We start from the raw sequence: 57671 nt of genomic DNA on the forward strand, positions 1-57671 counted from the left end.
GTTGCTTCGTTCGACTTGCATGTGTTAAGCACGCCGCCAGCGTTCATCCTGAGCCAGGATCAAACTCTCATGTTAGATGCATAGTTCCATCGAAGATGGGACTATGCTAGTAGCAAGCTTGCTTGCTACATTTAAGTTTAATTCCGAATCAGTATAAAACTGACTTGTTTACTATAAAGGTTTCGTTTCATTAAGAAACTTAAATGAATTTCAAGGATACATGTTTTAAAAACTTGTATTAATTCAAGGTTTGTTTCACTGTTCAGTTATCAATCTTCTCTTTGTTGTTGCTCTCAGCAGCAACTCGTTTATATTATCACGATGTTGTGTTTTTGTCAACAACTTTTTTGATTTATTTTTCTTGATTTTCTTTGAAAAATCAAGGGCTGTGACTCTTTCGAATCAGCTTGTAAATAGTATCATCTGCATTGATTTTTGTCAAGCACTTTTTACTATTTTTTATCGCTGTTTCAGCGAAGCTTTCGCTCACGCGACAGCTTGTTTATAATATCAAACAGCCCTTTTGGTGTCAACAACTTTTTGCAAACTTTTACAAGATTTTTTTCAACGCTTCAACATCCTCTTTTGTAGTGCCCCAACTAGTTGCAATTCTAATAACTGTATGCTCTTCATCATACTTTTCCCAGAAGTCATAAACCACATTTTCTTTAAGTTGTTCTAGCTTGGCATTATCCATAACAACAAAAATCTGGTTAGTAGGATTTTCCATATATAATGTATATCCCTTAGCCTTCAAATCTTCTCTGATAGAATCTGCCCACTTAACACCATTTCTGCCCATAGACATATACAAATCATCAGTAAACAATTCAGCAAACTGAATGCCCAGTAATCTTCCTTTTGCAAGAAGGGCTCCATGCTGTTTGATCTGAGTAATCATATGTTTAGGAGTATTGTTCTTTGTAAATACTACCGCCTCACCAAAGAGAGCTCCAACTTTAGTACCTCCAATGTAAAATACATCACAAAGCTTAGCCATATCCGCCATAGTTATATCGTCAGCTGCTGCGAGTCCGTAGGCTAGACGAGCTCCATCTATGAAAAGAGGTATTTCATATTCATTACATATAGAATAAACTGCCTCTATCTCCTCCTTAGAATACAGTGTTCCATATTCAGTAGGATAAGATATATAAACCATACCCGGATTAACCATATGCTCACAGCTTCCATCTGCATAATGGTCTGCCAGCATTTGTTTTAATTCATCTGCGTGAATCTTTCCTGCATGCCCTGGTAAAGTTATTACCTTGTGTCCGCTATATTCGATTGCCCCCGCCTCATGAACAGCAACATGCCCTGTTGCGGCCGCTACTACTCCATCGAAGTTCTGTAGCATAGAATCAATAACTGTTTGATTCGTTTGTGTGCCACCAACCAAGAAATAAATATCAGCATCAGGACAATTAATGTACTCTCTTATTTTTGCTTTCGCAGAATCACAATATGGATCTTCTCCATAACCCGAAGTAGAAAGCATATTTGTTTCCTCAAGAGCTTTTAAAATATTAGGATGACACCCCTGAGCATAATCGCATTGAAAGTAAAGCATAACATTCCTCCTTTATATATCTAGCTAACACTAATATATAAATGAATACAATAAAAAAGGCAACCACTTTCGTGATTGCCTTATCCAGCGCAGAGGGTGGGATTCGAACCCACGCGCCCTTGCGGACAAACGGTTTTCAAGACCGCCTCGTTATGACCACTTCGATACCTCTGCATGCATCTCTCGAGCACGTTATGTATAATATCATCCTATAAGATGGATGTCAACAAAAAATCGTAAGTTTTTTTGAAAATCCTTGAATTCAGAAAATTGTGACAACACCGCATTTTATCGTACTTTTCTGTATGTTTTTAATGGCGGTTTCTAAGTATCGCTTCTCCGAAGGTTGCGTCCTCTGGAGTAGTGACTTTTATGTTCATATATGAGCCCTGAATCATGTGGACATCATGGTCAGTTGCCATCTCTACTATCATGGCATCATCTGTGATTGATGTGTCCGCATTAGGCATAATTTTATCGTATGCCCCTCTGATAAGATTGTATTCAAAACACTGTGGTGTCTGAACAGTCCATACAGTGCTTCTATCTGGTGTGTCTAATACTTTTCTGTGAGTGTCTGTAATCTTGATTGTATCTTTTGTAGGCATACCTACAACGCATGATTCATATAGAGCAACAGCCGACATACAGCGGTGGATTATATCCTCTGTAACAAAAGCTCTTGCACAATCATGTATCAAAACATAACCATCGTTAATTGCCTGGAGACCTGCGTATACTGAGTCGTATCGTTCCTCTCCACCTTCAACAATAGCAATGCACTTATCTATATGATATCTTTCGATTATTTCTTTGCGGCACTTTTCAACGTCTCCTGGGGCCACTACAAGTACAATTTGAGTAACCTTGCTTTCCTGGAATGTACGAAGACAATGAGACATAAGTGGAGCCCCACCTATATTCATATACTGCTTAGGAACTTCCTGTTCCATTCTTTTACCACTACCTGCTGCAAGTACAATCGCTGTAAATTTATTCATTGTTATCTTTCTCCCAGTTTAAGATTTGGAATAGCATTCAAATCCCAGCTATCCCTTCTGCCCGCTAAATACTCATAGTATCCAGCAGCGCCAATCATTGCCGCATTATCTGTACAAAGTATTGGTGATGGATGATAGAATTCTACACCCTTACTTTTGCACATTTCTTCCATAGCTGCTCTAAGAGTTTGATTAGATGCTACACCTCCAGCTATAGCGAACTTATCCATACCGAACTCATCAATAGCCATGGCGGCATGCTCGCATAAAGTATCTATAACTGTCTGTTGGAAGGATGCTGCAATATCCTTATCGTTTACTTCCTCGCCCTTCATTTGGGCACCATTTATATAGTTTAATACCTGTGACTTAAGTCCACTAAATGAAAAATCATACACTCCATCAGATACCTTTGGACGTGTAAATGTAATTGCATGAGGATTTCCTTCATGGGCAGCCTTTTCGATTTTAGGACCACCTGGATATCCTAGTCCGATAGCACGTGCCACCTTATCAAAAGCCTCTCCAGCTGCATCATCCCTGGTACGTCCAAGGATTTCGTATTTACCATAATCCTCTACTCGAACAAGATGAGTATGGCCACCAGACACTACTAAGCACAAAAATGGTGGCTTAAGCTCCTTATTTTCGATGTAGTTGGCGCTAATGTGGCCCTCGATATGATGAACGCCAATTAAAGGCTTGCCTGTAGCAAATGCTATTGCTTTCGCCTCTGCAACGCCAACAAGTAACGCACCAACTAAGCCTGGACCATATGTGACAGCTATTGCATCCATATCTTCCAAGCCCATATCAGCTTCTTCTAATGCCTGCTCAATTACCTGATTAATTCTTTCTATGTGTTTGCGGGATGCAATCTCAGGAACTACCCCTCCATAAAGTGTATGAAGTGGTATCTGAGTAGATATGATATTACTTCTAACGTCTCTTCCGTTTACAACAACCGCAGCCGCTGTTTCATCGCAAGAGCTTTCTATTGCAAGAATTTTTATTTCTTTAGTATCCATTTATTTCGTCCTCTGTGGACAGCCTCCATGTAAGAATCTTCCAATTACCATTTGAATCTTTTCTCAGGCAGAAATCCTCGTATGTACGAGTATATGAACTTCCTTCACGTACAAAATAGTACGCTGAAACAAAAGCACACTCATAACCATTTATCTTTTTATACTGAACTTCACCCGACTCACTAACAGAGCTCGATACGATAACTCTTTGACGATTATGATAATCCTCTATTTCAAGATTTAACGATGCAACATAAGTATCTTTTGGATTATATTGTAATAGTTCGTCATCCATAAGCTTTCTAGCCTGATCAGCCATCTGTTCAAGCTCATCCTGAGTAAAGTCTTCTGCATAGTAGGCTGTAATTATTCTATTGTACCATTTAACCACTGCACGAGGTGTGGCAGGGTAATTCTTATCAAAATCCTTTGAAATAATTGCCTGTACCTCTGACAGTTCAACACTATCATCTGCGGAAACAGAATCATTGCGGCGTGACAAATAAGCATAGTATCCCACTACAAGAGAAACCATACAGATTACCGCTATTCCTATTCGCAGTACCTTTTTCATCCTACTCCTCCGAAAAATCAAGTTCTATAAACTTGCCGTCTTCTCCCAATTGCGCCTGTGGAAATATATCACAGACAGCTTTCATATATCTTTTATGTCCGGTCATGGATGGGGAAAAATGTGTAAGCCAAAGCTCAGATACATGCGCATCCTTTGCAACCTTTGCCGCTTCATAGAATGTCATGTGTTTATTCTGACGAGCTTTTGCAAGTTTTTCCTCCTCTGCGTACATTCCCTCACAAATAAGCAAGTCCGAGCCCTCGGCTGCTTCTACCAGTGATTGTGTAGGCCTTGTGTCAGTACAATATGTGACCCTCAAGCCCTTTCTAGCCTCGCCCATAACCATTTCAGGGGTGAATGTTTTCCCTTCGAATTCTACTGTTTGTCCCTTTTGTAATGGGTTCCACAGCTGAACCGGCAAGCCCAATGCTTTTGCGCCTTCTACGTCAAATCTGCCTTTTCTAGGTATATCTATCGTATATCCATAGCATAGCACATTATGATTAACTTTGAACGCGTGAATGTGATAACCCATTATCTCGAAACGTTCATCAGGCTCTGTAATTTCATGAAAATGTATTTCAAATGGAAGCTCAGGTGCGATAACCCTAAGTGAATTAACCACCCTTTCAAGCCCCTTTGGACCAACAATTGTAATAGGCTCAGTCCTATCAGAATTGCCCATGGATAACAAAAATCCAGGCAAACCACTGACATGATCTGCATGATAGTGAGTAAGACAGATAATTGAAATAGGATTTGGTGAAAAGCCTGCCTCCCTGAGAGCTACCTGTGTTCCCTCACCGCAATCTATAAGTAACCCCTCGCCGTTAAATCTCATAAGACAAGAAGTTAACCATCTATTAGGAAGCGGCATCATGCCAGCCGTCCCCAACAAACAAACATCTAACATTTATAAATCCTCTATAACCCTTATTGCAAGCTCTTTGACATACAAATAGCATCTTCTATTGGGTTTGAATAAAAGTATTTGCGCTTTCCAATTTCTTCAAAATCAAAGCGTTGGTAAAGATTTCGTGCAGGTGTATTTGAAACACGAACCTCTAAGAATATTGTTTCAACATTTCTTTTGCCAGCCTCAGATATGGTGTATTCCAACAATCCTTTTCCAAGGCCTTTTCCCTGATGCTTTGTATCTATTACTATGTCTGGGAGTTCAGCCTCTGGCGCTGTTATGTATAAAACAGAAAAGCCACAGATTACATCATTCTCTGTGACAACCATAATCAATGAATAATCAGAATCAAACGCCTCCTGAAAAGATTTCATAGACCATGGTGTAGGCATAACCGCCTCTTCTATTTGAAAAATAGCCTGCAAATCTGCTGATGTTGCATGTCTATATTCAAAGGCCATTAAGCTTTCCCTTCCTTTTCCATGCGTTCTCTCTCTGCCTGTGACAATCTGAGATAATCAGGTCTGTGATCAGCCGCTGGCTCGCATTCACCATTTTGATAGTATATCTGGCCTAAAGTTGCAACTGATGCTGCATGCTGTCTGTTCAGATGGGCAGGTGCAAATCTGAATGGAACCTTTATGAGATTTGGTATTTCCTCCTTGAATACAGGAACTCCATCTCCTATAAATGTAACCGGCATCTGTAACTCGTTTATCTTTTCTGCTATTACATGGAAATCTACTGCACACTGACTGTGAAGTGTAGTGAACTGTCCATCCTGATCAAAAGAGTAAATGCCTGTGTATACCTGGCCTCTTCTAGCATCCATGATTGGACAAATAACTCCTGACTGACCCCAAAGATTGAAAGCCAAAGCATCAACTGTAGGCACGGAAACTATTGGGCATCCCAAAGCCAAGCCTAATCCCTTTGCAGTTGCTGATGCAATTCGAAGACCGGTAAAAGATCCTGGTCCTGCTGCCACTGCAATGGCATCGATAGTGTTTAAATCTAACTCAATCATCTTGCCAAGCTCATCAAGCATTGGAAGAAGAGTCTGAGAATGAGTCTTTTTGTACCCCGTAGTGTACTCACCAATTAAATTATCATCCTCTACAACGGCAACTGAAGCAACAAGCCCAGAACCGTCAATTCCTAATATCTTCATACTATATTTGCTCTATCGTAATTTTGCGATAGTCGAATCCTTTTTCTAAATTTTTCTCTATTGTGACCTGGGTGTAATGCTCAGGTAAAATGTCGGTGATAAGATTAGCCCACTCAATAAGAGAGACGCCATCTCCATAGATATAATCCTCGTATCCGATTTCATCCATTTCTTCGATATCGCCTATACGATATACGTCAAAATGATAAAACGGCAAGCGTCCTGTGTCGTAGACCTGAACAATAGTGAATGTAGGACTACAGATTGCCTCGTCTATTTCAAGACCATCTGCAAAGCCCTGGGTGAAGACCGTCTTACCAACGCCCAAATCACCGATTAAGGTGAATACCTGACCAGGACTAGCTTCGCTAGCAAGCTTACGTCCAAGCTTTTCTGTTTCTTCTGGTGAATTTGTTTCTATTACTTCAATCATTTTATTTGAATCTTATAATCCTCTACGTGAGTTTTGATGTATGCAACAGCATCTTCATATTGGTTTGCTATATCTTCCTTTGGGATGATATAAGCATTGATCCTGTTGCTATAAATAAGGAGATAATCCTTCCAAGTGGCTATCTTGTAAATATATTCCCATGGAAGCTCCGAATCCTCATCTGCTACTGGCGAGCTGACAACTATGCCTGTGTCAGTAAAACGGTATGTAAGAGGATGCATAAATACTTCCTGGCCCATCTGTGCCTTAGCTCTCATTTTGAGAGTCATTGGAATGTATAGTAAAAAAACTATGGCCACAAGCGGATATGCCACTCTGTATATTGGTGATAAAACTGAGAAACGCAGTATCCAGACAGCAACTAAAAGCACAAAAAGAACGATTGAAAAAATCCCCTGTGTGCTGGTGTATGCGTGATGGATATTGTAGCGATATAAATCCTCTTCTTTGATTTTTACGCTAAATGTAATTTCCTGTCCCATAATCCCAAAATCTCCCTATTTTTTGATATTTTACCATACTTTTGCACAAAAAAATAGAGCAAGCCGAAACCCCTAACGACTCGCTCTAACCCATTTCTCCTAAAAAGCAAACTGACTGTTACTTTCTCTAACTAAAGTAGAGTATAGGAGTATTAGTTATAATTGTCAATATAATATAGCTTCTATTGATACATTTTGTACAATTACTACAATTTGGCATAATCATTTATGTATATGATTACCCCTTGCAAAATAATTTGTTACTTCTCTTTCTTTCCAAGCTTCATTGTAAGACTGATTCTGCCCTTCTTTTCATCCACAGAAAGGACTTCAACATCAACAATATCGCCTACAGATACAACTTCCAAAGGATGCTTGATATATCTGTCTGTCATCTGAGAAATATGAACAAGGCCATCCTGATGAACTCCGATATCAATAAATGCACCAAAATCAATTACGTTTCGAACTGTACCCTTAAGCTGCATTCCTGGCTTTAGGTCTTTCATCTCCAGTACATCACTCTTGAGGATTGGTTTTGGCATATCTTCTCGAGGATCACGTCCTGGCTTTTCAAGCTCCTTGATGATATCCTCCAAAGTCATCTCTCCAATACCAAGTTCTGTGGATAACTCTTTGATATTATTAATGCTCTTGTGAATATCTTTAAGAGTGCCTGCTGCAATATCCTTTGTATCGAAACCAAGCTTTTCAAGAAGAGCCTTTGCTGCATCATAGCTTTCTGGATGAACTGCTGTAGCATCAAGAGGATTCTTTCCTCCAATAATACGCATGAAACCTGCGCACTGCTCAAATGCTTTTGGTCCAAGCTTTGGAACCTTTTTAAGCTCTGCTCTGGAATTGAATCTACCATTTTCTTCACGATATACAACAATGTTCTTTGCAAGTGTTTTGTTGATACCTGATACATACTCCAGCAATGATGCTGATGCAGTATTTAAATCTACACCAACTGCGTTAACGCAAGTCTCTACAACGCCTGCAAGCGTCTCATCAAGCTTCTTCTGGTTCATATCGTGCTGATACTGACCTACACCTACTGATTTAGGGTCGATTTTTACAAGCTCTGCCAATGGATCCTGAAGACGACGAGCCATAGATGTTGCAGAACGCTGTCCAACATCAAAGTTAGGGAACTCCTCTGTCGCAAGCTTACTTGCAGAATAAACTGATGCACCAGCTTCATTTACAATGATGTACTCAACCTTTTCTGGAATCTCTTTAAGCATATCTACTATTATTTGCTCTGATTCACGGCTAGCAGTACCATTTCCAAGAGAAATAAGTGAAACATTGTATTTTTTGATAAGTGCTTTTATTACTTTCTTTGTCTCTTCTACTTTATTCTGAGGAGCTGTTGGATATACAACTGTTGTATCCAAAACCTTTCCTGTTGCATCGACTACAGCAATTTTACAACCAGTTCTAAACGCAGGGTCCCAACCAAGAACATTGCGACCTGCAATTGGAGGCTGCATAAGAAGCTGTGTAAGGTTCTTGCCGAATACCTTGATAGCTCCATCTTCTGCAACTTCTGTAAGGTTATTTCTGATTTCATTTTCAATAGAAGGCGCAATAAGTCTTGTGTATGCATCTTCTATAGTTGCTTTCAAAGCTTCATTCGTATTTACGTTATCTTTGCTGATTACCTTCTTTGAAAGGTAATTAATTATATCTTCTACAGGAGCCTCGATAGAGACCTTGAGAATCTTTTCTTTTTCACCACGGTTTAAAGCAAGAATACGGTGACCTGGAAGCTTTGCAATTGCTTCATCATAATCATAATAGTTTTCGTATACCGATTCTGCTTCAGCATCCTTCGCCTTAGAGATAATTCGACCGTTTTTGAAAGTCTTCTCTCTAATCCATGTACGATAATCCGCATCATCTGAAATGCTTTCTGCAATAATGTCACAAGCTCCAGCTATTGCATCTTCTACAGTCTCAACACCCTTTTCCTCATTGAGGAAAGCCTTAGCTTCTTCCTCAAGAGATTTGTTTGTCATCTGAAGAATGATGATATTAGCAAGTGGCTCTAATCCTTTTTCTTTTGCGATAGTAGCTCTTGTACGGCGCTTTGGTCTGTATGGTCTATACAAATCATCAACAGCAACCTGTGTTGTTGCTTCAAGAATAGCTTTCTTTAACTCTTCTGTAAGAAGTCCCTGCTCTTCAATCGATGCTAAGCAAGTGGCTTTCTTTTCTTCCAAATTACGTAAATACGTTAATCTTTCTGAAAGTGTACGAAGCTGTTCGTCATTAAGACCTCCTGTAGCTTCCTTACGATATCGAGAAATAAAAGGGACTGTATTTCCTTCGTCCAATAATTTAATTGCTGCATCTACCTGAGCCGGTCTAACCTGAAGCTCTGATGCTATCTGTTTAGTAATATCCATGTTGTAACTCCTGTTTTATTATTTTGCCTTCTTTGGAAATAGAAAAGCGTTTACCTTTGCTGAAAGTTTTATTACAAGCTCTGCTCCGCCCCAACTTAAAAGAAGCATCATAATAAAGGCAACAAACAAATCCTTGCTTGTATAGCCTTGAACATCTCTTGTTGAGAAGAACAGTCCAATTAATGCATGATGTACCAAAATAACACACCAGCTAATTTTTGAAATATAAGCAACTGCTGCATACATTCTACCATCTTCTTTGAGAGTGACATCTCGAAGACCAATGATCATGGCAACTGACCATATCGCAAATGCGATTTCTCCCGCTTCAGCTGAAAGCATGAATAACGCAGACTCAGGCGCAAAGCCCTGCACTAAATAGTGCCCCCAAATGAGAACCGTTATGACAAGACAAACCCACTTAGTCCATGTAGGGATTTGCTTGGTTCCTATTGTTTCATGCATAAGCATTCCAATGTAGAAATAAACTAAAACAAAAAGAGGGTTCATCAGTACATTTATTTGGAATGGATTATAAACAAAAAGCATTACATTGCTAATAATCAAAAGAACTGCAAGGGTTATAAATTTTGCTTTTTTAAGAAGCCAAGCTAGCAGTGGATACACAGCATAACATATAACAATACAAGACATAAACCACTCACCAATAAGGTAGAAGTTGGCCTCAACCTGGAACATCATTCCATCAATACCTAATATTGTATAAATGAATTTCCATGGCTGTACAAATGACGCTGTGATTCCATTATTCACAAAGAAATACAGGCATGTCATCAGTGTGTATGCTACATAAAAAGGAATGTATAATCCCTTAAAGCGTTTAAGATAATACTGTTTAAGTGAAATGGTATCCTCCTTGTTGTACATAAGGGCATAGCCCGAAATAATAAACAAGAAAAGACTGGCTGGTCTGGCCATAACATTAAAGAAATAGTTAATGCCAGGCATTAAAGAATCAGTACCATTTCCTCTATAGATATAGTCCACTGTAAAGTGATAGCAGAATATAAAAATTACTCCAATGACTCTAAGAATATCAAGTCCTATGATTCGCTTTTTCATAAAACACTCCTAACTTAAATTATCTAGTTTAGTATATGCAATGTGGATATAAAAAAGCAAGTGGATAAACCACTTGCTTTCTCTTTATAAGCATGAACCGGATTATACTGCCTCAACATTTCTAGTTGCCACAACATCCACGCCTGTGCCACATACATTTTTAACTACTACATCACCAATGTGAACAGGAGCCTTCATAACGGCTGCATCAATTTCCTTCATTACATCGTCGATTTTATCCTTTGGAATATTACTAGCTGTTTTAACTGAAACTCTTGGCTTATCTCCTCCAAGAATAACAGCTGTAGATGTAACTGTTCTCTCAGGATGTGTCACTTCATTTCTTGCATATTTATCACCGATGCCGCAAGTGTTGCCTGTCACTGAGACAACCTCACCTTCATTCAATTCTACTGTAATCTGGCATCCCATTGGGCAGCCAATACATGTTAACTCTCTCTTTTCCATTTTCTGCCCCTCCTTACTCTGCTTCTATCTTAACTGTAATTTTCTTTAAACCTGGCTTTTCTTCTAGCTTAGATTTAAGCAAGATAACCTGTTCCATCTCTCCAGGAGCCATAATGCGTTTTTTATTATGCATTACTCGCTCGTCATCAAAGTATACGCTTACGTATGAATCCTTATATACAGCGCCCACTCTGAATCTTACAGTAAGTTTATCATCCATTCTTCCAAGGTCGATTGTTGAAGGAACAGTATAGCGAGCACCTTCTGTAGCCACGATTTCAATTTCTTCTCCACCGTTATCAGCAAGCTCACCCTTGATGAATTTAGCTGCATTCTGTCCTGCTCTATCAGCTTCTTCTGAAACATAGTCAACAAGATCATGAACGTGAAGTACATTACCGCAAGCAAATACACCTGGTATGTTAGTCTCAAGTGACTCATTTACGATAGGTCCACTTGTAATTGGACTCATCTCCACTCCTGCATTTCTTGAAAGTTCATTCTCTGGAATAAGACCGCATGAAAGAAGAAGAGTATCGCATGTATATCTTTCTTCTGTACCAGGAATTGGCTTTCCATGATTATCTACCTGTGCAATTGTAACCGCTTCAAGATGTTCTTTGCCTTCAATATCTACTACTGTATGACTAAGCTTAAGAGGAATGCCAAAGTCATCAAGACACTGAACGATATTTCTCTTTAATCCACCTGAGTAAGGCATAAGCTCTGCAACCACTTTAACCTTTGCACCTTCAAGTGTCATACGACGAGCCATGATAAGTCCGATATCGCCAGAACCTAAAATAACTACCTCACGTCCTGGCATATATCCTTCAATATTTACAAGACGCTGAGCTGTACCTGCAGAGAATATTCCAGCTGGTCTGTAACCTGGAATATTTAAAGCTCCTCTAGGACGCTCACGGCATCCCATTGCAAGAATAACTGCACCAGCTTTAATCTGATACATTCCATCCTCTCTGCTCATAGCTGTTACTACTCTATCTTCAGAGATATCCATTACCATAGTGTTCAGCTTATATTCGATTTTTGCATCAAGTACCTTTTCGATGAATCTGTATGCATACTCTGGGCCTGTAAGCTCCTCTTTAAATGTGTGGAGCCCAAAACCATTGTGGATACACTGATTTAAAATACCTCCTAATTCCTTATCTCTTTCAAGAATAAGAATTTTATCTACACCTGCGTTTCTAGCAGCTACTGCTGCTGCAAGTCCTGCTGGGCCTCCGCCAACGATAACAATATCATAATTAAGCATTACTGATTGCCTCCCTTCTGGTTCTTTGTACGATGTGTAACAATCTTTGATTGTCCACCACTCTTTGTAATCTCCTCATAAGGAAGACCTAACTCTCTATGGATAATATCCATAACCTTTGGTGAGCAGAAGCCTGCCTGGCATCTTCCCATTCCTGCTCTTGTTCTACGCTTTACACCATCGAGTGTGCGAGCACCAAGAGGTCTGTGAATTGCATCTAAAATCTCGCCCTCTGAAATAGATTCGCAACGGCAGATGATATTTCCATAAGCTGGATTTTTCTTAATTAATTCATTTCTTTCTTCAAGTGAAAGATTCTCAGGATTTAAAATATCCTTGCGTGTTCCAACCCAATTTTCTTTCTCAGTAAAATTCATTGCCTCTTTAAGAAGATTTGCTACCATCTCTCCAATTGCTGGACTAGCCGAAAGACCAGGAGACTCAATTCCTGCACAATCAACAAATCCCTTAGCATCTTCTACCTCTCCAATGATAAATTCATGGCCGTCTTCATGAGCTCTAAGGCCTGCGAAGGAAGTAATAACTTTTCTCATAGGAAGGTTCTTTACATGGTCGTTGGCCTTTGCAATAAGGTCTCCGATTCCCTCTCCTGTTGTATTTACTCCTTCTTTGTTTTCAATATCAATTGCTGTTGGTCCAACTAACAAATTGCCATGTACTGTTGGTGTAACAAGAACGCCCTTACCAAGGTCTGTTGGCTGAGGGAAAATTGTATGTGTTACATGAGTTCCTGCTTCTTTATCAAGCAAGCAGTAATCACCTCTTCTTGGTGTGATATGTATTTTATTTGCACTAACCATGTTGTGGAACTTATCAGCATATACGCCAGCTGCATTTACAACATACTTTGCAATGTACTCGCCATTGTTTGTACGAAGATGCCACATTCCATCTTCACCTTTTTTGATATCTTCAACTTCAGTGTTAAATCTGAATTCTACGCCATTAACATTTGCATTTTCTGCCATAGCAATATTGAGCTTAAATGGGCAAACGATTCCACCTGTTGGTGCATATAAAGCACCTTCAACGTTATCTGAAAGATTTGGTTCCATTTCAAGTGCTTCTTCTCTGCTTAAAATTCTAAGACCCTTTACACCATTTTTTACACCTCTATCGTAAAGGTCTTGAAGTCCTGGTAATGCCTCCTTGTGAATGCAAACTACCATAGAACCATTTCTCTTAAATGGAACATCCAAATCCTTGCAGATTTCATCCATCATCTCATTGCCTCGAACATTTAACTTGGCCATCAATGATCCCTCTGCTGCATCAAATCCAGCATGAACAATAGCTGAATTTGCTTTTGTTGTCCCCTCACAAACATCACTGCATTTGTCCAAGACACATACATTTACATTGTATCTTGATAACTCTCTTGCAATAGAGCTTCCTGAAACGCCAGCTCCTATGATTACTACATCATACATATTATCTACTCCTTCTTTCTAATCCTTCACTAAGATTTGTCATATAAAAAAGAGTTGGCAAAGAGACGCATCGTAAATGCGTTTCTATACCAACTCCAATCTCACGGTATCATATTATTTAATTAATCAGTCTTTAGCCCAACCTCTTGTGGCTGCAACTGCCTTTGCCCATCCCTTAAGAGCTTCCTTACGCTTTTCGTCTGTCATCTCTGGCTTGAACTCGCGGCAGATGCCCCAGTTCTTGATGACGTCTTCTTTGCTGTCCCAATAGCCAACCGCAAGACCGGCTAAGTAAGCAGCTCCCATAGCTGTTGTTTCAACACAGCAAGGACGAACTACGTTTGTATTTATTATATCAGACTGGAACTGCATCAGGAAGTTGTTGTTTGATGCACCGCCGTCAACCTTTAATGAGTTGAGGTGCTTTCCTGAATCAAGCTCCATAGCGTGTAAAACATCGTATGTTTGATATGCAAGTGATTCAAGTGTAGCTCTGATGATATGGTATTTGTTAACACCACGTGTAAGGCCTGTGATTGCACCTCTTGCATATGGATCCCAATATGGAGCGCCAAGACCTGTGAAGGCTGGAACTACATAACATCCGTTAGTATCATTTACTCTAGTTGCAAAGTATTCTGAATCAGGTGATGAATCTACAACCTTAAGCTCATCACGAAGCCACTGAATAGCAGCGCCTGCAACATATACTGAACCCTCAAGAGCATAAGTGATTTTGCCATCAAGACCCCAGGCAATTGTAGTAAGCAGATCATTCTTTGAGAAGATTGGCTTATCACCTGTGTTCATTAACATAAAGCAACCTGTGCCGTATGTGTTTTTGGCATCTCCCTCATTGAAGCATGTCTGTCCAAACAATGCAGCCTGCTGGTCGCCTGCAGCACCGGCAATTCGGATTGGACCACCAAAGAATTCTGGATCAGTCTCTCCGTAAATGCAGCTTGAAGGCTTTACCTCTGGAAGCATACTCATTGGAATATCAAGTATCTGGCAAAGCTCCTCATCCCACTCAAGAGTGTTGATGTTGAACAAAAGTGTTCGTGAAGCATTTGAATAATCCGTAACATGAACCTTGCCTTTGGTAAGCTTATAGATTAACCATGAATCCACTGTTCCAAAACAAAGCTCGCCTCTTTCAGCTCTTTCACGTGCTCCATCTACGTTATCAAGAATCCATCTTAATTTAGTTCCTGAGAAATATGGATCAAACTTTAATCCTGTTTTTGACTGGAACTTTTCAACGATTCCTGGAATTTTGCCTTTCATTTGCTCTGCAAAATCCGATGTTCTACGGCACTGCCAAACTATCGCATGATATATTGGCTGGCCTGTAGCTCTATCCCAAACAATAACTGTTTCTCTTTGATTTGTAATACCGATTGCAGCAATATCATCTGCTGTAGCACCGATGCTTCTGACTGCTTCACGAGCTACTGAAAGCTGTGTCTGCCAGATTTCGTTTGCATCATGCTCTACCCAACCAGGCTGTGGAAAGAACTGTGTGAATTCTTTATTGACCGCTGCACACATCTCTCCTTTTTCATTAAACAGAATACATCTGTTGCTTGTTGTTCCGGCATCTAATGCCATTACATATTTACCCATTATTACTCCACTACTCCTTCTATCATTTGGTAGAAATACCTGGTACTGCGCTATAGCTTCCAGACTGCTTCATTTGTAGAAGATACTGCAAGCACCCCATTATTAAGCGCATTCATAACATCTTCTCTATCTGAAATAAGTCCTCCAGCAATAACTGGAACCTTGCTAATACTGTTTATCTTTTTGATAATCTTTGGCTGAACTATTCCAGGGAGAATCTCGATGACATCTGGCTGAGCTATTCCGTGGCGGTCCTGCTTTTCGATATTAACAAGAGCCATACTATCTATCACGAAATACCTGAGCACTGTGTACATTCCAAGCTGATTTGCTCGCTCAATCAAGCTTCCTTTAGTGGTAATTATTCCATCTGCTTTGACGGTATTCTTGATGTAGTCTACTGCAACATCCTTACCACTTCCAAGGCCTGCTATTAAATCCATGTGCACCATAGCCACCTTGCCAGCTGACTTGATTTTTTCGACGATGTCAGAGATGTTGCAAATATCCCCATACAGAATGAAGATTATTTCGCACTCTGTCTTTAAGGCTTTTTCAAGGCCTTTATCATCTTTGACTGCTGCAATAACTGGATTGTTCTCTAGCTTTTCGATAAACTCTCTGTTCATAGTTTATTCTCCTAATCGTACTGTCTTTATTTAGACATAAAAAAAGAATATGCCTAAATAGACAAGGAGAAAAATCCTTATCACAGCCACATTCTCTTCTCTCACGGGCACATATTATCTTGTAAGTTAATAATACACTTAGATTTGGGAAATATCAATATATTTTTGCTGAATTCCCAAGCCTAAGTGTAAATAATTGACAAATTTGTAATTAGAAAAATAATTCTTCCAAAACTACAGCTAATCCTTCTGTATGATTGATTCCTTCTGATAATTCTGATTTTACGAAGAAATCATCGGTTATTCTATCATCAAACTGTTTGTAGGCTTCGATGAAGCTATCATATACGCCCGGTATATCGAACATATAACCAATGAGAACCACTCTGTCAGGGTCGATCAAGCTGATTGCGTTGCGAACATTGTGAGCAAGACGGTGTATCTTTTCGTCTAAAATTTCTTTAAGTGGTAAGTCACCAAGACCACTCCACTCCTTTATGTTCATAGGTGTCATCTGATTGCCTTTTGCAATCCATTCCTGAAGACAAGGCATAGTCTTATCTGATGCTTTGATATCGTTGATAATTGCATGCGTTGAAATGTAGGCTTCCAAACAACCTTTTCTTCCGCAATTGCAAACTCTGTCTTCACCAGAGGTCATGTGACCAATTTCTGCCGCCATACCATTAGCACCTTGGTAAATGTGTTGATCAACGATTATAGCTGAACCAACACCTGGCCCCCACTTCAAAAGAAGCAGATTACCTTCTTCTTTTCCTCTTCCAAAGTAAATTTCACTTTGAGCATAAGCTTTTAAGTTATTCTCAACGATAATTGGAAAACTCAGCTCATCTTTAACAATATCTGCAATCCTAACTTCGTCTGTCCAGATATTGTAGGTATTCAGGGAAATTCCACGTGCTCTATCTACTTTTCCTGGAACTGTTACTGCCACGCCAAGAATTGTATCCTTGAGGATGTCATTCTCCCAAAGGATTCTTTTGCACTCGGAAGTGATTTGTTTAAGAAATACTTCTGGCATTGTTTTTTTATCTGTAGGCATTGAATAGCTACATGTTACATTGCCTCTTAAATCTGTAACCGAGATATATGTTTCATCAGCCTCAATAGCAATGCAGAGAACTTTTTTATAGTCATGGTTAATATCCACAAGAATTTTCTTGCGGCCCGCACGTTTTTCTTCTTCTGCCTCCCCTAATTCTACAATAACACCTTCTTCCAAAAGCTCAGTGGTTATCAATGTAACAGAGGCGGCTGTTAACCCAACCGCCTCAGATATATCTTTTCTGGACATTGCTCCATTGTTATTGAGTAATCGGAGAATTGAAGAACGGTTATTTATTTTTACGTTTTCTAAATTGATTCCCTGATATTTCATACTCATTATTCTACACCATTTGCTTAGAAGCGTACAACTTCAATATCTAGCATGTTTCCAAGTATTTCTAACTCTTCGGATACGTTTTTATAGATTACAACATAGTGTGGCTCCCAGCCATGCTTAATCGTTTCCTTTACAATCTTTTCAGCTGACTCATTTGTCTTCACTACAATAGATGCTCCATTGAACTGCTTTGGTTTATCCATTACTTCACCATCTGCAATAAAGAAGCGGAACTTACCTTCAGCCGTACGTCCTACTCTGAAAATTGTTGCTTCATCAGAAGACTTACAACCAAAGTCCATAACAGGACCTATCTTTCTATTTGGGTGAACTCCGACAGTTGCACCTGTATCACATCTTGCCAAATTGCAAGCCGCCATTCCACAATGCCAAAATGTTATTGAGCTCTCCTCTTCATCCATGGATACTGGATCTCCAAAGAATGTGGATTCTCCAGTAAATGCAGTTCCAATAAACATTGAAAGAGCGCCATATACATCAGCCTCGCAGCTTGCCGGAACGTTGATAGCATTAAGTAAAGAAAGTACCATACATACTGGTGTGCCAAATTCTGTAAAAAAATCTGGCCAGCATCTGCTGGAGATTGCACCAATATGATTTTCTTCTACGTATGTTTTATATGCTTTATAAAGACGTGCAAAATCTTTGATATTTTGCTCAGGCATGTTTGAAAGACCAACTACCTGTCGCTTAGCATCCTCAAGGTACTCCGCACACTCTTCATCAGTGTATTCTTTTGCCTTGTTAATAAGTTCTCTTGCCTCAATCGCCTCAAGAGTAACTCCAAATTTGCTCATAAGCTCTGCATCAAGAGCTCTACCAAAGCCAAATCCCTGAGGAGTATGACCAATAGCAGACATCTTTAAACCTGTGAGTTCTACTTTGACTTTTGCTGCTGCAATTGTTGCTGCAAGAGCCAGCTTAACCTTTTCCTCTGAAGGCGCACCAAAGACATGTTCAAACTTTCCTTCACCTCTAAATGCGCAAATAGCATTAGCTGCAGAGTATGCTCCTGTAAGTGAGTTGCTACGAAGTCTAGTGCCATCAATAACTGGCTCTCTGAGTGTCCATAAAAGGATTGGGCAATCAAAGCGTCTTAATACTTCACTTGCATATGCAGCATTTGCAAAAGTAATGTTTTGCAAGATGACTAAATCAGGATTCTTGTCCGAGATGAAATCTGCCACTGAATCTACAGTAAGCAAGATATCATCTGGCACAATAATATCCTTATCGATTGATTTTAGTAACTCAATAGAATTGTTAAACTGTTCGTGAGCAGTTACCATCTCGTATGTACCTACGCCGATTGGTACATAAATAACCTGAAATTTCATTTATTATGCCTCGTTTCTTTCATTAATTTATTAAGCTGACTTCTCCATCTTTGCATGCTCAGCTTCCATCTCAGCAATGTTTGCTGCGTTTAATGCCTCAATCTTCTTATTCATCTTCATAAGAGAAATTACAAGAAGAACTGTAAGCACTAAGATTACAAGTGAGATTGGACGTCTAAGGAAGATTGTGTAATCTCTGTCGTAAGCCATTGAAGCTGTTACGAAGTTTTTCTCCATAATATCTTCCAAAATCATACCAAGCATAAGTGGTGTATTATCAATATCAAGGATTGTCAAGATGTAGCTGAAGATAAGAACAGCTGCGCAGATGACTAATTCCTTGGTATTGCCTGTTGCTGCAAAAGAACCAGCAAAACAGAACATGATAATAAGTGGAGCAAGATATGTGTAACGTACCTGTACAATCTTTGCAACGGTACGAGTCATTCCAAGACCAATTGGGAAAAGCAAAATGTTTGCAATTAAGCATCCAAGGATAATTGTGTAAGCCATGATGCCCTGCTTTGTAAACATTGTAGGACCAGGAGTGATTCCGTGAAGGACAAAAGCTCCAAGTAGAAGAGCTGTTACACCATCACCAGGAATACCAAGTGTCAAAAGTGGAATCATTGCTGAACCAACAACTGCGTTGTTAGAAGATTCAGCAGCTGCAATTCCTTCAAGTGAGCCCTTACCGAATTCCTCAGGATGCTTAGATGTACGTCTAGCTTCTGAGTAGCATAAGAACTGTGCAACACCGCCGCCTACACCTGGCATAGCGCCAAGGATTGAAGCAACTGCTGATGAACGAAGGATTGCTGGGATAATACCTCTTCTCTCTTTTCTTGTAAGTCCTTCCTTGTCGATTTTGTTTGCATCGTCAAGTTTTCCGTCTGAAAGTTTGAAATCACGAAGCTTCTGAACTACCTGAGTAAGTGCAATAAGTGCGATCATAGCTGGAAGCAAATCGATTCCGTATTTAAGTGTGCTTGTTCCGAATGAATATCTAGTAACACCTGTTACAGCATCCATACCCATACAAGCCATGAAAAGTCCAAGCATACCAGAAATAATACTCTTTGGAAGTGAATTTCCAGATACACCTGCGATAAGTGAAATACCAAGAATACCCATTGAGAAATACTCAACTGAAGTAAATCCTGCTACAAGCTTTGTGATAAGTGAAGCACAAAGTAAAAGTAAAATTGCTGAAAACAAGCCACCACAAACAGAAGCAAAAAGTGATGTATCTAAGGCCTTCTTAACCTTACCCTTCTTAGCTAATGGATAACCATCAAAGGTGGTAGCAATAGCTGAGTTGGTACCAGGTGTGTTAAGTGTGATGGCACTGATAGAACCGCCGTACATTCCGCCTACATATACGGCCAAAAGTAAGATAATTGCTGTTGCTGGGTCATCAATTGTGTACGTAATAGGTAACATAAGGATGATTCCAAGCATAACTGAAAGTCCTGGTATACATCCTACTATCATTCCAATTACAAGACCAATCAGGATCATGAGCAGGTTATTAAAGGTAAAAACCTGAACCATTGCCTGTGCAATCATTTGAAAGTCTCCCATAGTAAAACACCTCTCTAGAATAATAGACCTGCTGGCAACGATACCGTAAATACGTATTTAAATAAGAAGTAAATTCCTACAGCTGCCGCAATTGTAAAAATATAAATAAATGGTTTTCTTTCTCCGCAGTAGAAAAGAATAACGATAAATGTGATTGCTGATGCTGGAATAAATCCAACTAAAAGCATAAGTGCAACATATAAACAAAGTATTGCAATAAGTAAAATTGCTGGTTTTTCTTTATTCCAGTCGAACTCTACAATTCTCTCTTTTTTAAATACAAGACTTTGAATAATGAGTACAACTGAGAAAAATAACATAAGTACCAAGCACATGCCTGGGATGATTCTAGGGCTTGGTGCACCTGAATCGTATGCTGGAACTCTTACCTGGTATGGCATGATTAAAAGAAGAATCAAACTAAGTGCCCCCATGATTATTCCAGACCAAAGATTTGTTTTTATTTTAATTTTCATGTCTCAACCTCTTTAATATAAGAGTGGAACCTAGTCCAAGGCTCCACTCTAAAAACAAAATCATTTATTACTTAAGATTATCGTATGCCTTGAGCGCCTTCTCGCAAGCTTCGTCCATAAATGCCTGTGCATCATCACCATATAACTGGAAGTTATTAAGCATTACTGATTCAATCCATCCATAATAATCCTCTGACTCCCATACTTGCTTCATGATTTCAGTCATGTCGTTGTAGAATTCATCATCACATCCCTCATGACAAGCAAGTGTTCCACCTGCTGGAAGAATGCAACTAGAAAAATCGATAGAAGCATCAAGTTCTGGAGCCTTTGCATCACCTACAACAGTAGGAACTGTGATTGCTCCATCAGGAGTAGTAAATCCCTCAAATGCTGTATCAGAGAATGCAAGAATTGGAATAAGTGTACCAGCTTCAACCTCATCCTGAGCTGCCTGTGTTGTACCTACAAATACATCAACTTCACCATTTACAAGGCCCTGCTTCTGCTCAGCACCTCCATCATAGCCAGAAACTACTGTTACTTTTCCACCTTCTAATGCAATGAGTGAACCAAGTTCCAAGTGGCAATCTGAAAGTGGATTTCCACCCGACATCTTAATTCCTTCAGACTTTGCCTTTGCAAGGATAGACTCTAATGACTGATCTGGTGTTGTGTAAAGAATCCAAGTTCTATCATCAACAGTGCCAACAGGCTTCATTGCTGTTCTGTCGAAATCAACCTCTTCTGTACCATAGGTTTTTCCTAAATCATGTCTGTAGCAAAGACCATATCCAAATACCAATAAATCCTTTGTATTTGCATCTTCATCCGCAAAGAATGTTGCTGCTGCGAATCCATCTCCACCCGTCATGTTTTCAACTACGAAATTGTAATCACTCTGAATTGAGTTTGCTGTTTTAGCATATGTACGAGCTACTAAGTCTGCTGTACCACCCGCACCATAGCCACAAATAATCTTTACTGTTTCACCGCCGTTTGAAACTTCTTCCTCTGATGATTCCTCCTGTGTTTCTGCAGAATCAGTAGATGCTGTTGCACCTGTAGCTCCTCCGCAGCCTACAAATAAAGCTGCTGACATAGCTGTTGCCATTACTAAACTTAATAACCTTTTCTTCATTACTTTTCCTCCATATACATTATTATTATTTAAAACGAATCTTATTCCCCTTTCTCAAGATTCGTTTTCCAACTATACCCCATAGTTATATCTGATACTCTCAAAAAGCTCAGCATATTTTGAATTCTTTTTATAGAATACTGGCGTGTATCCAAGTTTCGCCTCAACTAAGCTTTCACCTTTTGAAAATTCTTTTCCCGTCCATAGATGAATAAATCCATCATCTGGAAGGAATACCTTTCTGTCGCTGACATTTGCTTCATAAACCGGAGCCACTAAAACATCTTCCCCTAACAGATATTCAAATTGCTCTGTGAAGCATCTTGGATCAGTGTTATAATGCATGAAAATAGGCCTTTGAACTGGTGTCCCTTTGATTGAATTTTCCTTAACCAGCTCCTTTAAAAGTGGTGTAATTGCTACGTAAATTTCTGTCAATCGAGCTAGTTGATTCATGCAATCTTCATCATCATAAAACTGGAAGTTTGTATCTGGTCTATTGCCCTCGTGTGTTCTCATGACTGGTGTGAATGCTGCCATCTCTGCCCATCTTAGGAACACTTCCTTTGTTCTTAGGTTGTCATACAAGGATGTATATCCACCTATATCACTATGGTTAAGTCCGCAACCACTCATTCCAGATGAGAGCGCTGCACAGATTACTGTGCAAAGACCATCATGTCTTGTGAAATCTACTGACTGGTCTCCCGCCCAAAGGAGTGTGCAATACTTCTGTGAGCCAATTCCTCCTGCTCTCATAAAGTAAACTACTTCCCCAAGCTTGCCACTTTCTGATACGGCGTCGTAATTACACTTAGCCCAAAGTGCTGGCCAGTGATTGTGTTCAATCATTGCTGGCTTGCCGCTTGAAAGGATGATATCGTCTGTTGGAAGATACTCACCAAAGTCAGCCATCCAACCATCAATTCCTATATCAATTGAGTATTTCTTGATTACCTCATCCTTAAACCATTCATAAGCTTCTGGCTTAGTCAAGTCGATTACTCCGCAATCAAACTCACCGAAATCTACCAGATAAACTGAGCCATCCGACTTCTTTGCAAATACGTCTTTTTTCAGTCCTTCTTCAAAAAGCTTGCCATCCTTTACAAGATAAGGATTTATATATCCCAAATACTTAATTCCTTTTTCATGTAAGACTTTTATTTTATCAGGAAGATTTGGATACATTTCCTCGTGATAGTGCCAATCCCACTGCAGTCTTTTGCCAAAGCTTGTCACTCTTTTTCCACACCAGTCTTGACACCAAAGTCCAGCTACTTTAATTCCCTTTTCAATAGACTTATCTAGGATTCCAAAAGATCTTTCATTGCCGCCTTGTGCGCCAATTATTAAACCGTTATATACCCAATCAGGAAGTTCAGGTTGCCTACCAAAGAATGCTGTTTCTTTCTCAAGCAAATCTACAAACGAATCTGCAGCTTCTATACGAATGTATTCTGGAACATCCCAGATTTGAAGCTCATTAAACTCATCATTCCTAAAATCAAAATCCGCATACGCGGTAGTTTGAACATGAACGTAAAACTTATCCGAAGATACGTAGGTAGGCTGTGGAAAGTTAGTGTTGTAATAATCTCCACCGCTCATTCCATCTACATCTCCCTTCCAAGTGATGTAAGTGGTCTTGTCTCTTCCTACGCCAGGTTCGCTTGTCCAAAGAGGAAAATGTCTTCCCTTTAAATCGAAATAAGACATCTGTTCACCACAACCATAAACATGTTCTTCCTTATATGATGACATTCGAATCCAGAATCTGTTAACAGATGAGTCTAACTTATTAAAACTAAGAGTACATAAATCCCCCTCTAGTACTATGTTCAGTTTTAAATATTTACCAAACTCTGCCTCTAGACCTTCCGCTGTCTCTTTAATTAAAGTTGCAACAAGAGGTTTTCTTTCAATCAGATAATCACTGATTTTAAAATTACCTCTGTACATCAACACATCCTCTTGGCCTTTTCCTATGTAGATTAGTGGCTTATCTGCGTTGTAACTAAGAATCTCTCTTTCTCCATTCTTAAGAGAAAAAGAGTTACTTGTAATGTTTAGCTTCATCAATATTTTAACTCCTTGTTCTCTCCAATAAGTCCTGGGAAAGCACCCTGCTTGATAAGTGGCTCACGCTCTGGATGTGCGATTACCCATTTATTCTTCTGAAGTAGCAGTTTGTTTTCTCCTTCACGATTTGCAGGTATAGACTCTAGAGGTGTATTGGTACCTCGTGGAAGAATAACAATTCCTCTAAAGCCTTCGTCAGAAATCCTGCAAGGAGAAAGGTGAAGTGTTGTTTGGAACATTTCTATTGCTGTGCCTTTAGGTACAAAAAAGACTCTTGCGTCTTCTACTTTGTATGTACCATCTTCAGCAATAAGCCATGTATGGCCAAGCACTAACATAAAATCTGTAACAGCCACATTTATCTCGCTGCCCTTGTGATATTCAAAGCCATTATATGTGCTGTTTCTTCCATTACAATATCCCACCTGAATTGGCATACCCCCATAAATTTCATTTTGTATCGTATTTACGATATTTATGTTTTCCATTTCAGGTACTGATGCAACATATATATTTCCATTTTCAGGAATATCTGTATTCTTTTCCATATACGCAGTTAGTTCAGAGAAATCATAACCTTTTACAACATTTCCATAGGTCCTGAACTCATCATCAAACACAGAAAAGATTTTTACATCATTCACTTCATTTAGATGTGCTAACATAATTCCCCCAATTTATCTACTGTTCTCTTACAACCTTTATTGTTGCACGAAAGTCTTCCTTACCCATGCCCTTATCGAGAGCTGTTTGATATACACGGCGTGCATTCTCTTCACCAGGCATATTCACCTTGCACTCTTTTGCAAGATTGCAGCAAATGTTTACGTCCTTTGCCATATTTTCGATTGAGAATGCTGTTGTATAATCCTCAGCATCAAGCTTTGGTGCCTGTCCATCCAAGTAGAAGTTTTGACCGCCGCCATATGAAATAGCCTGAGCAAAAGTAGGAATTGAAATTCCGTTTGCCTTTGCAAGAGTAATGGTCTCGTTTACTCCATTCTGAATCTGTGAAACAAGTGCATTGTGGCAAATCTTCATTACAAGACCTTTACCGTTATCACCCATGCGAATAACGTTTTCACCCATGTATTTAAGTATTGGAAGAGCTTTTTCATAGTCTTCTTCACTACCACCTACATAGATTCCAAGTGTACCTGCAATAGCTGCAGGCTTACTCTTTACAACTGGAGCATCAATAAAGTGTGCTCCTGTCTTTTTTACCATTTCAGAAATCTCTACTGAAACGCTAGGATCAATTGTACTCATATCTATGCAGAACTTGCTGCTATCAAGATTTTCTAAAATTCCTTCATAGACCGCACGTGAGTGTTCACTCTTTGGAACCATAGAAATAATAACGTCGCATGCTTTTGCAAGTTCATTGGAATTTTCGCATGGCTTTGCCCCCTTTGAAGCAAGCAAGTCAACTTTCTCTTTTACAAAATCAAATGCATAAACATCATCGTCATGCTTCTTTACAATATTCTCACACATTGACTCGCCCATAATACCGAGTCCAATAAAACCAATCTTCATATCCTCTCCATTCCGTCCTTCCACCTAGACTACGACTGCTGTTACGCTGTGCAGTGCCTGTTACGTTTACAAGCCTAATTATTTCTTCGTTCGGCAACACGCCTCACTCCAGAAATATTAGAGCTTGTCCACTACAGGCACATCCAGCATTTTTTAGAAGGACTTGTTTGTATTCAACGGTTATTTTGTAAAATCTAGTTACCTGCTGTAGAATCCCAAGCATCGCAGAAGGTGCCAAGGCCCTGGGTTGTGTATGCGTGCTTCATGCAATCCTGATATACTGCAAGGCCTGTAGTTACGATGTCAGCTCCTGCAACTGCGCAATCTGCAATCTGCTTTGGTGTACGAATAGCTGCACAAATAATTTCTGTTTTACCGTAGTAACCATAGTTCTTGTAAATATCTACGATATCTTTGATATATTGCTTGCAATCTTCTCCGTTTGCTTCCTTCCATCCGATGAATGGTGAAACAAAAAGTGAACCATTCTTTGCTGGAAGTATTGCCTGTGCTGGTGAAAATACAAGAGTTACATTTGTGCGAATTCCCTCTTTTTCAAGAATGCGAGCTGCTGCAATACCAGCTTCTATTGCTGGAATTTTGATTACAAAGTTTGGACTAATCTTTGCTACTTCGCGGGCCATCTTAAGCATCTCTTCTGTATCTGTCAGATGTGGATTAATTTCGACCGATACTGGGAATTTATCAACTCCTTCTAATCCCTCTTCTTTAATCCAGTTCGCAATATCTGTGATTGCTGTCATAAATGGCTTACCACTTAACATAATGTGACGTGGATTTGTTGTTACTCCATCAATTCCAAATGTGTTGTACGCATATTTGATTTCATCGAGTTTCGCACTGTCTAAGAAAAATTTCATATTTATGCCTCCCATAAATTACTATTAATTAAGTGTGTTAACTAATTAATATGATAACGCATTCAGTACAATAGTCAATTTATTTTCACAATATACACACACTTTTGTCGTTTTGTTTAATTTGTTTAATCTATTTTTGTATACTATTTTAATTTGGTTATAAAATATACTCAGTTTCCAAATAGACACAAAAAAGAGGCTGTTTTAAACAGCCTCTAAAAAAACAAGTATTAACTTATATGAGAATAGAAACATATCCAACCCCTATTGCCACAAGCATTCTAAGGAAGGTTACTAGTATACCGTTTTTCATCAGTTTCGCCGGATCTAATCCATATGAAACAGAAATTGCTCTTACCGATACTGGCAACAGTGACTCATAGTTCATGGCCATAGCTGTTGCAAATACATAAGGCAAAGAATCAAGACCAAGTTTGTTTGTAACTCCAATTACTATTGGAAGAGTTACTGCCGCAGATACAGTGCTATTTGTCATTTCTGATACAACACATGCAAATACCGCAAATATAACTACTGTTCCTAGACCTCCGGTAATGTGTGCAGCTGAAATCATGTTTGCAATTGTGTCATTGGCTCCTGAACCAGTAAGAATCTGTCCAAGTGCGAGACCACCTGCAAACAAAAGTAACATACCCCACATAACTTCTCGCTGTGCTCTATCCCAAGTAAGAAGCATCTCCTTCTTTTCCGCTGATACTATTACAAAGTTTAAAAATCCAAGTATTAAAAATAGGTATGCTGGCACGAGCCCCGGCAAAATATCTGCATATAATGGTCTTATAAATGATCCTAGCATTGCGGTTATAAATAGTACCAGGCTAATCTTTTCATCCTTTTTCATTGGACCAAGCTGCGCATAGCACTTCTCAAAGTACTCCTTTGTTCCAGAAAGCGAATCTGTCTTAAGAGGTTGCAGCAACATAGTTACAAGCACAACCACTGTAGCTATGATTGTGTATGGCAACATGTTTTTTAACCAGTCAATATACATAAACTCCTGTCCAGTATACTCCTCAATGAATGAAATCGCAGTGATATTCATTGCACCGCCTAGAGGAGTTCCTGCACCACCTACTTGAGAGCCCCATGCAATTGCGCAAAGAATTGGCGTAGCGGCCTCGCATTTCTTTATATCTTCATATCCAGCTGCTGCAAGCATTGACACTGCTATTGGAGTAAATATAGCTACTACAACAACATTTGGCATCATATTAGAAAGCACTACTGCTGCAAGTAGCCATACTGTAATCTGCGATTTCATGGATGGGCCTATAAGAGAAAGAGCCTTTAATGATATTCTCCTATCTAACCCGATTTCAGCCCAAGGTGCTGTAAGTAAGCATGAGCCAAAAATCAATATAATACTACTTGAAGCATATTGACTTATTACATCTTCCATTGGAACAATACTAAATATCGCATTTATTACCCCAGGAAGCAACGCAGTAACTGTGATATCCACCGGACGAGTTACCCACCAGTAAATCATCCACAATGCCGTTCCTATTCCTTTTGCAGCATTGTAATCTATCAATCCTGTTTTACCAAAACATATTGAAACCAGCATAAATAAAATTGGTCCCAAACATAAATGAACTAGTCTTTTTTTATTATCCATTTTCCCACTCATATCTGCCTATAATCTAACGGCATTTTCCTTCTTCCAAAGCTCATCATATTTAAAGCCTGTTACCTTCTCGCAGACTTTTATTTCTTCATCTGTAGCCTTGCTGCTATCTTCACCTTTTCTTCTTGCGATTTCTTTTTTCACAATGTCAAACTCCCTTTTATTCATTGGGAAAATGATTGCAAAAATAATTGTAAGAACCATAAGAATAATAGGTGCCCACACATATAACTGGGTAATTCCTGCTTGTGTAGATGCTGCCTGTCGAAGCTTTTCTGACGCTAATGTCTCGTCGTACCCAATCATCATTAGTAATAAACCAATGATAGTTGAGCTAAGGCCTGTTGCTATTTTTCTGATGAATGTTGCCATTCCAGAAACAATCCCCGGTCTGCTGATTGATGTGATTAATTCATCTACATCCGCCATATCAGATAGAATTGCATATATGCTAACTGATGATGCAGCCATACCAAGACCTATGATGAAGGATAATACTAGAATGATTGCAAATGGCGCACCCTCATATGAGAAGAACAACAAAGCTATAGTTGCCAATATTCTGACTGGGAATCCTACCAAAATTGGGAATTTCTTTGATGTACGTGGCATTACAATTGAAAAAATTATAGTGCCAGAAAACTGTGCAAGCAAAAGCACGCCCATCATGATTGTGAATCGTCCACCCGAGTATGCGTTCAAAACATCATCTACGTAATATACAGCAAGTCCTGTGACGAAATCCGCTGCTCCTTGTCCTGCCAAGAATATGCAAATAAAAAGCTTAAACGAAAAACTCTTATAAACTGTAAATGACTGAACTAAGCTTTTCTTTAATGGCACGTTTACAGGTTCTTTTTCTCTTTCCCAAGTTCCTAAAAATGTAAGTAAAATAACCACAAAGAATATGATTGAAAAAATAACTGCAACCAAAAAGTACTGAGATGCATTTGTGTTATCTTTAATGATTATTGTTGGAACCAAGCCAGCGATTATTGCTCCTAAACTCGAAAAGACTGTTCTAATACCAGAAAAGCTTCCACGTTTTACATAGTCATCAACCATATCCGGCAAAAGACCATTATATGGCACCATAACAATGGTAAAGCCTGTCGAGAAGAGCATATACATCAATACATAAAATGCGTACTGACCACCGGCGCTTTGACCTCCAACATTTGTCCACAATAATAAAAATGTAATTGCAGAAATAATGCTTCCTACAAGGATGTAGAATCTTTTTGCTCCAAATCTAGAGCTGGTTCTATCAACAATATTTCCCATGATAGGATCAGTGATAGCGTCCCATACTTTTCCAATCAACGGAATTGTTCCGGCAAGTGCCGGTGACATGCCAAGAGCCTTTGTCAAAAAGACCGTGAAGAATGTGCTAATAACTACAAATGCTCCGCCGCCGTAAATATCCGCAAATCCATAAGAGCATTTCGCCAGAAAACTATTCTCCCTGTTTTTCCCCATAGTAAAAACCTCCCATTCCTTATTTAATTATTTCCCTCAAAAAATTAAACTCTTCTGCTTCCTTCCTTATGAACACAGGCGGTTCACCAATTTCTGAGTCAACATATACAGTACCTTTTTTATATTCTTTCCCAGTGAATAAATGTACCCATGTATCGTCTGGTAAATTAACCTTCCTGCCTTTCGCCCCCTCTGAAAGAACAGGTGCCACAAGAATATCTCTTCCCAAAAGATATTCTGTTGTTTCGCTATATGCCCATGGCTCATCATAGTGATAAAAAATCGGTCTCATAACCGGCGTTCCACTATTTATTTCCTGGCTCACTAACCCCTTAATATAGCCAGATAATGCGCCATGCCACCTAGTGCATTTTGCTAAATGTGATATTAACTCTTTATCATCATCAAACTGAACATTATTTCCAGGCTGATTTCCCTCATGAGACCTATACAATGGCGAGAATACATTCATCTCCTCCCATCGCATAAGCAATTCCTTGCTGCGCCTCATATGCATGATTGTTGTATATCCGCCAACATCAGAATGTGTGATTCCATAGCCAGACATAGCTAGTGAAAGCGTAGCAGGAATCACAGACGGCATTCCATCATCAATTGACCAGTCAACGTGCTGGTCTCCCGTCCACATCATTGCCGAATTCTTAATAGTATCTGTGTAGCCTGCTCTAGTGAAGAAGAAAACCTCGTCTGCAGCATTGCATTCCTCTATAGCTTCTCGATTGAGCCCAGCCCAAATTGCAGGCCATCTATTATGTAAGACCTTTGCATCTCCATTAAAAAGCACTGCATCCTCAGGCAGATATTCTCCAAAATCTGCCATCCATCCGCCCATGCCTATACCAATCATGTTTTCCTTTATTAAGTTTTTGTACCATTCATAGGCCGCTGGATTTGTAAAATCAACCATCGCTGCCGGAAAAGTGGTAATAGTAACTAAATAATCTTCCCCATCTTTATTTTTAACGCAGTACCCCTTTTCTTTGGCTTCCTGATATATGTCTTTTTCAAGAGCGATGAAAGGATTAATGTATCCCAGGAAACGGACGCCTTTGGATTTCCACTCTTTTATTTTCTCTGGAAGATTTGGATATTGCCCCTCACTATATCTCCAGTTCCACATTACCTGATAACCAAATCCAGTACATCTACATCCACACCAGTCTTGGCACCAAACACCTACAACCTTTGCGCCAGCCTCATCTAATTCCTTAAGCTTACGATCAATATTGCCACAGCCATCATGACCTTCTACAACTTTGTCTCCATCCTTCACCCAGTCTTGCATAGCGATTATGCCACCGTCATAAACCCAGTCAGGTAGTTTATGCTGTCTTCCAAGAAGAGATGTAAGCTTCTCTGATAACTCCACAAAACTATCTGCTTTTTCACTATATATATGAGGAAGTTCCTGGGTGTAAAGAGTAATAGAATCAGGCTTTGTAAAATCAAATTCCCCATATGCGTTCATATCAACATGAATGTAATACTTATCAGATGAAATAAATGTAGGCTGAACATAATACGATTCGTATTTATCAAATTTAAGTTTTTTATTAGGACGTTTCCCTCTTATCTTTTCTTTGATGATCTTTTTTGAAATACGATTTGCATTCTGATGCTCGGCAACCCAAATCCTTACATTTTGTCCTTTTAAATCAAACTCTGAATATGTTTCTCCGCAGCCGTAAATATGCTCCTTACTGTTGGTAGGAAATGTAAGCCAAAACCTGTTCACTTCCTCATGATTACCTTCTAGATGAACCATGCTTAATTCCTTTTTATCGCCATCCTCTGACAAAACTACTTTGAATGTTTGATTCTTACTGGATGCCGAAAGAATTACTTCAACGCCATTTTCAGTTTTCTGTTTCGAAACTATCTTGCATTTTTCTTTCCAGTAAATTTTCTGCTTGTATTTAAAACTGCCTCTATCCATAGTGAAGTTGTTTTCGCCAAATCCAACTTCCACTGAAAAATTATTGTAATCTACTATAGTAATTCCCCCTTTGCACATTTAATTAACTCTCTTAATTAATTTAAACCTATTTTAGTTTAATGAGTCCTTTTAATCAACCATTTTCCCCTTATTTATAGCTAAAAAAATACACAAAAATAGAAGCCCTATTTTTGGGCTTCTACAATTGCTTCATATAAATCATCATATTCTTCAAATGCAGGATACTGTGGGTAATCCCTTTTGATTGCATCTGTTGTTCTAAAAAGGAATCCAGCTTTAGATGCTTCAATCATAGCTAAATCATTGAAGCTATCACCGCTTGCGATTGTTTCAAATCCACAAGATTGTAAAGCACGAACTGTGGTAAGCTTGCTCTTCTCACATCTCATCTTGTATCCTGTGATTTCTCCATCATCTGCAACTACTAATTCATTACAGAAAATAGTTGGCATGCCAAGCTTTTCCATAAGCGGTCCTGCAAACTGTGAAAATGTATCGCTGATAATAATTACCTGCCCCTGCGCTCTAAGCTTATCTAAAAACTCCTTTGCTCCAGGAAGTGGGTCAATACCTGCAATAGTTTCCTGAATCTCTTTTAATCCAAGACCGTGTTCTTTTAAAATGCCTATTCGATAATTCATAAGCTTATCATAATCAGGTTCATCTCTTGTAGTCTTTTCAAGCTCAGGAATTCCTGTGGCTTTTGCAAATGCAATCCAAATCTCTGGTACTAAAACACCCTCTAAATCCAAACATGTAACAAACATAATATCCTCCCAATCGTGTCCCAAGCAGCAATAATTAATAGAATCTAATTGCGGATATTATACCGCCTAGAGCAGTTTTTCTTTCATTGAACTCATGCTCTGTCATCTCAGCTGTAATAAATCCAGTCTCATCATCCAAATCTAAATTTGCATACTCTACATTTTCAAATTCATTTTCAATATTTGATTGAAGAGCTGAAGTTCTAACGAAATATCTAAATCTCTGTTCATTAGCATCTGCAAGTTCAAGCTTTTCAGCTGACCAACCGATTCTAACATGTTTGTCTACATTTCTTGCAAGGAAAACCATATCACCAACTACTGCGGAAGCTGTTGGTAGAGCACCAGCACCTGCGCCGTAGTACATAGATTCGCCAAGCATATTTCCACGTACCGATACTGCATTCATAACACCTGCCACATGGTAAATCATCTGACTAGGCTTTACTAAAAATGGAGCTACGCGACATGTATAAGTATCCCCAACCTTTGAGCTACGAGCAACCAACTTTATGCTGTATCCCATAGATTTTGCATATTTAAAATCTGTTGCAGTAATTTTACTAATTCCTTCTGTAGGAATCTCGTTAAAATCTACATTTTTACCTGAAACAAGGGAAGTAAGAATAGCAATTTTTCTACAGCTGTCATGTCCCTCAACATCAGCTGTTGGATCCTTCTCTGCGTAACCGAGTGACTGAGCTTCAGCTAAAATTTCATCGTAGTCACTGCCAAACTGCTCCATATTTGTAAGCATGTAGTTTGTAGTACCGTTACAAATAGCTGAAATGTCCTCGATAACATCACCAGTAAGACAAGCTGTAAGTGTACGAATAATTGGAATACCGCCACCTACTGCAGCTTCAAATACAAAGTTAACATCATTTACTTTAGCTATTTTCATCAACTCTGCACCTTTGTCCGCTACAAGTGCCTTATTTGATGTAGTAACAGATTTGCCAGCTTCAAGCATAGCTTTAACAAAAGTAAATGCAGGCTCAACACCGCCCATAGTTTCAACAACAACTTTTACTTCTTTGTCTTTAGCTATTTCTTTGTAATCCTTAACAAAGCAATCCTCATGTGGATCACCAGGGAAATCTCTGAGGTCAAGAATATACTTAAGCTCTAGTGGCTCACCAAGTCTCTCTTTGATGATTTCACTGTTAGTATCAAGAACTTTTGCTACACCAGAACCAATAGTTCCGTATCCCATAATTGCTACTTTCATGTTGTCACTCCCTTGCTAATATTTTTACGTAATGGACACCGTTAACATTTTCAATTGCGCTAACTAGATCTGAAAAATCCCCTGAATCTTCAAGAACGTCTACCGAAATGGTAAGAGTTGCAAATCCCCCGACAGGGATACTCTGATGAATCGTAAGAATATTTACATGGAAATGAGCCATCTCATCCAATACACTAGACAAAATACCTGGCTCATCCTCTAGCTGGATAACCATATTTACAGTCTTTCCCTTGGTGTCCTCATGAAAAGGAAATATGTCATCCTTATACTTATAGAAGGAACTTCTACTAATTCCTACAGACTCCGTCGCATCTTGAACAGAATCGCATTTTCCTGTGGCTAGAAGCTTTTTAGCAGCCACAACCTTTAGCAATACCTCCGGTACAGCTTTTTCTTTTAAAACAAAATAGGTAGTTTTCTCTGCCATATCTCCTCCATAAGTGTCTTTCGTACAAAAACATTTGTACTCGTTCAGAAGATAATAACATTAAAAGCTACCTATTTCAAGTGTTAATTCATATCTGTGGCTCCACGATCTGGACATCCAAGTGAAAGCCATTTTAAATAAGCATTCATAAATGGTGTAATTTTACCATCCAGCACTGCATCAGTGTTTCCTGACTCTTCGCCGGTACGTAAATCCTTCACCATTGTGTAAGGCTGTAATACATAAGAACGAATTTGATTTCCCCAGCCTATTTCCGAAACTTCACCACGAATTCCGCTGGCCTTTGCAGCATTCTCCTCTTGCTTTAACAATAGAAGTTTTGTTTTTAACATCTGCATAGCTTTGTCTCGGTTTTGGTGTTGGCTTCGTTCATTCTGACATGTTACAACAATTCCTGTAGGGAAATGTGTAATACGAATAGCTGAACTAGTTTTGTTGATGTGCTGTCCGCCGGCGCCTGAAGAACGATAAGTATCAACTCGAATATCATCATCCTTAATCTCTACATCAACATCTTCCTCGATGTCTGGCATAACATCACAGGATGCAAATGAAGTCTGTCGCTTTCCCTGAGCATTAAATGGTGAAATACGAACAAGTCTATGAATACCTTTTTCTGATTTAAGATATCCATATGCATTTTCTCCATTCACCTGGAAAGTTACGGATTTAATCCCCGCTTCATCACCCTCAAGGTAATCCAATTCATCTACTTCGAAACCAGCATCGGAAGCCCATCGGGTATACATACGGTAAAGCATCTGCACCCAATCACAAGCCTCAACTCCGCCGGCGCCTGAATGAAGTGTAACTATGGCGCTATAAGCATCGTACTCTCCAGATAAAAGAGTCTTCATTCGAAGCTTCTCTAACGAATCCTCAAATTCCTCTATAAGCACAGCTACTGTATCAACGATTTCTTGGTCCTCTTCCTCGTTTCCAAGCTCTATATAGTCTTCTATTTCTTTATATAAGTCCTCTAGTTTATCGATGATTGAAACATCATCTTTCATGGATTTCAGCTCCTTCATCTTGGTCGTAGATGCTGCTGCATCTGTCCAAAAATCTGGTGCTTCCATTTCGCGCTCAAGCTCCTCTATACGAGCCTTTTTTGCTGCGACGTCAAAGTGAATCCCTCACTTCCGTCATAGAATTTTTCTGCGCCACAAGACGCTGTTTGAACTGATCAAGTTCTATCACGAAATCACCTCTTTTCAATAATGGCAATATTATCAATATTAATTAGAAGCTAAAACCTCTAACGCTTTTTGTATTTGGTTATCTAAGTCTACACTATATTGGTCGTCTTCACCACCCATAAACTCGTACTCAAGAACCTCGTCTGGTGTAATGCCGGTTCCGTGGATGCACTCTCCACTAGGTGTGTAGTATGTTTGAGTTGTAAGCTTTACTGCAGATCCATCTGTAAGAGGAATTGTTGATTGAACAATACCTTTACCAAATGTCTGTGTTCCGATAATTGTACCGTACTCAAAATCACGAATTGCGCCAGTAAATATTTCAGCTGCTGATGCTGTATTTCCATTAACTAATACTGTCATTGGAATAGATTTATAATTAGCAGCATCTGATGTGTAATCTTCTCTATTTCCGGCCTTATCCATTGTATATACAACTGTTCCCTCTGGAAGAAGATAATCAAGAATATCAACAACTGAATCAAGTAATCCACCACCGTTATTTCTCATATCAAAAATAACCGATGTCATTCCCTGAGCTTCAAGGTCTTCGTAAGCTGCTACAAAATCATCATATGTTCCATCAGTAAACTGAGAAACCTGAATATAACCAACATTATTATCAAGCATCTGATGCTCTACAGTAGGTGTTGAAATTGATGCACGTGTGCATGTGACAGTCATTTCTTCACCTTCACGATTAATGACTAATTCAACATCTGTTCCCTCTTCACCGCGGATATGTTGTACAAAAACGTCCAAATCTTCTTCGGTTGCAATGTTTCCATCAGCTGAAACTATGATATCGCCTTCCTGTAGACCAGCTTGCTCTGCAGGTGTATCTTCATATACCTTTGTGATTGCTACTTCGCCTGTTTCAGCGTTTTTCTGAAGGAGTGCACCAATACCGGCATAATTACCTGTAAGTGTATCCATTAAATCCTCGTATTCTTCTGCTGTATAGTATGCAGAATATGGATCATCAAGACTTTCTACGATACCAGCATAAACACCATCGATTAATGTCTGATCATCTACATCCTGATAGTAGTAATTCTTAATGATGTAAAGGATTGTCTGTAGTTTGCTTTCTGATGTTGCTGAATCGTCTGTCAGTGTGTCAATCACTCCCTGCGAGCTATCTGACACAGATGTCTTACGACCAAATAAAACAATAACAGCCACTAATGTAGCAAGTAAAAATCCAACAAGTACTCCGACTGTTGTACCTATTACAACGGGCCATTTACTATTCTTTGGCTTTTCCTGGAGCTCAGGTGAATAGTTAGATTCGAATTCTGTATTCATATCAAATGCCTTTCCTTTATATTGATAAGAGTGCCTTAGCTACTGCCAAGGCACTCCCCGTAACTTCAAATATTATACTAGACTCTAAGATGCTTATGCAAGGTTACTCGTGAACCAAACCAGCCGATACCAATACCAAGTACTAATGAAATTGGAACTAGTGTATTGAATATAGTCTCGATTGGTATGAAGGATACCATGCTACTAAGGAAACTAAACTCTGATGCAGCATACTCAATTACCTTGCCGTAGATGAAATACAAAAGGATAAGTGGTATAGCTGAACCAATTAATCCGATAAACACACCTTCAACAACGAATGGCTGTCTAACGAATGCATCCTTTGCACCAATTAATTTCATGATAGCAATTTCTTCTCTTCGAACAGAAATACCAACCATTACAGTATTACTAATCAAGAATACTGATACTGCAAGAAGAATAATTACGATAGCCATTGAAACGATTGTAATAGCTTTATTAATATCTGTAAGTGTTTTAGCAGCTACTTCAGATTTGTTTACCTGACGCACTCCATCAAGTCCTTCAAGGAATGAAACCAAGGTAGACTGCATCGAAACATCACTAAGATAGATTTCGTAGTTTGCTGAATTTGCAAGAGGATTGTCGTCTGCAAATCCTGCAGCCAAATCTTCGTTACCTCCGAAGTATTCTTCTTTGTATTCTTCCCAGGCCTGATCAGCTGATATGAAATCATAGCTTGATACTTCTGGGCGTTTTGAAATCTCTTCTCCTATTTCGTCTATGCGTGTCTGTGAGATTCCCTCATCAAAGAAAACTGTAACCGCTACACCTTCCTCTGCGGATTTAACCATCGCCTGGAAGTTTGTTCCTAATGAATAAAATATACCAAACAAAAAAATACAGGCTGTCATTGTTGCAATTGACGCCAGAGAAAACATTTTATTTCGCCAAACGTTTTTCAAACCTTGGCCGATGTTGTAAATATGTGTACTAATCTTCATAGTCATCACCTCCAACATCGCTAACTACCACGCCTTTTTTGATGGTGATAACTCGTTTATTCATTGCTCTAACTATTTCCATATTGTGGGTAACTACTACTACAGTTGTTCCCCTTTGATTGATTTCTTCCAAAAGACGCATGATTTCCCATGTATTATCGCTATCAAGATTTCCTGTAGGCTCATCTGCAAGGATAATCTTTGGCTCGTTTACAAGAGCTCTAGCAATAGCTACACGCTGCTGCTCTCCACCAGAAAGCTGACTTGGACGAGATTTATATTTAGCTGCAAGTCCAACTAACGAAAGCATAGTTGGCACTTTCTTTTTTATTTCTCTGTTTGATGACTCTACAACTTTCATTGCAAAGGCAACATTTTCGTAGACATTTCTATCAGGCAAAAGTCTGAAGTTTTGGAATACAACTCCAACATTTCTACGATACATTGGAATCTTTTTATGTGTAACCTTTTTAAGGTCCTGACCATTAATATAGATTTTTCCTTTTGTAGGCTCTAATTCCTTTAATAACAATCGAATCAGGGTGGATTTACCTGAACCACTATCACCCACTACGAATACAAACTCGCCTGGATCAATGTGTATTGTAACATCTTCCAAAGCTGGTTTACCAACTTCATACGATTTACTAACATGATCTAATCGTATCAATATCAATACCTCATTTCTATAAAACTAAGTGTACTTAGAATTTTTCATCTTCCATATACTTCATGTATTTTACAACCATCAAAGCAATTTTGAAAGTGATTGCATCTTCAAAAACTCTTAAATCCAATCCTGTGCTCTTTTCAAGCTTATCAAGACGATATACAAGAGTATTTCTGTGAATGTATAACTGTCTAGATGTCTCAGATACATTTAAGCTATTCTCAAAGAATTTATCAATAGTTGTAAGAGTCTCTTCGTCAAAATCATCAGGAGATTTGTTGTCGAAGATTTCTGATATAAACATCTTGCAAAGTGGAATAGGTAACTGATAAATAAGACGTCCTATTCCAAGGGCTGAGTAGGCAATGATTTTCTTCTCATTAAAGAAGATTTTACCAACATCCATAGCCATAGATGCTTCTTTGTAAGAACGAGAGACTTCCTTGATTTCGCCAACAACAGTACCATAAGAAACTCGAATGTTTTTGTTATCTTTATCGTGGAATGCATCGATTATAACTGCAGCAATCTTATCTACATCCTCGAATGTATCGTTCTCTCCAAGTTCCTTAACTACAATAATATTATGCTCATCAACGGCTGTTACAAAGTCCTTTGTCTTGCCACCAAATACTGAACGCACTCTATCAAGCTCGTCGCCGTCTTTATCAGGACCCACTTCAACAATCATAACAACTCTTCGTGCATTAATATCCACATGAAGCTTCTTAGAGCGATTGTAGATATCAACAAGAAGCAAGTTGTCGAGAAGCAAATTCTTGATAAAGTTATCCTTGTCAAAACGCTCCTTATAAGCAATCATTAATTCCTGTACATGGAAAGCAGCAATCTTTCCAACAGTCGATGCCTCTTCATCATCCCCTTTGGCTAAAATAACAAATTCCAACTGCTGATCATCAAATACCTTGAAGAAGTGATATCCTAAAGCAACCTGACTATCTGCCTCAGATGCAGCAAATACAGATATAGCATCTGCAAACTGGGCTGTATCATTAAAAGTAGATGCACATACAACACCTTCTGAATCAGTAACTGCTAAATCTACTTTTGTAAGCTGATGTAATCCTTCTATTGTATTTTGCATGATTTGATTAGAAATCATAGGTCGTACCTCCTGATTAACTATGCAATATTAACAATGTCAAAACCTTTTTTTGCATACAAATTCACATAACCTATGCTCATTCTAATATAAATAACCAAAAAATGAAATAGCAAACTTATATTTATTTATGCAAATTCACAACTAGCCATAAAATTACGATTGTGTGGAGCTTTTGTGAACAGAGAATCAAATTGCATTATTGTCAGATAATAGACAGTGTATTCAGATATTTTTTCTTCTCTTCTAAAGTCAAGCATATTAAGCAATTTTACAAGTTTTGTTGATTTAGGCCAAAACAAGCGTTCTCGTAAATTGTGGATAACTTTTAAGATTCGTTCACATTTTCTGTGGATAAAGTGGATAAATGGTTTACAAGTCCGAATTTACGTGATGATTTTGTGATTTTTTGTTGAAAAAATATTTCATTTCCACATTGTCTGAAATTATATTCTAGTTTAACAATTTCTGTTTTTGTGCAAATTTTCACTAAACGCTTCATGGTTTGCAAAATAAGTTTTCTGACAATTGTCTTCAAATTATTATAAATATTATTATTTTTATTATTCTATCCTCACGGATTCGCAATATAACATTTCTCAATTTAGCACAAGAAGAGAAAGTTTTACCACAAAAAAGGCACCGCCTAAATGCGGTGCCTCGTACTTTTTTAAATTAGAAGATTCTTCTGATTGCAAGAATCTGCTTGTAATTTACATTTGAGTATGTAATACCAGTTCTGTATGTAGATGCATGAAGCAACTGACCATTACCAGCATAAATACCAACATGACCTGAGTAGCAAACGATATCACCTGGCTGCATCTCATCATAAGATACTCCATAACCAACGCTACGAAGTGCACTTGATGAATGAGGTAAGCTTACACCAAATGCTGAGTAAACACTCATAACAAATCCTGAACAGTCTGTTCCGTTTGTAAGAGATGATCCACCGTAAACATATGGATTACCAACGAACTGTGCACCATAAGCAACTACTGAGCTTCCATCAGAACCAGAAGGAGCTGAGTATGACTTGCTTGATGATGAAGAAGATGATGAAGAGTTTGCTTTCTCAACTGCAGCTGCTGCCTGAGTAGCTTTCTTAGCTGCTTCCTGAGCCGCTTTCTTTTCTTCCTCTTCCTTTGCTAATCTTGCGATTTCAGCGTTCTTAGACTCTGCTACTGTAAAGTCTGTTGAAAGATCAACGTAATCTGTGCTGACATAACCTTCACCAGCGTTACATGTAACCTTTACCCAACCTGTATCAGCCATTGACTCATCAATAACTGTAAGGTCATCACCTACAGGAATCAAATCGATGATGTCGGATTCTGTAGTAGCTTCCTCACGAACATAAAGAGTAGTTGTCTTAACTGTAGCTAAACGTCTTGAAACTTCCTTTGCAAGCTCCTGATCACCCTGAACTACGTATTCGCTCTTTACATAACCTGTAACATCACCAGATGTGATAAGTAACCATGTACCATCCTCTGCCTCAACAGTTTCAGAAACTGTAGCAGCTGAGTTGTTATATAACTTTCCGACATAATCGCTATCAGCTGATGCCGACTCACGAATATATACGTAATTATCTACCTGAGCAATTGCAATATCTGCATATGGATTTTCCTCAGATGCAGCAACTGTACTAGCTTCGTTGTCTGCTAACTGTGATTCTGCAGCAAGTATATTTGCATTTGCAATCATATCATTAACTGAAAGCTGTGCACCTGCGAAAGCAGTGTAGTCTGTTGTTTCTAAAACGCCTGTTGCACTAGATAATGCGCTGACACCTGATGTAGCTGTAGCAGCACTAGCGCTAAATGAAAGGCTTGAAACAACAACACAAGCAGCAAGTGTATAACTAACAGCTTTTGTCATTTTTGAATTCATTCTGTAAAAAAACCTCCGAATTTGTTACAAACTTATTACAACTGTTGTCATTATATAATCTAACAGTGAATGTGTCAAGTCCGATTTAGCCCTGCATTTTCTTATAATCCGAAAATATGTTGAGTTTGTAACATTTTAGTAAACTATTTTAAATTTAAATAATTGGTTATAGATGTTATTGCATTCGCCCCATCAGCGGTTGCAGTAATTACCTGACGTAATTGCTTTGTTCTAACATCTCCTGCTGCAAATACTCCTGGAATATTAGTCTCGCATGTTTCGTCTGCAACAATATAGCCTCTTTCATCTAATGAAGGAAGACCCGAAATAGTTTTGGTGTTTGGCACTGTACCTACCGCAATAAATACACCATCTACTTCTAATTCTCTTTCTTCATTTGTTTTCTTATTCTTTATAAGAAGTTTTTCAACTGAATCATTTCCAATTATAGATTCAACTGTGGAATCCAATACCAACTCTACATTATCAAGAGACTTGATTTGGTTTTGTAAAACTACAGCTCCTCTAAACTCATCTCTTCTATGAATAAGATAAACTTTTTTGCAGGTTCTAGCTAAATAAGCTGCATCCTCGAGGGCTACATCTCCACCGCCAACTACAGCCACTACCTTATCTTTGAAGAATGCACCATCACATGTAGCGCAGTATGAAACGCCCATGCCTGAAAACTCATCCTCACCAGGACATCCAAGCTTTCTGTTTGTTGCTCCGGTAGCAATAATAACTGTCTTTGTCTGGAAAGTTTCTTTTTTAGTAACAAGCTCTTTTGTTTCGCCATTATCTACAATAGAAGAAACGCGACCTCGCGCAAACTCAACTCCAAGCTTTTCACAATGCTTTTTCATTGCCTCTGCAAGCTCAGTTCCTGATACTCCTGGAATACCAGGATAATTATCTACCTCGTATGTGTTGAGTATCTGACCACCGCTGATAGAACTTGTGTCTAATACAAGAATATTATAGCCAGCTCTCTTACCATATATTCCAGCAGCAAGGCCCGCAGGACCCGCTCCTATAACAATAACATCATAAACCATAACACTTCTCCGAATTTATTTGATTGCAATTGCCTCTGCTTCCAAGAGAACATCCTTTGGAATACGAGCAACTTCAATACATGAACGAGCTGGAAATGGCTCTGGGAAGTACTTTGCATATACTTCATTAATTGCTGCGAAATCATCCATGTTTTTAATAAAGACTGTAGTTTTAACAACATTTCCCATGGATGTACCGGCTGCCTCTAACAATGCGCTCATGCTCTTGAATACTCTGTCAGCCTGTGCTGCAGCACCTTCAGGAATAACACCTGTTTCTGGATCAACTGGAATGATACCTGATGTATAAACCATTCCATTTACCTCGATGGCCTGTGAATATGGGCCAATTGCCGCTGGCGCAGCTGTTGTTGAGATTACATTTTTCATAAGTATGTCCTCCTTATAGTTTGCGTATCTTTCCATCTACTAAGGAAATCTTTCTTTCCTTGTAGAGTCTTCCAATAGCACGTTTAAAAGCTGCTTTTGAAAGACCTGTTTCCCTTTTTATAACTTCTGGTGATGCCTTTTCTGAAAATGGCAATACACCAGCATAGCTATCTATTAAATCAAGTAACGCTTCTGCATCATCTTCCATTTGGATGTATGCTTTATCTCTGATTGTAACATCGCATTTACCGTCTTCTTTGATGCCTGTGATGCGAACCATAAGAACATCGCCAACTCGGTACTTGCTTGTATCCTCATGCTTTGGAATCATTGCAGAGTATTTGTCCTCGATAGCAACAAAAGTGCCAAAGTCATGTCCAAATTCGTATATTCTAGCCTCTACTTCGTCACCAACCTGATATGGTGGCTTTGTAGAAAGCATCTCGTATAAGCCCTTCATGCTGGCACAGAGGCGCTGACTTTTATCAATGTACACTCTAACTAAAATCTCATCACCTTCAGATGGCTGCTTTGTCATTTCCTTGAAAGGAAGGAATAAATCTTTTTCTAATCCCCAGTCAAGGAATGCACCTACTTTATTGACCTGGCTAACTGAAAGAACACCCATCTGTCCAAAGGTAAGCTTTGGAGTATTTGTTGTACAGATTAATCTATCCTTTGAATCCTTGTAAACAAATACCTTTAGCTCATCTCCGATTTTGGCATTCTCTGGAACCTGCTTCTTTGGCAAAAGAACTCTTTCTGTTCCATCTGAAAGATAAACACCAAACTCAACCTTCTTCTCTATTTTTAAAACTTGTATTTCGCCTAATTTCATTATTTGTACTCCACTATTGTATAAACTTCATCTTCTTTTTTGAGGACTACCTGATATCCCTGTTCTATTTTCCCTATGTACACATCTAGCTTGTCATCTAACAATGCTGCTTTTTTATAGTTGATATTGATTGTGTTGAATGACTGCTCTGGTAAATAATAACGAGTGACATCTATGTAGTGAGAGTTATTCATGTGATTGTTTGTATCTAAATATCTGTCTGTAACTGTAAACTCTCCTACCTTTTCTAAGGCTGTGCTAAGCCTTAGCTTGTTGCGATCTAAATTGAACTGTGGAAGACTTGCATCCTCCGGATAAGCTTTTGCAATTTCCTCTGTAAATCTGGATGGTTTAAGCTTATCCAAATCCATAAGTACCCAGAGGGAATCTGCATAAACCAAAACCTCTCCATCCTCGGTTTCGATTGAGTAAAGACGATGCGCCATCATGCCTCTAACCTGATATGGCCATGTGCATACCTTAACTTTTTCTGAATACCTTGGCAATCTTTTAATATGTATTTCATAGCTTGTCACAAACCAGCCTAGTCTTTTGGGCGCTAAGTAATATACGCCAACGCCAACATCATCAGAATGAAAACAGCTACAGTTTTGCATGTAATTAACTAAGCCAAAATATGTGAGATCAAGATTAGCATCAACTTCACTGTATTTAATTCTGTCCTGATACGAATACATCACTTACCTCCAAAACCACCGTTAGCAAATATTATATATTAACAGTTTGATTTGTTCCATAAATTTCAGGTAAAAAAAAGACCTAAGCTAATGCTTAGGTCTTAGCTGGCCCACAAGGATTCGAACCTTGAAATGACGGAGTCAGAGTCCGTTGCCTTACCATTTGGCGATGGGCCAATATTATTCGCTGAGCGCTTTGTTTCAACTGCTTTACCGCGTCAACGAATGCTATTATAGAGCATAGATTTTAAAATAGCAAGCACTTTTTTCAACTTTTTTTAAAATTTTAAAATCTGGCCATCTAAAATATCGAATTTAATCTGAGAATCCCACGTAATTTCGGCATTTCCCGCAGTTTTATCTGCGATAATTTTTTCTAGATTTTCTTTAAAATTACATTCAACTACAGAAGAAATTATTACTTCCGCTCCAAAATCTGTATTTAAAATTGGAAGATTATTTTCTCTAAGAACATATTCTATTTTTCCATAGCCATTGTAGTCTGTTTTTATTTCACATGGATATCCGTCTTTAGGTTCTAGAATCTTGCAATTCTTCAGTCCCTCCTGGACAGCCGCCTGGTATGCTCGCACAAGGCCACCTGTCCCCAAAAGAACTCCACCAAAATAACGAGTCACCACTACTGCACAGTTATGAATGTTTTCTCTAAGAAGAACATCCAGCATAGGACGACCTGCAGTCTGTGCAGGTTCACCATCATCGTTGCACCTAGTGACTTCGTTGTTGTTTCCAATAACAAAGGCTGAGCAATTGTGTCTTGCATCCCAAAATTCTTTCTTTTTTTCAGAAATAAAATCTACAGCCTCTTTTTCAGTTGTAACGGGGCAAATATGAGCAATAAATCTCGATTTCTTTTCTTCTATCTCCCCTGTTCCACCTTCATATACAATTCTAAAAGTCTTATTATCCATGTGGTTTATTATAAATGATAATTTTGGTATAATGAAGTCTAAATTGGAGGTTATTATGAATTACGGAAAAGAAAATGCAGCTAAGCAATCCGCTCAGCTTTCAGGACGTAAGAAGCGAAAACGTCACAGTGCCGGATTGGCCATTATTCGTATTTCGCTGATATGCATCGTCTCTGTAGTCGTAGCTGGTGGTATTTTTGCTTACCTCTATGCAAAGAATCTCATTGACCAGCTTCCAGATGTATCCACAATCGATATCTCACCAACTGGCTACATGAGTACAGTTTATGATTCAGACGGAAATGAAATCGAAACCTTAGCATCAACAGGTGCCAATAGAACCTATGTTACTTTAGATAATATTCCTATCGATTTACAACATGCTTTCGTTGCAATCGAGGATGCTCGATTCTATGAGCATAATGGTATTGATCCACAGGGTATTATAAGAGCAGCAATGCAAGGTATCCTGGACGGTTTCCATTTTTCTCAGGGTGCCAGTACAATCACCCAGCAGTTACTTAAAAATAACTACTTCACCACATGGACATCAGAGCGAACTAAGCTTGATAGTATTAATCGAAAAATACAGGAGCAATACTTAGCCGTTCAGCTTGAAAAAATAGTTAGTAAAGATGTTATTTTAGAGAACTACCTTAACAGTATCAACTTAGGTCAGAACACACTTGGAGTTGAAGCAGCAGCTGAGAGATACTTTAATAAATCTGTTTCGGATTTGACCCTTTCAGAATGCGCAGTTATCGCTGGAATCACACAGAATCCAACAAAATACAATCCTATTTCTCATCCAGAGGAAAACGCAACACGCCGTAAAAAGGTGCTTAAAAATATGTTGGATCAGGGTTACATCACAGAGAGCGAATACGAAACAGCTCTCGCAGATGATGTTTACGATAGGATTCAGGTACTCAACACCGAGATTTCTACATCATCAACTTCTTATTTTGTTGATGCGTTGACAGATGAAGTTATTGAAGATTTACAAACAAGACTTGGTTACACAGAAACTGAAGCTTATTCACTATTATATTCAGGTGGTCTTTCAATTTACTCTACACAAGATACTTCAATTCAAAATATCGTAGAGGAAGAAATAAACAATACTGACAACTATAAGGGAATTGAAAAATATTCATTCTCATACAGATTGACCATTACAAAATCAGATGGCTCAACAGCTAATTATTCTGATACCACAATGCTTTCTTATTACCAGTCAAGTAACTCTAGCTACACTCTTGAGTTTGACTCAGAAGAGGAAGCAGCTGCTGCAATCGAAGAATACAAGGCAGCAATTATGGAAGATGGCGATGAAATCGCTGGAGAATCTGTAACATACACACTTCAGCCTCAGGCCGCAATGACAATTATGGACCAATACACTGGTCAGGTTGTTGCAATGGTTGGTGGACGTGGCGATAAGACAGCAGCCAAGACTCTTAACAGAGCTACAGGTATTACTCGTCAGCCAGGTTCAACATTCAAGGTTATTGCTTGTTATGCTGCTGCACTTGATGCCGGCGGAATGACACTTGCTTCTGTTGAAAATGATATGCCAACTACATATGCAGATGGTACATCACTTAAAAACTACAACAACACATACCTTGGCTGGACCAATATCAGAACTGCCATTACAAACTCTATCAACGTTGTTACTGTTGAAGTAATGGGCGATATCGGAACAAGCCTTGGCTTCCAATATGCAAAAGATTTAGGAATTACAACATTGACTGATGGTGATAACAACCAGGCTCTCGCTCTTGGTGGTATCACAAATGGTGTTACTAACGTAGACCTAACATCAGCATATGCTACAATCGCAAATGGCGGTGAATACAATTCACCAATCTTCTACACTACTGTAGTTGATCATCAGGGAAATATAATTCTTGATAATAGAGATAACACTTCAACTAGAGTATTAAAAGAAACAACTGCTTGGTTACTTACAAGCGCCATGGAAGACGTTATGACTTCCGGCACAGGTACAGCTGCCAACTTTGATGTAAATGGTATTGCTGTAGCCGGCAAATCCGGTACTACAACAAAGAATCGTGATACAGTCTTTGCAGGCTTCACTCCATACTATACAGGCGTTATTTGGGGCGGATTTGACGATAATACGCCTCAAAGCTACACAACATACTCAAAGGTTATTTGGAAGGCTGTAATGAGCCGAATTCACGAGAATCTATCTGCTAAAGACTTTACAATGCCAGATGGAATTGTTACTGCTCAAGTATGTAAAAAATCAGGCAAGCTTGCCATTGGCGGTGTTTGCGACTGCGACCCTCGAGGTTCTATGGTTTACACAGAATACTTTGAGGAAGGCACCGAACCTACAGAATACTGTGATAAGCATTATCTCGGTACTGTTTGTACACAGTCACATATGTTTGCAAATTCTGAATGTCCTGCCTACTCAGGAGTATTTATTGTAGGCGCAGCTGCCGGAACTGCTGACGAAGCATACGGCGTAGATGCTGCAACATTCGGAACATATTGCCCATACCATGGTGGTTACCAAATGCCAAACACTGGTGTAATTGGTGGTTCATCATCCACGACAAGTGATTCTTCAGGAGGCAGTGAAGGAACTATTCAAATAATTGGTGGCGAATAAAACACAACTCAAAAGGCCCCGCTCAATTACGAGCGGAGCCTTTTTTTATTATAATTATTTTATACTTCGAAAATCATGTCTCCGTAGCTTGGCATTGGCCAGCATTCCTTGTCTACAATCATTTCTAAGGCGTCTACAGGAGCACGAAGCTCTTCCATAGCCTTTATAACTTCATCGTGGTAGAAGTTGGCTTTTTCGCAGCTAGAAGCCTTCATAGTATATGCCTTATTGTTTGTCTCTTTAAGCTTTACAAGGGCTTCTTTTGCTTCACGTAGATGGTTAGATACCTTAATGAGAAGCTCCTTCTGTGTGCTTACATCAGCCTCAGGACAAGCATCCTGAATTGTACCGATAGAAAGTCCAAGCTCTGTAGCATAGCCTATTACAGCTGGAATAATCTGCTTAGAAGCCATATCTATCATGGTCTTAGCTTCAATATTGATTGACTTGATATACTGCTCATATTCGATTTCTGCACGTGATTCAAGCTCTACCTTTGAGAATACACCAAACTTTTCAAACATTGAAACTGTTGCATCTGTTGTAAGAGCAGGAATTGCTTCTACCAAAGAATTGATGCTTGGCAAGCCTCTCTTCTTTGCTTCCTCAATCCACTCCTCTCCGTATCCGTTTCCGTTGAATACGATGCGCTGATGCTCTGTAGCAAGCTTCTTGATCATGTCATGAACTGCACTATCAAAATCCTTTGCTTTCTCAAGCTCATCACAAGCCTCGCAAAGTGCTTCTGCCATGATTGTATTGAGAACTACGTTTGGCTCTCCAACTGAATCCTGTGAACCAACCATTCTGAATTCGAACTTATTTCCAGTAAATGCAAATGGTGATGTACGGTTTCTATCTGTTGCATCTTTTCTAAAGTCTGGAAGTGTTTTAACGCCTGTAGCAAGCTTTTCACCCTTCTTTGACTTAGTAGCAGTACCAGTAGAGATAAGCTGTCTTAAAACGTCCTCTAACTGCTCTCCAAGGTATACAGAGATGATTACTGGAGGTGCTTCATTTCCACCTAATCTATGATCATTACCAACGTCTGATGCAGATTCACGAAGAAGATCTGCATGTAAATCAACAGCCTTAAGAACAAGACAAAGCACAAGCAAGAACTGGATGTTCTCATGTGGTGATTTACCTGGCTCAAAAAGATTGATTCCATCATCGGTAACAAGTGACCAGTTATCATGCTTACCTGAACCATTTACGCCTGCGAATGGTTTTTCATGGAGGAGGCACTGTAAACCATGGCGGTTTGCAACCTTTCTAAGAGTCTCCATGATAATCTGGTTGTGATCAACAGCAACGTTGCACTGTGCATAGATTGGTGCAAGCTCGTGCTGAGCTGGAGCAACCTCATTATGCTGTGTTTTAGATGAAACGCCAAGCTTCCAAAGCTCAATATTAACATCACGCATATAAGCTTCAATTCTCTCTGGAATTGAGCCAAAATAATGGTCGTCCATTTCCTGTCCCTTAGGTGGCATTGCACCAAAGAGTGTACGACCTGTATACATTAAATCCTTACGGGCAAGATACATTTCACGGTCAATAAGGAAGTATTCCTGTTCAGCACCAACTGAAGGAATTACACGCTTAGAATTTGTGTTACCAAATAATCTAAGAAGTCTGATTGCCTGCTCTGATAAAACTTCCATAGAACGAAGCAGAGGTGTTTTTTGATCCAAAGCTTCTCCTGTGTATGAACAGAAAGCTGTAGGAATGCAAAGTGTTGCACCTGCTGCATCCTGTCTAACAAATGCTGGAGATGTTGGATCCCAAGCAGTATATCCTCTTGCCTCAAATGTGGCTCTAAGTCCTCCTGAAGGGAACGATGATGCATCTGGCTCACCTTTTATAAGCTCTTTACCAGAAAAGCTCATAAGCACCTTACCACTTGGCAGTGGAGCAGAAATAAATGAATCATGTTTTTCTGCTGTAATACCTGTAAGTGGCTGGAACCAATGTGTGTAGTGGGTTGCCCCCTTCTCAATAGCCCACTCCTTCATTTCGTGTGCAATAACATCAGCAGTCTCTAAATCAAGCTCTTCTCCCGCAAGAATAGTCTGCTTAAGCTTCTGATAAGTCTTCTTTGGAAGTCGTTCCTGCATAACTGTATCGTTAAATACATTTTCTCCAAAGATGTCTGCCACATTAAAATATTCTTCCATTTATAAAGTATCCTTTCCCATAACATATATAAAGAAAGACAATCAGCAAGGATCCCCACCGATTGTCTTCCATAAAGCTCATAAGAAAGCTAAATCGGGCAAACCGATTAAGCCTTTCCAACTGAACCGAAAAGTTCCATCTTTTCTTTAACTGTTGCCTTGATAGCATCTGTACCAGGAGCTAAAAGCTTACGTGGATCGAAGCCCTTACCCTCAAGGTCCTTACCAGCCTCAATATATTTACGTGTAGCGTCAGCAAATGAAAGCTGGCACTCTGTGTTAACGTTGATCTTTGAAACACCAAGCTCGATAGCCTTCTTGATCATATCAGCTGGGATACCTGTACCACCGTGAAGTACGAGTGGCATTGCACCTGTCTTCTGCTGAATAGCATCAAGTGTCTCGAAAGAAAGTCCCTGCCAGTTCTCTGGGTACTTACCGTGGATGTTACCGATACCTGCTGCAAGCATATCTACACCAAGGTCAGCGATTGTCTTGCACTCGTTAGGATCAGCACACTCGCCCATACCTACAACACCATCTTCTTCACCACCGATTGAACCAACTTCGCACTCGATAGAAAGGCCAAGTCCGTGAGCAACATTAACAAGCTCTGTAGACTTTGCAAGGTTCTCCTCGAATGGATAGTGTGAACCATCAAACATGATTGATGTGAAACCAGCTTTGATGCACTTGTAGCATCCTTCGTATGTACCGTGATCAAGGTGAAGTGCTACAGGAACTGTAATTCCGAGCTCCTCGTCCATAGCCTTAACCATAGCAGCTACTGTACCGAAGCCTGTCATGTACTTACCAGCACCCTCAGATACACCAAGAATTACAGGTGAGTTAAGCTCCTGAGCTGTAAGAAGAATGGCTTTTGTCCACTCAAGGTTATTAATGTTGAACTGACCAACTGCATAGTGGCCTGCTTTTGCTTTATCAAGCATTTCTTTTGCAGAAACTAACATAATTATATCCTCCATATAATCGTTTTTGGGTTCTAAAGAACCCCATCTACCGCAAATTTTAACATAACGTAAAATTCTATTCAATAGCTATTTCAAGGGCACTGTTCTCGTCTACGACGTTAACAACCTTATGATTGCCACCGAATTCTCCGTCCAATGTCCATGGGACATCTTCACTACATGTAAACTTTATTTCGCTGGTTTGGAAACTGTATACCATCTCTGAATCTGGAATAATACCAGTCATAAAGCCTAGGATTTCATTGAGCTCCATTGGGTTACGTGGCATTTTGATTAATGTTGCCTCAAACACACCATCGTTCAAACCAATATTTCCTCTTATGATACCCTGAAAACCACCGACAGACTTTGAATTAGTAATCATGCCATAAATAAACTCATCATAAATAACATTGCCATCATACTCCACCTGCATGCGGAATGATGGTATATCGCGAAGCTGTTTAGCTCCTTCGATTATGTATGCAGCATGTCCTAGAAGATTCTTTAAATCTTGTGATGTGGCATAAGAAACTTCTGTAAAAATACCAAATGCAGCCACATATACAAATGAATCTGAATTGAATCTACCTATATCACATGGAAATAGTTTATCAGAAACACTAATCTGCGCTGCATTTAACATGTTCTTATCTATACCAAGTGAATTTCCAAAATCATTTGTAGAGCCAGCTGGAATATATCCAATAGGCTTTCTTTCTGATGGAGCCAACTGCATCATACCAGTAACCACTTCATCAAGTGTTCCATCTCCACCAGAGCAAACGATTCTATCGAAATCCTTGGACTGTTCAATTGTCTGTCTTGTTGCATCGCCACCAGACTGTGTAATATGTACACTAACCTGATAGCCAGCCTTAATCATTATATCCAGAATGTCAGCCAGATGTTCTTTTATCTGCCCTTTACCAGAGCGTGGATTGATAATAAATAATAATCTTTTTGACATATATCCCTCGATAATAATTTATTTTGTAAGGAAATCAGCAAGTTCTGTGACAGCCTTTTCTTCATCATCTCCTGTAGCATCAATAACTACCTTTGATCCTGAAGCCAATACCAAACTCATCATACCCATAATACTTTTAGCATTAACCTTCTTTTCATCCATCTCGAAATAGATTGAACTTCCAAACTGGTTAGCTAACTGCACAAGGTGTGCTATTGGTGTAGCTTCCATTGAATTTGTCATCTGAATAGTAACTTCTTTTTGCATGACGTCCTCCTGAAAAACTAAATAAAACCTAACGCTGGCCTTTTTATAACTGTTCTGCCATTTGAACCAGCTTTTTCAATCGATGATTAACTCCTGACTTGCCTATAGGTGAATCTAAGTACTGTCCCAAGGCTCCTAGCGGTGTGTCTGGGTTATCAAGTCTTACCTGAGCAATTTCCTGTAGCTGTGGTGGCAATGTATCAAGCCCCAGCTTTTCATCCAAAAGATGAATTGCTTCGATTTGTCGAACAGCTGCATTAACTGTTTTGCCGATGTTTGCTGTCTCGCAATTGACTTTTCGATTGATTGTGCCTCGCACCTCTTTAACTACCCTGATGTTTTCCAACTCCATTACTGAGTGAGCGGCTTCCATAACACGTAATATTTCAACGATTTGTGCGCCTTCTTTAAGGTATACAACATATTTACCATTTCTGCTAACATATTTTGCTTCCACATCGAATGTGTTCATAACCTTTGTTAGCTGCGAAGCCATAGCTTCTGTGTTGCATACAATCTCAAAATGATATCCCTTATTGGGATCTGAAATGGAGCCTGCCGCCAAAAACGCTCCTCGTATAAATGAACGCTTACAGCATGGCTGTTGGATAACTAAATCGTTTGCTATTTTGCTATCATCAGATAGCTTAAGCATTTTTTTAGTCTCCAATAAGACATCAGTAGACAGTGCTGTGACATCTTTTCCTATATTAAGTGTTTTATTTAATAAAGTAAAGACTTTTCTGTTTAATGGTTCATCTGAATAGTTCTGAAATGCATTTATTCCTTCCATAAGAAAAATGCCAGACATCTCTGCCACCATACAATGCCTACTTTTAGGAATAACAGAAAAGAGTTCCTCTTTTACATCTTTTGAAAATGACAATTATTTTCCTCTCAAAGCATCCTTGCCTATATCACGATGCTCAATTTTAAGTCCATAAGACTCATCATGATTTAGTGCCTCAAAAATCTCATCTGCCAGGCATACACTTCTGTGTTTACCGCCTGTACAGCCAACTGCAATAACCAGCTGATTCTTTCCTTCTTTTATATAGTTAGGAATCAGGAACTTGATTAAGTCAGTTGTTTTCTCCAAGAAAATCTGAGACTCCTCATATTTTAAAACGAAATCCTTGATTGGCTGGTCGTTTCCTGTGAACGGCCTAAGATCTGTATCATAGTATGGATTTGGTAAGAATCGTACATCAAAAACCAAATCCGCATCTTCTGGGATTCCGTACTTAAAGCCAAATGAAATGATAGTCACGAAAAGGCTCTTGTAATCTGCATCATCAACAAATATCTTTTCAAGCTCTTCCTTTAACTCTCTTGTTAAAAGATGGGTTGTGTCGATAACATAGTCTGCCTCATCACGCAAAAATCCGATAGATTCTCTTTCCTGCTGAATGCCTGCTGCAATTCTTTCTCTACCAGAAAGTGGATGATTACGTCTGGTCTCTTTGTATCGTTTAATTAACACATCATCCTCTGCATCCAAGAACAGAATAGAAAAATGTTTGTTGTCGTTGTCTAATTCCTGCAAAATATCCGGCAAAAGCTTCATAGCTCTACCATTACGTACATCTATTCCAACAACAATCTTTTGATCAAAGGCGCCATTCTCAGCCAATTCAACAACGCTCTTTAACAATTGGATTGGAAGATTGTCCATGCAATAGTAGCCCATATCCTCCAGCATTTTAAATGCTGTGTTTTTACCTGCACCTGACATTCCTGTTAGAATTAATAGCTTCAATTTACGTTCCTCCCTATAATTCGAACCTCTGGAACTAAATGAACTCCAAATTTATTAAATACTTTATCATTAACATCTGACATTAATTGTAAAACATCAGCTGCTGTTGCATCGCCCTTATTTACTACAAAGCCACAGTGTTTTTCTGAAACCTGGGCACCACCTACAGTATATCCACGCAATCCTGTGTCATCAATAAGCTTTCCAGCAAAATATCCCTCTGGTCGCTTAAAAGTAGAACCTGCACTTGGGAAATTAAGTGGTTGCTTTTCAGTACGCTGCTGTCTGATTTCATCAATTCTAGCCTGTATTTCTTCTAGATTTCCTTGACTAAGCTTAAGCACAGCAGAAAGAACATATCCGCCATCTTCCATTAAAGATGAATGACGATACGACATTGATAATTCCTCTGGTGTAACAGTTTTCTGCTCCATTGATGGAGTAAGAATAAGGACTGATTCGATTATGTCCTTCATTTCCCCGCCATAGGCTCCTGCATTCATAAATACTGCACCACCTATTGAACCTGGTATTCCTGATGCGAATTCCATTCCAGTAAGCCCTGCTTTTGCAGCTTTGTTAGCTACAGTTGAAAGCAAAGCACCTGCTTCTACAACCACTGTATCACCATTGATTGTTATGTCATTTGATTGTTTACCAAGGGAAATAACAACACCTTCGATTCCCTCATCAGACACTAGCAAATTGCTTCCATTTCCTATAACAATAAATGGAATCTCCTGCTCTTTAAGAAATTGAATTAAAGGAATAATAGAGGCATAATCCGGCTCGATATAAATATCGGCCGGACCTCCTATTCTAAAAGTCGTATGACTTTTCATTGCTTCCTCTAAAAGGATTAAAGATTTTGGAAATTGTGCTTTTAATTCTTCTGCTAATTTCTGGTATTTCTCATTAAGCATATTTAATAAACGCCTCGTATCCTAATAATGCTTCGTATAAATCAACCTTTGAAATAATCTCACATGGAGCGTGCATAGAAAGAACAGCAACACCTGAGTCAATTACCTGCATGTTGTAATTGCCCATGATGTAGGCGATTGTTCCACCGCCACCCTGGTCTACCTTACCAAGCTCAGCTGTCTGCCAGAATACATTGTCCTTGTCCATGATGTCACGAACCTCTGCAACATACTCAGCGGATGCATCGTTTGAACCACTCTTACCTCTAGCGCCTGTATACTTGTTAAATACAAGACCACGTCCGAGATATGCTGCATTATTCTTTTCAAATGCCGATGCATAGTTTGGATCAAATGCTGCAGATACATCTGATGAAAGTACCTTGCAGTTTGTAAGTGCTCTGCGAAGCTTAAGCTCTGAATAATCACCTGTAAGATTGTAAAGCTCTGCGAAAATATTCTCGAAGAATCTAGATTCCATACCTGTTGCGCCTACAGAACCAATTTCTTCTTTATCTACAAGGAGGCAGCATGCTGTCTTCTTTAATTTTTCCTTGCAATCAATAAGTGCCATAAATGATGAGTAAGCACATACTCTATCATCGTGACCGTATCCTAAGATCATTGAACGATCAAAACCAAAGTCTCTAGCTGGACCAGCTGGAACAACTTCGATTTCTGCTGAAATGAAATCTTCTTCCTCAATATCGTACTTGTCTTTGAGAAGCTTAAGAATATTCTTCTTTACAGATTCCTTTTCCTTCTCGCCCTTTTTGTCAAAGCCTGGGATGCTTCCTACGATAACATTGAGGTCTTCACCTTCTACTACCTTTGCACCCTTCTTATCCATCTGGTCTGCCGCAAGGTGAATAAGTAAATCTGAAATACCAAATACTGGGTCATTCTCATCCTCGCCTACGTTAACAGGCATTACTTCACCGCTCTTCTTTACAAGTACACCGTGAAGTGCAAGTGGAATAGTTACCCACTGGTATTTCTTGATACCGCCATAATAGTGAGTGTCAAGTAATGCGATATCTGAATCCTCGTATAATGGATTCTGCTTTAAATCCATTCTTGGGCTATCGATATGAGCACCAAGAATGTTCATGCCAGACTCTAAATCCTCTGTACCTACGATAAATAAAGCAAGCTCCTTACCCTTATTTACAGCGTAAACCTTTTCTCCTGCTTTAAGCTTCTTACCACTTGCAATAGCTTCATCAAGATTCTTAAATCCTGCTTTTTCAGCCTTTTCTACAAAGAATGAAACACATTCTCTTTCTGTTTTGCATGTTGACAAGAACTTTCTATAGTCTTCTCCAAAGGCCATAACCTTTTTCTTATCGTTTTCTGAAGTATATTTACTCCAAGCATTCTTACGTTCCATAAGATTTGCATCTCCTATCCATTAATATTATTCTGAACTCGCCTGTAAAGCTCTTCAGCAGCATTATAGCCCATCTTCTTCTGACGATGGTTAACTGCGGCAGCCTCACAAATAATAGCGAGATTTCTACCTGGTCTGATTGGAAGTGAGTGACATGTTACATCAATTCCTAGAATATTCATATATTCATCTGTCATACCAAGACGGTCATATTCTTTTTCCTTTGACCAATCCTCAAGCTTAATAACTAAATCAATACGCTGCTCATCCTTTACAGCCTCAACACCATAAAGTGATTTAACATCGATAATTCCAATACCTCTAAGCTCAATAAGGTACTGTGTGATTGATGGTGCGCGTCCGTATAACCTTTCGTTGTTTGGACGACGAATCTCTACAACATCGTCTGATACAAGTCTGTGACCACGACGGATAAGCTCCAATGCTGCCTCTGATTTACCTATTCCAGATTCACCAGTAATAAGCAAACCTTCACCATAAACATCAACTAATACTCCGTGAATAGTTGTGTATGGTGCAAAGTCTTTATTTAAAGAATATATCAAAGCTGACATAAACTCTGATGTAGCACGATCAGTTCCTAATACAGGAACATTTGCCTTAACAGCTTCCTTGAGTAATATTTCTCCTGGCTTTTCACCTCTACAGAAAATTACACATGGAATATCATATGTTAATAACTGTGCAAAGCTTTCTGCTTTTTCTTCATCTGTCTTTTTATTTAAGTACGCTGCTTCTACATTTCCAATAACCTGAATACGGCTTGAATCAAAATGCTCATAAAATCCGTGTAGCTGAAGCGCTGGTCTATTGACATCTGCAACTGTTACCTGAGCCTCTTCAAGATTAAGCTCTGGTGTGAAATTGGTAAGATTAAATCTTTCCTGAATTGTTGCTACTGATACAAATTTATTATTTGCCATAAAAACCTCCCATCTACTGAAAATTCATAGACTATTTTAGCTCATTTTCTGCGGAATTAATAGGGTGAAAGTAATTGTATACATTCTCTGCTGCTTCTTTACTCATAGATTCTGTATCCATCAAATCTTCCACTGTGGCATTTGCCATTTTTTCTGCAGAAATATATTTTTTCATAAGGGCCTTGCGTCTCTTTGGTCCAATGCCCTCAATATCATCAAGAAAACTTCTAACCTGTCCTTTGCTTCTGAGGCTACGATGATATTCTATTGCAAATCGATGTGCTTCATCCTGAAGTCTTGTAATTAACTGGAAGCCCTCAGAATGTGTA

The 57671-nt window shown here is 39.0% G+C and carries 53 protein-coding genes, 2 tRNA genes and 1 rRNA gene (1 of these 56 running past the window's edge); 1 reads left to right on the forward strand and 55 read right to left on the reverse strand.

Features of this window, described 5'->3' with window-relative positions; genetic code table 11:
- The 45 genes from E7274_RS10985 to E7274_RS11205 all read right to left on the reverse strand — a co-directional run.
- Positions 1 to 75: ribosomal RNA gene (locus E7274_RS10985) — 16S ribosomal RNA — on the reverse strand; the annotation flags it as partial.
- A gap of 475 nt (positions 76 to 550) precedes the next feature.
- Positions 551 to 1573 carry a threonine aldolase family protein gene (locus E7274_RS10990; protein ID WP_304175942.1) on the reverse strand — a complete coding sequence of 341 codons (1023 nt, stop codon included), beginning with the start codon at positions 1571 to 1573 and terminating at the stop codon, positions 551 to 553.
- Between the two features lie 88 nt (positions 1574 to 1661).
- Positions 1662 to 1747: transfer RNA gene (locus E7274_RS10995), tRNA-Ser, on the reverse strand.
- Between the two features lie 137 nt (positions 1748 to 1884).
- On the reverse strand, positions 1885 to 2574 hold the full coding sequence (ispD, locus tag E7274_RS11000; RefSeq protein ID WP_044938538.1) for a 2-C-methyl-D-erythritol 4-phosphate cytidylyltransferase: 690 nt from the start codon (positions 2572 to 2574) through the stop codon (positions 1885 to 1887).
- 2 nt (positions 2575 to 2576) lie between these two features.
- Complete coding sequence (gene tsaD, locus E7274_RS11005) at positions 2577 to 3602, reverse strand: tRNA (adenosine(37)-N6)-threonylcarbamoyltransferase complex transferase subunit TsaD (protein ID WP_044938540.1); 1026 nt, start codon at positions 3600 to 3602, stop codon at positions 2577 to 2579.
- The gene (locus E7274_RS11010; RefSeq protein ID WP_044938542.1) at positions 3592 to 4176 is read right to left on the reverse strand and encodes a DUF6715 family protein; all 585 of its coding nucleotides are present in this window, start codon (positions 4174 to 4176) and stop codon (positions 3592 to 3594) included. The genes tsaD and E7274_RS11010 overlap by 11 nt, the downstream gene beginning before the upstream one ends.
- A gap of 1 nt (position 4177) precedes the next feature.
- Positions 4178 to 5089 (reverse strand): ribonuclease Z, encoded by a 912-nt coding sequence (locus E7274_RS11015; protein ID WP_044938544.1) that lies wholly within the window; start codon positions 5087 to 5089, stop codon positions 4178 to 4180.
- 20 nt (positions 5090 to 5109) lie between these two features.
- On the reverse strand, positions 5110 to 5553 hold the full coding sequence (rimI, locus tag E7274_RS11020) for a ribosomal protein S18-alanine N-acetyltransferase (protein WP_304175944.1): 444 nt from the start codon (positions 5551 to 5553) through the stop codon (positions 5110 to 5112).
- Positions 5553 to 6263, reverse strand: a complete 711-nt coding sequence (tsaB, locus tag E7274_RS11025) for a tRNA (adenosine(37)-N6)-threonylcarbamoyltransferase complex dimerization subunit type 1 TsaB (RefSeq protein ID WP_097077128.1) — start codon at positions 6261 to 6263, stop codon at positions 5553 to 5555. Before tsaB ends, rimI begins: the two co-directional genes overlap by 1 nt.
- Position 6264: 1 nt before the next feature.
- Positions 6265 to 6696, reverse strand: a complete 432-nt coding sequence (gene tsaE, locus E7274_RS11030; protein WP_033153220.1) for a tRNA (adenosine(37)-N6)-threonylcarbamoyltransferase complex ATPase subunit type 1 TsaE — start codon at positions 6694 to 6696, stop codon at positions 6265 to 6267.
- Entirely contained in the window at positions 6693 to 7199 is a 507-nt protein-coding gene (locus E7274_RS11035) for a YcxB family protein (protein ID WP_044938555.1), read from the reverse strand. The genes tsaE and E7274_RS11035 overlap by 4 nt, the downstream gene beginning before the upstream one ends.
- Positions 7200 to 7459: 260 nt before the next feature.
- The gene (locus tag E7274_RS11040) at positions 7460 to 9616 is read right to left on the reverse strand and encodes a Tex family protein (protein ID WP_304175946.1); all 2157 of its coding nucleotides are present in this window, start codon (positions 9614 to 9616) and stop codon (positions 7460 to 7462) included.
- A gap of 18 nt (positions 9617 to 9634) precedes the next feature.
- On the reverse strand, positions 9635 to 10699 hold the full coding sequence (locus E7274_RS11045; RefSeq protein WP_304175948.1) for an acyltransferase family protein: 1065 nt from the start codon (positions 10697 to 10699) through the stop codon (positions 9635 to 9637).
- A 102-nt stretch (positions 10700 to 10801) separates the two neighbouring features.
- Positions 10802 to 11167, reverse strand: a complete 366-nt coding sequence (locus tag E7274_RS11050; RefSeq protein WP_074791572.1) for a DUF1667 domain-containing protein — start codon at positions 11165 to 11167, stop codon at positions 10802 to 10804.
- 13 nt (positions 11168 to 11180) lie between these two features.
- Positions 11181 to 12446: an NAD(P)/FAD-dependent oxidoreductase gene (locus E7274_RS11055; protein WP_090482690.1), complete on the reverse strand. Its 1266-nt coding sequence runs from the start codon at positions 12444 to 12446 to the stop codon at positions 11181 to 11183.
- Positions 12446 to 13897 (reverse strand): NAD(P)/FAD-dependent oxidoreductase, encoded by a 1452-nt coding sequence (locus E7274_RS11060; protein ID WP_304175950.1) that lies wholly within the window; start codon positions 13895 to 13897, stop codon positions 12446 to 12448. The genes E7274_RS11055 and E7274_RS11060 overlap by 1 nt, the downstream gene beginning before the upstream one ends.
- 126 nt (positions 13898 to 14023) lie before the next feature.
- The gene (gene glpK / locus E7274_RS11065; protein ID WP_074791578.1) at positions 14024 to 15523 is read right to left on the reverse strand and encodes a glycerol kinase GlpK; all 1500 of its coding nucleotides are present in this window, start codon (positions 15521 to 15523) and stop codon (positions 14024 to 14026) included.
- A gap of 50 nt (positions 15524 to 15573) precedes the next feature.
- Complete coding sequence (locus tag E7274_RS11070; RefSeq protein ID WP_304175952.1) at positions 15574 to 16152, reverse strand: glycerol-3-phosphate responsive antiterminator; 579 nt, start codon at positions 16150 to 16152, stop codon at positions 15574 to 15576.
- 211 nt (positions 16153 to 16363) lie between these two features.
- Positions 16364 to 17557: an ROK family transcriptional regulator gene (locus tag E7274_RS11075; protein WP_304175954.1), complete on the reverse strand. Its 1194-nt coding sequence runs from the start codon at positions 17555 to 17557 to the stop codon at positions 16364 to 16366.
- A 17-nt stretch (positions 17558 to 17574) separates the two neighbouring features.
- Positions 17575 to 18915 (reverse strand): fucose isomerase, encoded by a 1341-nt coding sequence (locus tag E7274_RS11080; protein WP_304175956.1) that lies wholly within the window; start codon positions 18913 to 18915, stop codon positions 17575 to 17577.
- 30 nt (positions 18916 to 18945) lie between these two features.
- Positions 18946 to 20499 carry a tripartite tricarboxylate transporter permease gene (locus E7274_RS11085; RefSeq protein ID WP_304175958.1) on the reverse strand — a complete coding sequence of 518 codons (1554 nt, stop codon included), beginning with the start codon at positions 20497 to 20499 and terminating at the stop codon, positions 18946 to 18948.
- A gap of 14 nt (positions 20500 to 20513) precedes the next feature.
- Positions 20514 to 20975 (reverse strand): tripartite tricarboxylate transporter TctB family protein, encoded by a 462-nt coding sequence (locus E7274_RS11090; protein WP_304175960.1) that lies wholly within the window; start codon positions 20973 to 20975, stop codon positions 20514 to 20516.
- A gap of 67 nt (positions 20976 to 21042) precedes the next feature.
- Entirely contained in the window at positions 21043 to 22116 is a 1074-nt protein-coding gene (locus E7274_RS11095; protein ID WP_304175962.1) for a hypothetical protein, read from the reverse strand.
- A gap of 72 nt (positions 22117 to 22188) precedes the next feature.
- Positions 22189 to 24195, reverse strand: a complete 2007-nt coding sequence (locus tag E7274_RS11100) for an alpha-glucosidase (protein WP_304175964.1) — start codon at positions 24193 to 24195, stop codon at positions 22189 to 22191.
- A complete protein-coding gene (locus E7274_RS11105; RefSeq protein ID WP_304175966.1) occupies positions 24195 to 24863 on the reverse strand; it encodes a DUF4867 family protein in 669 nt (222 codons plus the stop codon). The genes E7274_RS11100 and E7274_RS11105 overlap by 1 nt, the downstream gene beginning before the upstream one ends.
- 16 nt (positions 24864 to 24879) lie before the next feature.
- Positions 24880 to 25737: an NAD(P)-dependent oxidoreductase gene (locus E7274_RS11110; RefSeq protein WP_304175968.1), complete on the reverse strand. Its 858-nt coding sequence runs from the start codon at positions 25735 to 25737 to the stop codon at positions 24880 to 24882.
- A gap of 194 nt (positions 25738 to 25931) precedes the next feature.
- Positions 25932 to 26618 carry a transaldolase family protein gene (locus E7274_RS11115; RefSeq protein WP_304175970.1) on the reverse strand — a complete coding sequence of 229 codons (687 nt, stop codon included), beginning with the start codon at positions 26616 to 26618 and terminating at the stop codon, positions 25932 to 25934.
- A 235-nt stretch (positions 26619 to 26853) separates the two neighbouring features.
- Positions 26854 to 28257, reverse strand: coding sequence for an SLC13 family permease (locus E7274_RS11120; protein ID WP_304175971.1), 1404 nt, complete (start codon positions 28255 to 28257; stop codon positions 26854 to 26856).
- Between the two features lie 18 nt (positions 28258 to 28275).
- Positions 28276 to 29745, reverse strand: coding sequence for an MFS transporter (locus E7274_RS11125; protein ID WP_304175973.1), 1470 nt, complete (start codon positions 29743 to 29745; stop codon positions 28276 to 28278).
- A gap of 19 nt (positions 29746 to 29764) precedes the next feature.
- The gene (locus tag E7274_RS11130) at positions 29765 to 31780 is read right to left on the reverse strand and encodes an alpha-glucosidase (protein ID WP_304175974.1); all 2016 of its coding nucleotides are present in this window, start codon (positions 31778 to 31780) and stop codon (positions 29765 to 29767) included.
- 107 nt (positions 31781 to 31887) lie between these two features.
- On the reverse strand, positions 31888 to 32490 hold the full coding sequence (thrH, locus tag E7274_RS11135) for a bifunctional phosphoserine phosphatase/homoserine phosphotransferase ThrH (protein ID WP_304175976.1): 603 nt from the start codon (positions 32488 to 32490) through the stop codon (positions 31888 to 31890).
- A 34-nt stretch (positions 32491 to 32524) separates the two neighbouring features.
- Positions 32525 to 33721 (reverse strand): homoserine dehydrogenase, encoded by a 1197-nt coding sequence (locus tag E7274_RS11140; protein ID WP_304175978.1) that lies wholly within the window; start codon positions 33719 to 33721, stop codon positions 32525 to 32527.
- 4 nt (positions 33722 to 33725) lie between these two features.
- Positions 33726 to 34169: an ACT domain-containing protein gene (locus E7274_RS11145; protein ID WP_033153163.1), complete on the reverse strand. Its 444-nt coding sequence runs from the start codon at positions 34167 to 34169 to the stop codon at positions 33726 to 33728.
- Between the two features lie 83 nt (positions 34170 to 34252).
- A protein-coding gene (prfB, locus tag E7274_RS11150) for a peptide chain release factor 2 (RefSeq protein WP_304175980.1) occupies positions 34253 to 35390 on the reverse strand; the annotation gives its coding sequence in 2 pieces (ribosomal slippage) (positions 34253 to 35314 and positions 35316 to 35390; 1137 coding nt in all).
- 38 nt (positions 35391 to 35428) lie between these two features.
- The gene (locus tag E7274_RS11155) at positions 35429 to 36697 is read right to left on the reverse strand and encodes a S41 family peptidase (RefSeq protein ID WP_304175982.1); all 1269 of its coding nucleotides are present in this window, start codon (positions 36695 to 36697) and stop codon (positions 35429 to 35431) included.
- Between the two features lie 77 nt (positions 36698 to 36774).
- Positions 36775 to 37683, reverse strand: coding sequence for a permease-like cell division protein FtsX (ftsX, locus tag E7274_RS11160; RefSeq protein WP_304175984.1), 909 nt, complete (start codon positions 37681 to 37683; stop codon positions 36775 to 36777).
- Positions 37673 to 38353 (reverse strand): cell division ATP-binding protein FtsE, encoded by a 681-nt coding sequence (gene ftsE, locus E7274_RS11165; protein ID WP_304175986.1) that lies wholly within the window; start codon positions 38351 to 38353, stop codon positions 37673 to 37675. The genes ftsX and ftsE overlap by 11 nt, the downstream gene beginning before the upstream one ends.
- 34 nt (positions 38354 to 38387) lie before the next feature.
- Positions 38388 to 39476: a PucR family transcriptional regulator gene (locus E7274_RS11170; protein ID WP_304175988.1), complete on the reverse strand. Its 1089-nt coding sequence runs from the start codon at positions 39474 to 39476 to the stop codon at positions 38388 to 38390.
- A 675-nt stretch (positions 39477 to 40151) separates the two neighbouring features.
- Complete coding sequence (locus E7274_RS11175) at positions 40152 to 41375, reverse strand: C40 family peptidase (protein WP_304175990.1); 1224 nt, start codon at positions 41373 to 41375, stop codon at positions 40152 to 40154.
- 143 nt (positions 41376 to 41518) lie between these two features.
- Positions 41519 to 42433: a thioredoxin-disulfide reductase gene (gene trxB, locus E7274_RS11180; protein WP_304175993.1), complete on the reverse strand. Its 915-nt coding sequence runs from the start codon at positions 42431 to 42433 to the stop codon at positions 41519 to 41521.
- Between the two features lie 15 nt (positions 42434 to 42448).
- Positions 42449 to 42823 (reverse strand): RidA family protein, encoded by a 375-nt coding sequence (locus E7274_RS11185; RefSeq protein WP_033153141.1) that lies wholly within the window; start codon positions 42821 to 42823, stop codon positions 42449 to 42451.
- A 13-nt stretch (positions 42824 to 42836) separates the two neighbouring features.
- Positions 42837 to 43661 carry a CvfB family protein gene (locus tag E7274_RS11190; protein ID WP_304175994.1) on the reverse strand — a complete coding sequence of 275 codons (825 nt, stop codon included), beginning with the start codon at positions 43659 to 43661 and terminating at the stop codon, positions 42837 to 42839.
- Entirely contained in the window at positions 43661 to 44359 is a 699-nt protein-coding gene (locus E7274_RS11195) for an acyl-[acyl-carrier-protein] thioesterase (RefSeq protein WP_304175996.1), read from the reverse strand. Before E7274_RS11195 ends, E7274_RS11190 begins: the two co-directional genes overlap by 1 nt.
- 105 nt (positions 44360 to 44464) lie before the next feature.
- Positions 44465 to 44536: transfer RNA gene (locus tag E7274_RS11200), tRNA-Gln, on the reverse strand.
- A 101-nt stretch (positions 44537 to 44637) separates the two neighbouring features.
- Positions 44638 to 45291, reverse strand: a complete 654-nt coding sequence (locus tag E7274_RS11205; RefSeq protein WP_304175998.1) for a YigZ family protein — start codon at positions 45289 to 45291, stop codon at positions 44638 to 44640.
- A 55-nt stretch (positions 45292 to 45346) separates the two neighbouring features.
- Here E7274_RS11205 and E7274_RS11210 point away from each other — a divergent pair, with 55 nt between their 5' ends.
- Positions 45347 to 47938 (forward strand): transglycosylase domain-containing protein, encoded by a 2592-nt coding sequence (locus E7274_RS11210; RefSeq protein ID WP_044938625.1) that lies wholly within the window; start codon positions 45347 to 45349, stop codon positions 47936 to 47938.
- Between the two features lie 59 nt (positions 47939 to 47997).
- Here E7274_RS11210 and E7274_RS11215 read toward each other — a convergent pair whose 3' ends face one another.
- The 10 genes from E7274_RS11215 to uvrC all read right to left on the reverse strand — a co-directional run.
- Complete coding sequence (locus tag E7274_RS11215; RefSeq protein WP_044938628.1) at positions 47998 to 50118, reverse strand: glutamine synthetase III family protein; 2121 nt, start codon at positions 50116 to 50118, stop codon at positions 47998 to 48000.
- A gap of 107 nt (positions 50119 to 50225) precedes the next feature.
- Positions 50226 to 51089, reverse strand: a complete 864-nt coding sequence (gene fba, locus E7274_RS11220; RefSeq protein ID WP_033153129.1) for a class II fructose-1,6-bisphosphate aldolase — start codon at positions 51087 to 51089, stop codon at positions 50226 to 50228.
- A gap of 76 nt (positions 51090 to 51165) precedes the next feature.
- Positions 51166 to 52059 carry a diacylglycerol/lipid kinase family protein gene (locus E7274_RS11225; RefSeq protein ID WP_044938630.1) on the reverse strand — a complete coding sequence of 298 codons (894 nt, stop codon included), beginning with the start codon at positions 52057 to 52059 and terminating at the stop codon, positions 51166 to 51168.
- An 18-nt stretch (positions 52060 to 52077) separates the two neighbouring features.
- Entirely contained in the window at positions 52078 to 52326 is a 249-nt protein-coding gene (locus E7274_RS11230; RefSeq protein WP_044938633.1) for an HPr family phosphocarrier protein, read from the reverse strand.
- A gap of 43 nt (positions 52327 to 52369) precedes the next feature.
- The gene (whiA, locus tag E7274_RS11235) at positions 52370 to 53212 is read right to left on the reverse strand and encodes a DNA-binding protein WhiA (RefSeq protein WP_304176000.1); all 843 of its coding nucleotides are present in this window, start codon (positions 53210 to 53212) and stop codon (positions 52370 to 52372) included.
- The gene (gene rapZ, locus E7274_RS11240; protein ID WP_033153122.1) at positions 53213 to 54085 is read right to left on the reverse strand and encodes an RNase adapter RapZ; all 873 of its coding nucleotides are present in this window, start codon (positions 54083 to 54085) and stop codon (positions 53213 to 53215) included. It lies immediately after the preceding gene.
- A complete protein-coding gene (gene murB / locus E7274_RS11245; protein ID WP_304176002.1) occupies positions 54082 to 55008 on the reverse strand; it encodes a UDP-N-acetylmuramate dehydrogenase in 927 nt (308 codons plus the stop codon). The genes rapZ and murB overlap by 4 nt, the downstream gene beginning before the upstream one ends.
- The gene (locus tag E7274_RS11250) at positions 55001 to 56398 is read right to left on the reverse strand and encodes an aminopeptidase (RefSeq protein WP_304176003.1); all 1398 of its coding nucleotides are present in this window, start codon (positions 56396 to 56398) and stop codon (positions 55001 to 55003) included. The genes murB and E7274_RS11250 overlap by 8 nt, the downstream gene beginning before the upstream one ends.
- Before the next feature lie 14 nt (positions 56399 to 56412).
- On the reverse strand, positions 56413 to 57342 hold the full coding sequence (gene hprK, locus E7274_RS11255; RefSeq protein ID WP_044938645.1) for an HPr(Ser) kinase/phosphatase: 930 nt from the start codon (positions 57340 to 57342) through the stop codon (positions 56413 to 56415).
- Between the two features lie 31 nt (positions 57343 to 57373).
- On the reverse strand, positions 57374 to 57671 hold the final stretch of the coding sequence (uvrC, locus tag E7274_RS11260) for an excinuclease ABC subunit UvrC (protein ID WP_044938648.1). 1574 nt of this gene lie beyond the right edge of the window; 298 of the gene's 1872 nt are visible here — the last part of the coding sequence; its start codon lies off the right edge, out of view; the stop codon is at positions 57374 to 57376.

This window comes from Pseudobutyrivibrio ruminis, assembly GCF_015057245.1.
GTDB lineage: Bacteria > Bacillota > Clostridia > Lachnospirales > Lachnospiraceae > Pseudobutyrivibrio > Pseudobutyrivibrio ruminis_E.

Bases quoted from the DNA above. Each gene is read 5' to 3' on its own strand.
- E7274_RS11050 (WP_074791572.1), bottom strand. From the start codon at position 11,167: ATGGAAAAGAGAGAGTTAACATGTATTGGCTGCCCAATGGGATGCCAG.
- glpK (WP_074791578.1), bottom strand. From the start codon at position 15,523: ATGGGTAAATATGTAATGGCATTAGATGCCGGAACAACAAGCAACAGA.
- E7274_RS11115 (WP_304175970.1), bottom strand. From the start codon at position 26,618: ATGAAATTTTTCTTAGACAGTGCGAAACTCGATGAAATCAAATATGCG.
- ispD (WP_044938538.1), bottom strand. From the start codon at position 2,574: ATGAATAAATTTACAGCGATTGTACTTGCAGCAGGTAGTGGTAAAAGA.
- E7274_RS11130 (WP_304175974.1), bottom strand. From the start codon at position 31,780: ATGTGCAAAGGGGGAATTACTATAGTAGATTACAATAATTTTTCAGTG.
- E7274_RS11225 (WP_044938630.1), bottom strand. From the start codon at position 52,059: ATGTCAAAAAGATTATTATTTATTATCAATCCACGCTCTGGTAAAGGG.
- E7274_RS11210 (WP_044938625.1), top strand. From the start codon at position 45,347: ATGAATTACGGAAAAGAAAATGCAGCTAAGCAATCCGCTCAGCTTTCA.
- E7274_RS11040 (WP_304175946.1), bottom strand. From the start codon at position 9,616: ATGGATATTACTAAACAGATAGCATCAGAGCTTCAGGTTAGACCGGCT.
- E7274_RS11010 (WP_044938542.1), bottom strand. From the start codon at position 4,176: ATGAAAAAGGTACTGCGAATAGGAATAGCGGTAATCTGTATGGTTTCT.
- E7274_RS11085 (WP_304175958.1), bottom strand. From the start codon at position 20,499: ATGGGAGACTTTCAAATGATTGCACAGGCAATGGTTCAGGTTTTTACC.
- E7274_RS11120 (WP_304175971.1), bottom strand. From the start codon at position 28,257: ATGGATAATAAAAAAAGACTAGTTCATTTATGTTTGGGACCAATTTTA.
- ftsX (WP_304175984.1), bottom strand. From the start codon at position 37,683: ATGAAGATTAGTACACATATTTACAACATCGGCCAAGGTTTGAAAAAC.
- E7274_RS11090 (WP_304175960.1), bottom strand. From the start codon at position 20,975: ATGAAAATTAAAATAAAAACAAATCTTTGGTCTGGAATAATCATGGGG.
- E7274_RS10990 (WP_304175942.1), bottom strand. From the start codon at position 1,573: ATGCTTTACTTTCAATGCGATTATGCTCAGGGGTGTCATCCTAATATT.
- E7274_RS11080 (WP_304175956.1), bottom strand. From the start codon at position 18,915: ATGAAATTTCAGGTTATTTATGTACCAATCGGCGTAGGTACATACGAG.
- E7274_RS11070 (WP_304175952.1), bottom strand. From the start codon at position 16,152: ATGAACAGAGAGTTTATCGAAAAGCTAGAGAACAATCCAGTTATTGCA.
- thrH (WP_304175976.1), bottom strand. From the start codon at position 32,490: ATGTTTGTTACATGTTTGGATTTAGAGGGTGTTTTAGTACCAGAGATT.
- tsaD (WP_044938540.1), bottom strand. From the start codon at position 3,602: ATGGATACTAAAGAAATAAAAATTCTTGCAATAGAAAGCTCTTGCGAT.
- trxB (WP_304175993.1), bottom strand. From the start codon at position 42,433: ATGGTTTATGATGTTATTGTTATAGGAGCGGGTCCTGCGGGCCTTGCT.
- E7274_RS11250 (WP_304176003.1), bottom strand. From the start codon at position 56,398: ATGGAACGTAAGAATGCTTGGAGTAAATATACTTCAGAAAACGATAAG.
- E7274_RS11205 (WP_304175998.1), bottom strand. From the start codon at position 45,291: ATGGATAATAAGACTTTTAGAATTGTATATGAAGGTGGAACAGGGGAG.
- E7274_RS11100 (WP_304175964.1), bottom strand. From the start codon at position 24,195: ATGAAGCTAAACATTACAAGTAACTCTTTTTCTCTTAAGAATGGAGAA.
- tsaB (WP_097077128.1), bottom strand. From the start codon at position 6,263: ATGAAGATATTAGGAATTGACGGTTCTGGGCTTGTTGCTTCAGTTGCC.
- fba (WP_033153129.1), bottom strand. From the start codon at position 51,089: ATGTTAGTTTCTGCAAAAGAAATGCTTGATAAAGCAAAAGCAGGCCAC.
- E7274_RS11145 (WP_033153163.1), bottom strand. From the start codon at position 34,169: ATGGCAGAGAAAACTACCTATTTTGTTTTAAAAGAAAAAGCTGTACCG.
- E7274_RS11190 (WP_304175994.1), bottom strand. From the start codon at position 43,661: ATGAAATTAGGCGAAATACAAGTTTTAAAAATAGAGAAGAAGGTTGAG.
- E7274_RS11125 (WP_304175973.1), bottom strand. From the start codon at position 29,745: ATGGGGAAAAACAGGGAGAATAGTTTTCTGGCGAAATGCTCTTATGGA.
- E7274_RS11095 (WP_304175962.1), bottom strand. From the start codon at position 22,116: ATGAAGAAAAGGTTATTAAGTTTAGTAATGGCAACAGCTATGTCAGCA.
- E7274_RS11060 (WP_304175950.1), bottom strand. From the start codon at position 13,897: ATGTATGATGTAGTAATCATAGGAGCTGGCGTTTCAGGAAGCTCTATT.
- E7274_RS11045 (WP_304175948.1), bottom strand. From the start codon at position 10,699: ATGAAAAAGCGAATCATAGGACTTGATATTCTTAGAGTCATTGGAGTA.
- E7274_RS11185 (WP_033153141.1), bottom strand. From the start codon at position 42,823: ATGAAAAATGTAATCTCAACAACAGCTGCGCCAGCGGCAATTGGCCCA.
- murB (WP_304176002.1), bottom strand. From the start codon at position 55,008: ATGCTTAATGAGAAATACCAGAAATTAGCAGAAGAATTAAAAGCACAA.
- E7274_RS11170 (WP_304175988.1), bottom strand. From the start codon at position 39,476: ATGATTTCTAATCAAATCATGCAAAATACAATAGAAGGATTACATCAG.
- E7274_RS11155 (WP_304175982.1), bottom strand. From the start codon at position 36,697: ATGAATACAGAATTCGAATCTAACTATTCACCTGAGCTCCAGGAAAAG.
- rimI (WP_304175944.1), bottom strand. From the start codon at position 5,553: ATGGCCTTTGAATATAGACATGCAACATCAGCAGATTTGCAGGCTATT.
- E7274_RS11110 (WP_304175968.1), bottom strand. From the start codon at position 25,737: ATGAAGATTGGTTTTATTGGACTCGGTATTATGGGCGAGTCAATGTGT.
- E7274_RS11105 (WP_304175966.1), bottom strand. From the start codon at position 24,863: ATGTTAGCACATCTAAATGAAGTGAATGATGTAAAAATCTTTTCTGTG.
- E7274_RS11035 (WP_044938555.1), bottom strand. From the start codon at position 7,199: ATGGGACAGGAAATTACATTTAGCGTAAAAATCAAAGAAGAGGATTTA.
- E7274_RS11075 (WP_304175954.1), bottom strand. From the start codon at position 17,557: ATGAGTATGAAATATCAGGGAATCAATTTAGAAAACGTAAAAATAAAT.
- E7274_RS11175 (WP_304175990.1), bottom strand. From the start codon at position 41,375: ATGAATTCAAAAATGACAAAAGCTGTTAGTTATACACTTGCTGCTTGT.
- E7274_RS11215 (WP_044938628.1), bottom strand. From the start codon at position 50,118: ATGGAAGAATATTTTAATGTGGCAGACATCTTTGGAGAAAATGTATTT.
- E7274_RS11195 (WP_304175996.1), bottom strand. From the start codon at position 44,359: ATGTATTCGTATCAGGACAGAATTAAATACAGTGAAGTTGATGCTAAT.
- tsaE (WP_033153220.1), bottom strand. From the start codon at position 6,696: ATGATTGAAGTAATAGAAACAAATTCACCAGAAGAAACAGAAAAGCTT.
- E7274_RS11140 (WP_304175978.1), bottom strand. From the start codon at position 33,721: ATGAAAGTAGCAATTATGGGATACGGAACTATTGGTTCTGGTGTAGCA.
- E7274_RS11230 (WP_044938633.1), bottom strand. From the start codon at position 52,326: ATGCAAAAAGAAGTTACTATTCAGATGACAAATTCAATGGAAGCTACA.
- E7274_RS11055 (WP_090482690.1), bottom strand. From the start codon at position 12,446: ATGCTTAATTATGATATTGTTATCGTTGGCGGAGGCCCAGCAGGACTT.
- E7274_RS11015 (WP_044938544.1), bottom strand. From the start codon at position 5,089: ATGTTAGATGTTTGTTTGTTGGGGACGGCTGGCATGATGCCGCTTCCT.
- hprK (WP_044938645.1), bottom strand. From the start codon at position 57,342: ATGGCAAATAATAAATTTGTATCAGTAGCAACAATTCAGGAAAGATTT.